This window comes from Kribbella sp. NPDC051586 (assembly GCF_044453965.1).
Taxonomy (GTDB): domain Bacteria; phylum Actinomycetota; class Actinomycetes; order Propionibacteriales; family Kribbellaceae; genus Kribbella.
This window is the reverse complement of sequence record NZ_JBITDF010000003.1, coordinates 1624509-1675807: the sequence shown is the minus strand read 5'-3', so window position 1 is coordinate 1675807 and position 51299 is coordinate 1624509. Positions and strand designations below refer to the sequence as shown.

Genomic DNA, 51299 nt, shown 5'->3' with positions numbered 1-51299 from the left:
CTCAGTGGTGGAGTGGCCGAGAGGCGAGGCAACGGCCTGCAAAGCCGTGTACACGGGTTCGAATCCCGTCTCCACCTCGAGAACCTCAGGTCAAACTGAGTGTTACTTGGACGATTGGCGCAGCGGTAGCGCGCTTCCCTGACACGGAAGAGGTCACTGGTTCGATCCCAGTATCGTCCACGAAGCCGATAGGCGAGCTGTGCCGACGGAAAGCGTCGGCCGGCTCGCCTTCGTCATTTGTGCGGCTGCGCTTCGCTTGCCGCGAGCGGGGGCTCCGCCACCCGCACCCCCTTGCGCCTTCGCTTCGCTCGGCTTCTTGGGTTGGGTTGCGCGATCGGGTGACCGGCTTGGGTTGGGGTGGGCGGTTGGCTCACCGGCTTGGGTTGGGGTGGGCGGTTGGCTCACCGGCTGGGCTGGGTTCTGCGGTTGGCTCGGCGGCTTGGGCTGGGGTGAGCGGTTGGTTTTACCGCGCTGGGGCGAGTTTGAGGGTTGGCTCGGCTCCTGGGGTTGGTTGAGCGGTGGGCTCACAGGCTTGGGTTGAGGTGCTGCCGGTGGATCAAGTTGTACGATCAGCGTCAAACATGTGTACGGTGTTGGTCTAACAGTTGAGGTGGTGGTGGGTTGTGCGGGCTTTGGAGCAGGTCTCGTGGGGTGGGCCGGGGGGTCTGCGGGTGGTTGAGGTTGAGGTGCCTTCCGTTGGGGTCGGGGAGGTGTTGGTGCGGGTGGGGGCCGCGGGGGTGAACTTTGCGGATGTGATGCAGGCGCGAGGGACGTATGACGGTGGGCCGCGGGCGCCGTACCTGGCTGGGTTTGAGGCGGCGGGTGAGGTGGTGGCCGTGGGGAGTGGGGTGACCGGTGTGGTGGTGGGGGAGCACGTGGTGGGGACGGGGTACGGCGCGTTCGCGGAGTACATGGTGATGGCGGATGTGGTGCCGGTGCCGGATGGGTGGACGGACGAGGAGGCGCTCGGCCTGGTGTTGAACTGGGCAACGGCCTTGGCCGCGCTCCGTCACCTGGGGCAACTAACTGCGGGCGACACAGTCCTGATCCAGGCGGCTGCGGGTGGCGTTGGGCAGGCGGCGGTGCGGATCGCCAAGTACTACGGGGCAACGGTCATCGCGACTGTCTCCGCTCCCAAGCATGAGGTTGTACGGCGGCTTGGTGCGGATCACGTGATCGACTACCGGACTGCCGATCTGAAGGCCGAGGTACTGCGCTTGGCCGGTGGAGGCGTTGATGTCGTACTGGAGTCCGTGGGCGGTGAGACGTTCCGGAGGAGCATCGAGGTTGCGCGCCGGGTGACGGGGAAGGTGATCGTGATCGGCGCCGCGGGTGGCGAGTCGTCGATCAGCAACTGGGAGTTGAACTTCAAGCACCCGGTGCACGTGATCGGCCACCACCTGACGACCTTCATCAAGCACGCCCCGGACCTGTTCGCCGATGTGATGACCGAGCTCGGCAAACTCATCGACGCCGGCGTGTACCCGCCCGGCAGTCCGACCGTCTACGACCTGGCAGATGGCCCGAAGGTGCTCGCCGAACTCGAAGCCGGCGTCACGATCGGCAAGCTCGCGCTCAAGCCATAACAGCGTTCAAGCCATAACAGCGTTCAAGCCGTAACCGACTGCGCGACGCGAAACCCGAGATCCTCGATCGCGAACGTGGGATGGGACCGCCGGCGGACCGTCGACCCGATAGATCGCTCCGGGTCGGCGAATCCGCCGCCGCGGAAGATCCGGTACGACCCGTACGTCGCGGGATCGTAGAGATCCCAGCACCACTCCCACACGTTCCCGAGCATGTCGTGCAACCCCCACGTGTTGCAGGCCTTCCCGCCCACGGCATGCGCCCGCCCGTCGGAGTTCTCCGAATACCAGGCGATGTCGTCCAGCTCCCCGTAGCGGTACGCCGAGGCTCCCGCCGTACACGCCCACTGCCACTCCGCCTCGGACGGCAACCGGTACCCCGGAGAAGCCCAGTCACAACTGACCGACAAGCCCGAGATCTCATAAGCGACAGGCAACCCCGCGTCCACGGACATCTGGTTGCACAGGGCAACAGCGTCGTACCAGCTGACCCCCGTGAGCGGTACGTCGTCCACCGTCATCGGATAGCGCCCCAGCCGGAAGGCAGGCAGGTCGACGTGCCACCGTCGGTCGACACGATCATCACGAAGGAAGATCAGCCCGGCCGGAATTTCCACCAGATCCATCAGTAGAACTGCCTGAGCTTCGGCCACAGCGTGGACCACGGCTCGGCCGGCCGCTCGCACAGGACCAACGCGGTCCCGTCCTCGTCGTTCGAGACGATCGCGTCCACAGTGCCGACCTGCTTGCAGTTCTGGAAATGCGCCTCGAAGGCGGGTGTCCGTTGGAGCTCGACGAGCAGCACCGGCCCGGTGTTGGTGTCCGGCGGACGCTCCCAGTCGGCGAAGCTCATGTGGCCGGAGTACGCCGTTGGCAGGCCGTGCGAAGGTCCGTACCGCCGAAGGGCGCCGGCCTCACCGTAGTTGCCGGTGAAGATCGTCGACGTCGGCCGCTCCGCCGGCGGGATCTGCCCCCACGCGCTGGCGACCGAAGCGACGAAGGCCGGCCAGCCGATCTGTTCGCCTTGCTCCTTGTTGACCGGGATGACGAAGTCGACCGCCGACGCGGGCAGCACCGGCAGGGTGAAGACGGCCGAGGTCAATGCCGTCAGCACCAATCCGATGACGGCCAGCACGCGATGACGGTCGATCCATCGCAGCGTCGGCTCGCAACCGGCCGCGACGAGGACGAGCAGCAGCGGCAGCGCGTAGTACGACTTCCCGCCGACGGCCAGAACTGCCACGCACAACACGGGATAGGCGAGCGCGACCGATCGGGCCCACTGGAGCTGCCGCCACAACCGGAGGAACCCGGCCACCCAGATCGGCGCCAGGAACGGAGACAGCTGCAGGATCTGCAACGGGATGAACATGATGCGGTTCTCGGTGCCGTCGTCCTCGCTGATCCCGCCGGCGACCGTGAGCTGCGGCCAGTCGTGCTGGAACTGCCACAGCACGTTCGGCAGCGCGATCACGCCGGCCACGGCGACGCCCGCGAGCAGCCACCACGAGCGCAGCACGCTGCGCGGTCCGACGATCAGGAGCGAGACGAGCAGCGCACCGACCGGCAGCACGACGAGGTACTTGTTCTCCAAGGCGATCCCGGCCGTCAGCCCGAGCGCGAGCCACCAGCGTCCGTCACCGGTGCGAAGGAGCTTCACCGCGAACAGCCCGATCAGCATCCAGGCCAGCAGGTCGTACGTCGCCGTGGACACCATGTGCCCGACCCCGAGCACGAAGCCGGACACGGCGGCGCAGATCGCGGCGAGCATCTGTCCGCGCCGGGCGCTGCCGAACTCGCGGGCGAGGAGAGCGATGACGATGACCGTCGCGACGCTGCTCAGCGTCGACAGCACCCTGAGGCCCATGACGGTGTCGCCGAAGATCGTGGTGGAGATGCGGGCGATCAGCGGAGTCAGCGGCGGCTGGTCGATGTACCCCCAGCTCAGGTGCCGGCCGGCGACCATGAAGTAGAGCTCGTCGCGGTGGTAGCCGTAACGCCCGGACAGGGCGGTCAGCACGACGCCAACGATCAACGCGACGCCTACGACGGGCCGCGCAGCGAAGGGGTGCACCGGAGGGCGGGTCATGGCCGAATGTTGTCAGTCCGAGGGGGTCCCCGCCAGCAATTGGGGAGCCTCTCCGCGGTTCAGTAGGAGGACCCGGCCGGCGAGCGTCTCGTCCTCCACGAAACGCACCACGCCGTCGGTCAGGGCATCGAGGGGAACAAGGTCGGCCCCGTGCTCCTCCACCGGTAGCGCTTCGCGCTCACGCACGCCACGCTCGGTCGCCACCCAGTCCGGCACGACGCAGTTCACCCGCACGCCGTCCAGTGGCGCCAGCGTCGTGGTGAACCGGATGAGCGCTGCCTTGGCCGCGCTGTACTCCGGCGAGACGTGCGGCCCGAAGCCCAACCCAGCAGTGGATCCCACGTTGACCACTGCGCCGCCACCGGCAGCCCGCATGCCAGGCAGGGCGAGCTGAGTGGCCAGCATCGGTGCCCGCAGATTCACAGCGAGCGAGTCGGACCACCGCTGCACGGACGCCTCCGGGAAGCACGGTCTCAGGACAGCTCCACCGCCGGCATTGTTCACCAGGATCTGCGGCCGGCATGCGATCAGCTCGGCGACCGCGTCGTCGTCGCGCATGTCGACGCGGACGAACCGCGCCGACGCTCCGATCAGCTCCGCCGTCCGCTCACCGCCCTCGGCGTCGATGTCCGCGACCACCACGGACGCGCCCGCCGCGGCGAGGCGTCGGGCGATCGCGCGGCCGATGCCGACCGCGGCTCCGGTAACTATTGCGACCTTCCCGGTGATGTCCATGCCCGAAGGCTGCCACGGCCCACCGACAGTCCGGGATGATTGGATATGTCAACCAGACAACGGGCGAGGGGACACGCAGGTGGCACTGCTGTACGAGCGGATCTGCGCTCACGTCCTGGAGCAGCTCCGGCGCGGCGCCCTCCGGCCGGGGGACCGGGTGCCGTCGGAGATGGAGCTGGCCGCCCAGTTCGCGGTCAGCCGGATCACCTCCAAGCGCGCCCTGGAGGTACTGCGTGAGGCAGGCCTGGTGGAGCGCATCCGCGGCAAGGGCACCTTCGTCGTACGGCGACTGCCTGACCTCACCGACCTGACCATCCCGCTCCGCGCGACCCCGCGACGGGAGGCCCGCTCGATCGCACTGATCGTCCCGGACATGTCCGAGGCGTACGGGCTCGACCTGCTCAACGCCATCGAGGAGCGCTGCGCGGAGTACGGCGCCCACCTGGTCGTACGGCGAACCCATGGGCGCCAGACCGACGAGGAGAAGGCAGTCGACTCGCTGGTGGCGACTGTGGACGGCCTGATCGTCTTCCCGGTGCACGGTGACTTCTACAACGCCAGCCTGCTCCGGCAGGTCCTCGACGGGTTTCCAGTGGTCCTCGTCGACCGCCACCTGTCCGGCATCCCGGTAGCCGCCGTACACACCGACAACGTGGCTGCTGCGCGCGCGCTGACCACCCGCCTGCTGGACCAGGGCCACGAACACATCGCCTTCGTGTCGCCACCGCCAGTGAACACATCGTCCATCGAGGACCGCCTGGATGGCTTTCGCGCAGCGTTCACCGGCCGCGGACGCCCGTACGAGCTGACCGACCTCCGCAGCACGCTGCCCGGCTCGACGACCACCGAGAGCGTGCGAGGCGATCTGGACGTCATTCGCGCGTTCCGCGACCGCATGCCGGAAGTGACGGCGTACGTCGCCTGTGAGTACAACCTGGCCCGGATGGTCGACCGGGTGCTGGGCGACCGGGTCATCGCGTGTTTCGACTCACCGGGGGACTCCATCGGCGGACCGCCGTACCTGCATGTGCGGCAGAACCAGGCCGAGATGGGGCGTCGTGCCGTCGACCTGCTGCTCGCGCAGCTCCGTGGCGAAGCGGTGCCGAACCTTTCGCTGGTCCCGTTCGAGATCGTCGAGGCAGCACCTGACTTTCGGCAGTAGGGCGAGCCTCGTGCGACTGTGTAGCGTCAACGGCATGAACTGGCGCCGCCTGTGGGACGTGGGTCTGTGGGCCGCGCTCAGCTTCCTGGTGCTCGGTGAGAGCGGCGCACGGCACGATCCGTACTGGTTCCGCGCGGCATGCATCGCCGTACTGGCGTTCGCCGTCTTCGGTCGACGCAGGTGGCCGTTGCCGGCCTTGGCCGCGGTCGCCTGGGCCGAGATCGTCATCCTGGCCTTCGCCCTCGGTACGACGAACGGCGTGCAGATCGCACTCGTACCGGCGATCAGTCTGCTGAGCTATCTGGCCGGTCGGCGCGAGACACAGCTGAAGCACTTCGTCATGCTGTGCAGCTGGTCGCTGCTCGGAATGCTCATCCTCGCTCTGACCGTACGCCGGGGCGCGCAGGCCAACGAGGCGGTTCTGACCTGGCTCCTGATGCTCCTACTCGCCCTCCTGCTGGTCGTGCTGCCCTGGTTGATAGGGCGGTACCGCGCGCAGCAGGCGTTGCTGGCGACGGCCGGCTGGGAGCGGGCCGAGCGGATCGAACGCGAACAGCAGATGGAGATCGACCAGGAGCGGCTGCGCGAGCGGTCGCGGATCGCCGAGGACATGCACGATTCGGTCGGTCACGAGCTCAGCCTGATCGCATTGCGCGCCGCAGCGCTCGAGCTCGACCCGTCACTGCCCGAGGCCCATCGGCAGGCCGCGGGGGAGTTGCGTGAGTCCGCAGCCACTGCGACGGAGCGGCTCGGCGAGATCGTCGGCGTACTCCGTGAGCAGGACGCCCCGACGATGCCGCACGACGAAACAGTGCATGCGCTGGTTGAGCGCGCTGCCGCGTCCGGACTGTCCGTACGGCTCACCGAAGAGGTCGACGGCGAGCTGGTGCCGATGGTGGACCGCGCAGTGCACCGTGTGGTCCAGGAGTCGTTGACCAACGCGAGCAAGCACGCGCCCGGCGCGTCCGTGACAGTCACAGTGATCTCGCAGGACGACGACGTACGCGTGGTGGTCACGGACACCGGAGCCAGTCGGGCAGTGGCCGCACCGTCCGGTGGGCGAGGTCTGGACGGTCTGCGGGAGCGAGTCCGCCTGGCTGGCGGCTCACTGACAGCCGGCCCGCGACCTGGCGGCGGATTCGAGGTAGCAGCCGCCATGCCCCGCGCCGGCGGTCGACCGGAGCCGCAGACGGCCGCAGTCGAGCGAGCCACGGTACGTCGCAGCGCCCAGCGCGGACTGATCACCGCGATCGCCGCACCGCTGCTGCTCGGCGTAGTAGTAGGTGCGGTTGCCCTCGGCTACTACCTCGTCGCAGGCTATAGCGCGATCCTGCGACCCGCGCAGTACAACGGACTGACCATCGGCCAGTCCGAGGCGGACGTGGCGAAGGTCCTGCCGCGGATGCAGATGATCGACGCGCCGGCCGAGGGCTACGACCCTCCCGCCGGTTGGAGTTGCAGGTACTACCGTCCGGCCGCTCCGTTCACCAGCAACTACGTGTACCGCCTGTGCTTCGCCGACGGTGCACTGGTCGCCAAAGCGGTCGTGGCGAGCGGGTCGGTCGCACCAACTCCGGAGGGGAACGGATGATCAGGGTGATGCTCGCCGACGACGAGGCGATGGTGCGGGCCGGTGTCCGCGCGATCCTCGGCACCGACGACGAGATCGACGTCGTCGCCGAGGCAGCCGACGGCGTCGAGGCGGTCGAAGCGGTACGCCGGCATCGGCCGGACGTCGCCGTACTGGACATCCGGATGCCGCGGATGGACGGACTCGCCGCGGGTGCGGAGATCCGGCGGACCGTGCCGGAGACCGCCGTCGTGATCCTCACCACCTTCTCGGAGGACGCCTACATCGCCCGTGCGCTCGGCGACGGCGCCAGTGGCTTCCTGCTGAAGTCGGGCGACCCCCGCGAGCTCATCGCGGGCCTGAAGGCCGTGGCCGATGGCGCCGCGTACCTGTCACCCCGGGTGGCGCAGCGGGTGATCGCCGAGCTGAGCGCCGGATCGGGCGGCGGTGCGATGGCACGGGCAGCGGCTGCGAAGGAGCAGGTCGCCGTACTGAGCCCACGCGAGCTGGACGTGCTCGGACTGGTCGGTGCGGGGCTGTCGAACGCCGAGATCGCCGCCCGGCTGTACCTCGTCGAGGGGACCGTGAAGGCCTACGTCAGCGCCGTTCTGCTGCGCCTGGGCGTGAAGAACCGGGTCCAGGCCGCGATCGTCGCCCACGAGGCCGGACTGGTCGCCTCCTGACCTGCTCGGCTCAGCGGCGCGCATGGCCCTGGCCGCCCGGGATACTGGTGACGCAAACCGCCACCGGACGCTCCGGGTGGTGACGTGGTGAGGACACCGGGTCATGGGATAGTGGTGCCTCCCGGGGCCCTCACCTCCGGACAACCCAGCAGCCTCCAGGGGCCACCCGCCCCCTCACAGAATCGGGGATCCAGGTCGTGACCGACTCGCACAACTCCGGACAGCACAAGGACCGGGAAGCGGCGGCGGCCGAGGTCCGGAGAATGTGGCAGCCGACCCCCTCCTGGACCCAGCCGGACCCTAACGACGCCGAGCCTGCCGACGACACCACCGACGAGCAGAAGCCCGACGCGCTGTCGCAGGAGTACCCCGGCGACTCGTGGTCCACGCCGGACACCCCTTCCGCCGACAAGCCGGTCGACCAGCCCGCGCCGTGGACCCAGCCACAGGCGGCGCCGCCGGCACCCTCCTGGACGCAGCCCGTCGCCGACTCTGCCGCAGCGTCGTGGACGCAGCCGGAGGAGTACGACGAGGAGCCCGACGTCGAGTCCCAGGGAACCGACGAGACCGACCCGGCAGCGGCCGAGGGCGGCACGCCCGACCAGACCCAGGGCGCCGCGCCGAACCCCCCGGTCTTCGGCGGATCCTCCTTCCACGGCTCGGGATCCGGCTTCGGGCAGGACCAGGGCAGCACTCCGCAGCCGCAGCCAGGTCAGGCTCCCCAGAGCACGCACGGCGGCCAGCCGCTGTCCCCGGCGGCGCAGCACTTCTTCCCGCAGGGCATCCCGGGCCAGCAGACCCCTCAGCCCCCGCAGAACCTGTCCTTCCGCACGGACGACCTGATCCAGGCTCTGCCGTTGCCGCGGGAGGCTCCGGCCGAGCGCGGCGTCCGCAGCATGCTGAAGCTGCGTCCCGGCAGCTCCGAGCGGTCCGAGCGGATCGCCCGGGCGACCGCCGCGACGGCGTTCCGGCGTCCGGTGACGATCGTCGTGGCCAACCCGAAGGGCGGCTCCGGCAAGACGCCGACCACGCTGCTGCTGTCCGGTGCGCTCGGCCAGGCCCGTGGCGGCGGCGTCGTGGCGTGGGACAACAACGAACTGCGCGGCAACATGCACCTCCGCACCCACGACACGAACTCCCGGTCGACCGTGACGGACATGCTGCAGGCGATGCCGATGCTGACCCAGCCGGACGCCCGCCTCGGCGACGTCGCGGCGTACCTGCGCCATCAGGTGTCCGGTCAGTACGACGTACTCACGTCGGCGACTACGACGTACGCGCAGATCGAGGCGAAGGACTTCGACCTGATCCACCGCTTGCTGAGCCGGTTCTACAAGGTGCTCGTGATCGACACCGGGAACAACGAGGGCTCCAGCAACTGGCGCGAGGCGATGAAGGCGGCCGACGCCCTCGTCATCCCGATCAAGTGGAAGAGCCTGTCCTGCGCCGCCGCCGTGCAGATGCTCGAGGAGCTGGACAACCAGGGCCCCGAGGCGCAGCGGCTCATCCGCCGCGCGGTGATCGCAGTGTCGAACGGCCCCGGCGACGTCAACAAGGAGGTCGAGAAGCAGCTCCGGCCGTACTTCGAGTCCCGCGCCGCCGCCGTCGTCGACATCCCGACCGACATGCACATCGCAGCCGAGGGCCCGCTCGACCACTCCGCGCTGCAGCCCGCCACCCGGCGCGCCGCGCTGGACCTGGCGGCCCGGGTGTCGGAGCAGGTGACGATCGCCCTCAACGCTCCGCGCTGAGGACAGCAAGACTCAACCGGCTGAGGCGGTCCGGATCGGCAACCACGTCGTACGACATGATCCGGTCCGCCTCGCCGGTAAAGGTGAAGGTGAGGGCGAGCAGCAGCTTGCCTTGAGGGGCGAGCACCACCCCGACCTCGCCGTTCACCAGCGCGAGCTCGGCCAGCTGGGAACGGGCAGCCAGCGCGGCTGTGCCCTCGGCGACTGCCCGCGCGCCACGTAGCTCGGCGGACATGCCGGGCGACAGCACCGCGGCGTCGACGCGGCGAACGACGTCCGGGTCCAGCACCGCGAGGATCGCCTGGAGATCACCTGCCCGAGCTGCGTCGAGGAACGCGGACACCACCCGACGCTGCCGGCTCAACTCGCCGTTGGGCACCGATGGCGTGCCCTGGACCTTCTGCCGCGCCCGGCTGGCCAGCTTCTTCGTCGTGACCGGGTTCCGCTCGACGATCGGCGCGATCTGCGCGAACGGTACGGCGAACATGTCGTGCAGCACGAACGCGATCCGCTCCGCCGGCTCCAGCGTGTCCAGTACGACGAGCAGCGCCCGGCTCACCGAGTCCGCGACGAGTGCCTCCTCTTCCGGGGTACGCCGTACCGTCGGGGTCTGATCGAGGTCGTCGGGATCCGCGACCGGCCGGATCTTGCGGCCGCGGAGCATGTCCAGGCAGATCCGCGTCACCACCGTGCGCAGCCAGCCGCCCAGATTGTCGATGTGGTCGGCCCGGCCGAGCCTGATCCAAGCCTCCTGCACCGCGTCCTCGGCCTCGGTGTGCGAGCCCAGCAGGCGGTACGCGACCGCCTCCAGCTTGGTCCGCTCCGCTTCGAATGCCTCGGTCAGCTCCACTGGTCACCTTTCTGCGCCACTCGCCGTCACCCAGTCTGACGACCACGAGATGACGAAGGTGACCACAGTGCTTCATCTGGATTGCAGTGCGAACCGCTCCGCCGAATCGGTGACGCGGCAGCTGTCCCGCCAGTTCGCAGACCGCTGGCGGACCGGTGACTACCGCTACCGGGACCTGGCAGCCGATCCGGTGCCTCCGATCGACACGGCGTACTGCCAGCTGGGCCGGCGGTCCGAGCAGCTGGGCACGGTCCCGATCGCGGACGTCGATCAACTGGTGCAGACCCGAGCCGAGGCCGAGGCCTGGGCGCTGACGAAGCCGCTGATCGACGAGATCAGAGCCGCGTCGGTGCTGCTGATCGGCACGCCCCTGTACAACTACTCGCTCCCGGCGTCCCTCAAGGCGTGGATCGACCGGATCACCTTCCCCGGCGCCTTCGCCGACGACGTACTGCGGGACACGCAGGTGGTCGTGATCGCCGCTACCGGGGGAGCGTATGGCCCGGGGGCGCCGCGGGACGGGTGGGACCACCAGGAGCCGTACCTGCACGCGTACTTCACCAACTTCGGCGTGCGACCGGAGAACCTCACCTACATCCGGGCCGAGCTCACGCTGACCGGACTGGTCGACCGGCTCGCACATCTGAAGCCGCTGGCGGAACATTCCCTGGCCAAGGCCCGGGCCCAGGTGCTCTCAGGCGTCGCGCTGCGTCAGAACGCGGCTGCCGAGCGCTAGACCGCCCGCGGCCCACAGGATCAGGACACCCGCGCTGAGGGTGGGCGAGAGCGGGTCGGTGGTACCGGTCAGGTAGTTCTGACCGGCACCACCCGGCAGTAGTGCCGCGATCCAGACCAACGGACGCAATGAGCTCTGGCTGAGCATCAAGGGCACGACCAGGAGCAGGAGGAAGGCGACCGTGAGGGTGCCGGCCGTACTACGGACCACCCAGGCAATGCCCGCGGCGAACAGACCGGCGACTGTCGCGTAGAAGCCGACCGAGAGCAGGTCGACTGCGAGTCCGCGCGCGTTCCACTCGGCCCACGAGCCTGCAGCCAGGCCGCCCGTCACGGAGGCGATGGCGGCCAGCAGTAGTCCGTAGCCGAACAGGACCGGTGCCAGCACCACCGCCTTCGCCAGGACGACGTTCCGCCGCACCGGAGTCCATTGCAGGGTCGAGCGGATGCTGCCGGTCGCGTACTCGGACGTCACGGTCAGCAGCGCGAAGGCAGCAACGACGACTTGCACGATCAGGATCGCTGAGCTGCCGAACTCGCCCACCGGCTGTGCCTGAGCATGTGCGCGGTGCAGGTTGTCGTAGGCGAGGCTGAAGCCGTACTGCACCCCTAGCAGCGCCGTCAGCAGGACGGCCGCGACGATGTTCAGCCAGCTGGACCGGACAGTCCACAGCTTCGTCCACTCCGACCGCACCGCGTTCATCGTTCTCCTGCTTCCATGAGTTGAGGCTCTACTTGAGCTTGAGGCTTGCGTCTGCGGAGTCGGTGGCGGACGAGTTCGACGACGAGGGTCACGGCGAGCGCGAGGCCGATGCCGAGGACGACGCCCTTGAGGGGGTTGTCCTCGAAGGCCTTGCCGCCGATGAAGCCCACCAATGTGCAGTACGCGCCCCAGCTGGCCGCGGCGAGCGCGGCGAACGGTGTGAAGCTCCGGAGTGGGTAGCGGACGGAGCCCATCGTCAACGTGACCACGGTCCGGCCTCCGGGCACGTAGCGAGCGACGACGAGGACCAGACCGCCGCGCTCCTCCAGCGAGCGCCGGGCCCATTGAACGGCCGCGTGCCGCTTGGTCCCGGGCTTGACCCGGTCGAGCAGCCGCCCGCCGGCGCCGCGGCCGAGGGCGTACGAGACGTGGTCGCCGATGAACGCGCCGATCGACGCGACCACGATCACGGCGTACAGGTTGGGCTCGCCGGTGGATGCCGCGAACACGCCTGCGGTGACAACCAGCGTCTCGCTCGGAATCGCCGGGAAGAACCCGTCCAACGCGGCGAAGCCCCACAGCGCCAGATAGATCCACCACGACGACATCAGCTCGTCGGCGAAGTGCAGGATCGAGTCACTCACGAAGCCACCCCGTACTCCAGGCTGTCGGCGGTGAGCTCCATGTAGGCCTCCTCGAGTGACGCCCGCTCGGTGTGCAGCTCATGCAGACGTACGCCGAGCTCGTGCGCGAGATCGCCGATCCGCTCTGCCGATACACCGGTCACGATCAGCCGGTTGTCATCGGTGTCCATCCGCTCCGCCTCACCGGCCAGCCGGTCCCGCAGTACGGCGAGGTCCTGCCGATCGGGGACACGGACGGCGACCGTGCTGCGGGACGACCCGGCGATCACCTCGGCCACCGGTGCGTCGGCGATGAGCCGGCCGCGCCCGATGACGACGAGCTGGTCGGCGGTCAGCTGCATCTCGCTCATCAGGTGGCTGGAGACGAACACCGTCCGGCCCTCGGCCGCGAGCGAACGCATCAGCTCGCGGACCCAGCGGACGCCGTCCGGGTCGAGACCGTTCACCGGCTCGTCGAACATCAGCACCTCGGGATCCCCGAGCAGCGCGCCGGCGATCCCGAGGCGCTGGCCCATGCCGAGCGAGAACTGCCCGGCCCGCTTCCGGGTGACCGGGTCCAGGCCGACGATCGACAGCACGGCATCGACCCGGCTGACGGGGATGCCGTTGCTGCGTGCCATCGCGATCAGGTGGTTCCGCGCGGTCCGCCGGGGGTGCAGCGCCTTGGCGTCGAGCAAGGCGCCGACCTTGGTCAGCGGCGCCGGCCAATCGGCGTACGGGCGGCCGTCGACGAGCGCGACGCCTTCGGTCGGGGCGTCGAGGCCGAGGATCATCCGCATCGTGGTCGACTTGCCGGCGCCGTTCGGGCCCAGGAAGCCGGTCACCCGGCCGGGCGCGACGGTGAGGTCGAGCGAGTCCACGGCGCGGGTGCCGCCGTAGGTCTTGGTGAGTCCTTCAAGGGTGATCACGCTGTCGAAACTACGAATCCGGGCACCCCTGGCACATCGGACCAACGGCTGGCCCGACCCCCGACTTTCGTCAGGTACGGCGGGCCTGTGGATACGCCGTCGGGTCGGCGTCGCGATGTCGATACCATCTGTGGCGTGACCGGCAATCGGCCGGTGACGCGCAACCGAGGAGTGCACTGTGTCGGAAGTCAAGGTCCATCTGGTCGGCGTCGAGGGCGAGGCTGAGCGGAGTGTGACCGAGACGACGACGATCGGGGAGCTGTTCGCCGGGATCTTCGGCCAGGACCGCTCCGCCATCGCCGCCCGGGTCAACGGTGAGCCGCGGGACCTGTCCAGGGTGGTCCAGGACGGCGACGAGATCGAGCCGGTCAAGGCGGCGTCCGAGGACGGCCGCGCGATCATCCGGCACTCGACCGCGCATGTGCTCGCGCAGGCGGTGCAGGACCTGTTCCCGGACGCCAAGCTCGGCATCGGCCCGCCGGTGGAGAACGGGTTCTACTACGACTTCGACGTCGAGACGCCGTTCACCCCGGAGGACCTGACCAAGCTCGAGAAGAAGATGCAGCAGATCATCAAGGAGCGGCAGCGGTTCAGCCGCCGGGTGGTCAGCGACGACGACGCGCGTTCCGAGCTGGCCGGCGAGCCGTACAAGCTCGAGCTGATCGGCATCAAGGGCTCCGCGGCGGACGCGGCCGAGGGTGCGAGCGTCGAGGTCGGCGGCGGCGAGCTGACGATCTACGACAACGTCCGGCGGGACGACAGCGTCGCGTGGAAGGACCTGTGCCGCGGCCCGCACGTCCCGGCCACCGGATACCTCGGCAACTTCAAGCTGATGCGCACGGCGGCGGCGTACTGGCGGGGGAGCGAGAAGAACCCGCAGCTCCAGCGCATCTACGGCACGGCGTGGGAGTCCCGCGACGAGCTGAAGGCGTACCTGACGAGGCTGGAGGAGGCCGCCAAGCGCGACCACCGCAAGCTCGGCACCGAGCTCGACCTCTTCAGCTTCCCCGACGAGATCGGCTCGGGGCTCGCGGTGTTCCACCCGAAGGGCGGCGTACTGCGGAAGGTGATGGAGGACTACTCCCGCCAGCGCCACGTCGAGGACGACTACGAGTTCGTCTACTCGCCGCACATCACCAAGGGCCAGCTGTTCGAGACCTCCGGCCACCTGGACTGGTACGCCGACGGCATGTACCCGCCCATGCACCTGGACGAGGAGCGCGGTGCGGACGGGCAGATCCGCAAGCAGGGCCAGGACTACTACCTGAAGCCGATGAACTGCCCGATGCACAACCTGATCTTCGGCGCCCGCGGCCGGTCGTACCGGGAGCTGCCGCTGCGGCTGTTCGAGTTCGGCACGGTCTACCGGCTGGAGAAGTCCGGCGTCGTGCACGGCATGACCCGGGCCCGCGGCTTCACCCAGGACGACGCGCACATCTACTGCACCCGCGAGCAGATGCGCGACGAGCTGCGCAACCTGCTGACGTTCGTGCTCGGGCTGCTCGCCGACTACGGCCTGGACGACTTCTACCTCGAGCTCTCCACCAAGAACCCGGACAAGTTCGTCGGCTCGGACGAGGTCTGGGAGGAGGCCACCGAGACGCTGCGGGAGGTTGCCGAGGGCTCCGGTCTCGAGCTGGTCCCGGACCCGGGCGGCGCGGCGTTCTACGGCCCGAAGATCTCCGTCCAGGCCAAGGACGCGATCGGCCGGACCTGGCAGATGTCGACGATCCAGCTGGACTTCAACCTGCCCGAGCGGTTCGAGCTGGAGTACACCGCGCCGGACGGCTCCCGGCAGCGGCCGGTGATGATCCACCGGGCGCTGTTCGGCTCGATCGAGCGGTTCGTCGCCGTGCTGACCGAGCACTACGCGGGCGCCTTCCCGCCCTGGCTGGCTCCGGTCCAGGTCATCGGCATCCCGATCACCGACGGGCATGTCGACTACCTGTTCGAGGTCGCCAAGCAGCTGAAGGCACAGGGCATCCGGGTCGAGATCGACGCGTCGGACGACCGGATGCAGAAGAAGATCCGCAACGCGCAGAAGTCCAAGGTGCCGTACATGCTGATCGCCGGCGACGACGACATGGCGGCCGGCTCGGTGTCCTTCCGGTACCGCGACGGCGAGCAGAAGAACGGCGTGCCGATCGCCGACGCGGTGACCGAGATCGTCGAGGCCGTCAAGAAGCGCGCGCAGGTATGACGCCGGACGACCCGACCTCGCCGTACCAGCCCGACGAGCTGGTGCGGCAGGACGGGGTCGGGGAGCCGGACGAGTTCATGCGGTTGTGGACGCCGCACCGGATGGCCTACATCGAGGGTGAGAACAAGCCGACCAGCTCAGAGGCGGGCTCGGGCTGCCCGTTCTGCCGATTGCCTGGTCTGCCGGACGCCGACGCGCTGATCGTGCATCGCGGCGACGCGGCGTACGCCGTCCTGAACCTGTACCCGTACAACCCCGGTCACCTGATGGTCGTGCCGTACCGGCATGTTGCCGACTACGCCGAGCTGAGCGACGCCGAGGTCACCGACGTGGCCGAGCTGACCCGGCAGGCGATGCAGGCCGTCCGCACGGTGTCGGGGGCGCAGGGCTTCAACATCGGCATGAACCAGGGCGACATCGCTGGTGCAGGCATCGCCGCGCACCTGCACCAGCATGTGGTCCCGAGATGGGCCGGCGACATGAACTTCATGCCCGTGATCGCCGGCACCAAGGTCCTCCCGCAACTCCTGGCCGACACGAGGGCCCTACTTGCTAAATCCTGGTCCTAGTCGCCGGCCAGGCGCTCGCCGCTGAAGAGCTGCCAGTGGAAGTAGATCGGGTCGCCGAAGGTGCCCGGCACCTTGCGGATCATCTGGATCGAGGTGGCGGCGCCGTTGGCGTGCCCCACCAAATACAGGTACGCGGACTTGGTGTCCTTGTCGATGCCGAGCAGCATCACCCCGTCCCAGCACGCCGCCGCCACCAGCGATTCGAACCCTTGCCAGGTCGAGCCCCGCACCTGCTTCACGACGCCCGGGATGATCTGCCCGCCGGCCAGCGGCAGGCGCGCGGTGTAGAGCTTGCCCGACGTCAGCGTCATCAGGAACGTGTCGTACGTCGCCGTCTGGCTGATCAGCGTCATCGCCTTCACACCTCTGTACCCGGACTGCCAGCCAGTGATCCGCCGGCTCGGCACACCGTCCTTGTACGTCACGTCGCGGCGATACAGCGTGCCGTCCGTGCGCAGCGAGTACTCGGTCTCACGCTGCTTCGTGGCGGTGACGTACGTCGACCGATCGAGACTGCGATACACCTGCCAGCCTGGACCGACCCGGGTGACTTGCTTCTGCGTCACCGGTCCCCGGCCGTTCTCGGTGATGTAGCTGGTGTCGTACATCGTCGAGCCCATGATGACCGGGCCCTGGTGAGCCATCCCGCCGACCTCGGCAGGGCCGTACCGAACCGTCGCGCTCAGCCTGACCTGTCCGTCCGGATAGAGGTCCTTGGCGACGATCCAGTTGTCGACCACCTTGCCTTCGGCTTGGATGGTCTGCATCCGGTGGTCCCCGCCGGCAGTCACCGAACCGAGGTTCACCACGCACTCACTCTGCGTGCTCCTCGTCTGCACTGCCGTTGTCCCGAACGCGGCCGTCCCGCTCCCCAGCGTCGCGGCGACCAGAGCTCCGGCGGAGAGAAGGCCCCCGTACTTACCCCATCTGTTCATGTCATCCCCCAGTTCATTCGCCGGCCAGCGCCGGATCGGTGTACTTGGTCCAGCTGAAGTAGACCGGGTCGGTGAAGCTGCCCGGTGCCTTGCCGAGTCCCTTGATGACGGTGGCCAGACCGTTGGCGTGCCCAACGGAGTACAGGTAGCCGGCGCCGGTGTCCTTGTCGATCGCGAGGACGGTCGTGCCCTGGCCGCAAGGCGCCGCGACCAAGGTCTCGAACACCCTCTGCGACACGGTCCCGCCGCCGACCGGTGTGCGTACGAGAAGTCGAGGAGCACCGGTCCGACCACCGTCTGACCGGTGTGCACCTCCGACCCATCGCCTGGCCCGTACCGGACTGCTGCGCTGAGTGTTGTCTGACCGTCGGCGAAGATGTCCTTCCCGACGATCTTGTCGGACACCTTCGTCACCGGCGCCGTCGCCGCGAAGGTCTGCATCCGGTGATCCCCACCGGCCGTGACCGAGCCGACCGAGATCGTGCACGGCGCCGTGATCGTGTTCTGCCCCGCCGTCGCCGTGCCGGTCGTGAGCAGTCCTGTGGTGAGCAAGCACTCCGGCGGCCACGAGTCCGCCGTACCTGGCAAACGTGCGCATTACCACCATCCCCAACGATGATTGATGATGGTGGGACGCTGGACTGGACCAGAAAGTTCTCAGCTGGTCCTCAGCGGAGGAAGAGCGGCAGCATCGGGTCGACGATGGTCGTGAGGGCGTCCAGCGAGACCTCGCGGGGTGGATTGGTCAGGGCGGACACGCGGACCACCCGGCGGCCCTGCCGGAACACGAGCTCGCCTGCTTCGGGGAGGTAGTAGCCGGGCTGGCCGAGCGGGGCGAACCGGGGCGGCGGCACCCGCTGGGACTCCGGGATGGTCGCCTGGTCGAACGCCTCGACGATCGACACCGTTGCGTCGAACGTTCCCCAGATGCACGTCAGCGCACCCTTCACCCGGTAATCGCGCCGCAGCTGGACCTGCAGCTGGACGAACCGCTCCGCCGCCGAGTTGGACAGTTGGCACGTCTCGTCCGCCTGGCGGGCCGGCCGGAGGTTCTTCGGTACGGCGTCGCGCGCGGCAAGCGCGATCGCGACGGATTTCGTCCGGTCGATGCCGGCCGCGGTGGTGCGCTCGATCCCGCCGGCCGGTGCGACCCGGACCGCCCGGTCGCCGGCCTCGAAGACAAGCCGCGACTCGCTGATCAGTGCGTCCGGCCCCAGCTCGGGCAGCTTCTCGACGGTCCCGGCGCCGTCCATCAACCGGTTGAGCGAGTCGGGCTGGCTCGGCAGCGCGCTGACGCCGATGGTGACGGCCCGGCCCTCGAGCATCAGGGTGCACAGGTCCATGGCCGGCAGGCCGCCGTCGTTCCAGGCGTTCGGTTTCGCGGTGACCGTGATGCGGAGCTTGGCGGTCAGCGTGCGGGTGATCGCCGTACACACCTGCGGTCCGGGCGCACCCGCAGTACCGTCCAGGCCCTCGGCCTGCGGGGGAGCGATCACGCTGGGGATCACCGCGGTCGGAGGCATCGTGGGCGGCGGCGCATCGTTCGCGCGCCGGGCAACCGTGCAGCCACTGGCCGCCAGCAGCACTGCCAGCGTGCCCACGAGCAGACGCATGCCGACCTCCTCACCTGCCACCAGCATGGCGCGGATCAGGCTCCTTCGCAGGTGAAATGGGGTGGCATGTCATCAGACGGTGATCCGGCTGGACTACGATCGCGTCGCCATGCTTAACAGATTCCGGCAGTTCTGGACCAAGGTGATCACGCCGATCGCCACCCTCCTGCTCAAGCTCGGCGTGAGCGCCGACATGGTCACGCTGGTGGGCACCATCGGTGTGTCCGCCGGGGCGCTGATCTTCTTCCCCCGCGGTCAGCTGTGGCTGGGCGTGGTGGTCATCACCTGTTTCGTGTTCTCGGACCTGATCGACGGCCACATGGCCCGCACCTCGGGTACGTCGTCGAAGTGGGGCTCGTTCCTCGACTCGACACTGGACCGGATCGCCGACGGCGCGATCTACGGCGGCCTGGTGATGTTCTACGCCAACTCGCGCGAGGGCAACTCGACGCTGATGGCCGCGGTGACGCTGTGGGCGCTCGTGATGGGCGCGGTCACCTCGTACGCCCGGGCGAAGGCGGAGAGCCTCGGCCTGAAGGCGAGCGGCGGCCTGGCCGAGCGCGCCGACCGGCTGGTGTTCACGCTGGTCCTGGCGTTCTTCTCCGACGTGTTCAACCTCCCGATCCTGCTGGAGATCGTGATCTGGTACGTCGCCGCCGCGAGCACGATCACCGTCGTACAGCGCTCGCTCTCGGTCCGTAAGCAGGTCCTGGCCGACCCGGCGAACGCGGGCCTGGACACCCCGCCGGCGGAGCCGAAGACCGACTGACGATGGAGGGTCTCCGGCAACGCGCGGTCGACGCGGCCTTCGCGCTCGCCTGGACCCTGGTACGACGCCTGCCCGAGCGGACCGTGACGTGGCTGTTCAGGCGGATCGCCGACCGCACCGTCCGCCGCAACGGCCGAGGCGTACGGCGCTTGCGTGGCAACCTGGCCGTCGTACGCCCGGAGGCGACCCAGACCGAGCTCGACGCGCTGGTACAAGCCGGAATGCGCTCGTACCTGCGCTACTGGCAGGAGACGTTCCGGCTGCCGGAGTGGTCGGACGACGAGATCGTCAGCAGCGTCCGCACGGTCAACGAGAAGCTGCTCCGGGACGCGCACGCCGCCGGCCGCGGGGTGATCTGCGCGCTCCCGCACCTCGCGAACTACGACCATGCCGGCGCCTGGGCCGGCCTGACCGGGATGCCGGTCTCGACCGTCGCGGAACGCCTGAAGCCGGAGTCGCTCTTCGACCGCTTCATCGCGTACCGCAAGCGGCTCGGCATGGACGTTCTCCCGCTGACCGGTGGTGACGACGACGTGACCGCCGTACTCGCGGACCGGCTCCGGGCCGGTGGCTTCGTCTGCCTCGTCGCCGACCGCGACCTGTCCGAACGCGGCATCCCGGTCACGTTCTTCGGCCGCCCGTCGCGGATGCCCGTCGGCCCGGCCGCGCTCAGTCTGAAGACAGGCGCGCCGTTGATCCCGGCCACCCTCCACTACGACGGACCCGACCTGGTCATCACCTTCCACGACGCGATCGAGCCCGACGGCGGCGCGGCCGCGATGACTCAGCGCTGCGCGGACGCGTTCGCGATCGGGATCGCGGCCCACCCCCAGGACTGGCACATGCTGCAGAGGATCTTCCTCGAGGGGTGAGAATCGTCCTGTGAGGATCGGTGTGGTGTGCCCGTACTCGCTGGGCACGCCCGGTGGGGTGCAGAACCATGTCCGCGATCTGGCCGAGGCGCTTTTGTCGCTCGGGCACGAGATCTCGGTCCTGGCCCCGGTGGACGACTTCGACGCGATCCCGCCGTACGTCGTGTCGTCGGGTCGCGCGGTCGGGGTGCCGTACAACGGGTCCGTCGCGCGGGTGACCTTCGGGCCACGGACGGCGGCCCGGGTGAAGGGCTGGCTCGCGGACGGGGACTTCGACGTGGTCCACGTGCACGAGCCGACCACGCCGAGCGCGTCGATCATCGCGCTCTGGTCGGCCAAGGGACCGTTCGTCGCGACCTTCCACACCTGGCAGGTGCGGTCCCGGGCGATGAGCGTGGCGGCCAGTCTGCTCCGGCCGGCATTGGAGAAGATCGATGCGCGCATCGCGGTGTCCGAGAACGCCCGCTCGATGATGGTCCAGCACGTCGGTGGCGAGGCGGTCGTGATCCCGAACGGCCTGTACACCACCCGGTTCAAGGGCAGCCCGCGTCCGGAGTGGATGGGCCTGGACGGCACGATCAGCTTCCTCGGCCGGTTGGACGAGCCGCGCAAGGGCCTCGCCGTACTGCTGGACGCCCTACCGCTGCTGCTTGCCGAGCGCCCGCACCTGAAGGTGCTCGTCGCGGGGTCGGGGCAGGCGGACGACGCACGCCGGTCGCTACCACCGCGGTACCGGGAGAACGTTCTGTTTCTCGGTGCGATCGACGACGAGGCCCGCGCCGACATGCTGGCCGGATCGGACCTGTACGTCGCGCCGCACCTCGGCGGCGAGTCCTTCGGCATCGTCCTGCTCGAGGCGATGGCAGCCGGTACGCCCGTGCTCGCGAGCGATCTGCCCGCGTTCCATCAGGTCCTGGACGGCGGGCGGCTGGGGGAATTGTTCGAGCCCGGCAACGCCGCCGAGCTGGCGGGCCGCGCGCTGCGCCTGCTCCGCCGCCCCGACGAGCGCGACCACCTCCGCGCGGCAGGCCTCAGCGCCGTACCGCGCTACGACTGGTCGGCGCTGCTGCCGGAACTGCTGTCGGTGTACGAACTGGTGGCTAGGTGAGCTTCGCCGCGGTGGCGTTGATCTCCTCGAGGTCTCCCGGCGTCGGGTGCCAGGGGAGCTGTAGCGGGTCGTCCTTGTAGCGGGGGATGACGTGCAGGTGAGTGTGGAACACCGACTGCCAGGCGTCGGCGCCGATGCAGCTGAGCAGGTTGGCGCCGTCGGCGTCGAGACGCTCGATCACGCGGCCGACCAGCGACTGGGCGAGCAGCGTCGCGGCCGTGAGGTCCTCGGCGGACGCCTCGCGCAGGTCGGTGGAGTGGGTCCGGGGAATCACCAGCAGATGGCCGCGCGTGCCCGGGTTGATGTCCATGAACGCGATCGCGCGGTCGTCGGACGCCACCTGGGTCGACGGGATGGTTCCGGCCACGATCCCGCAGAAGATGCAGTTCTCGCTCATCGGCACAGGCTATACACTGCGCGAGCCCAGTGAATTGAGCCCAGTAGATGGCGGAGCCTGTCCACCCGAGGAGTCCGATGCCGGACGAACTTCTGCGCCCGACGATCGGCGCGGGTGTGGACATGTCCGTGCGCCCGTGGCGGCTGATGTCGCAGGCGTACGTGGCCTTCTTCGGCGGGGTGATCGCGTCCACGGTCATTGCCTTCCTCAACTCGGGCCGGCTCGGCGTCGACGCGGGCAAGCGCCGGCTCATCCTGCTGACCGGACTCGTCGGCCTGGTCGCGGTCGTCGTGCTGTTCGCCGTGCTCGGCGGGGACGCCCTGCAGGTGAGCTCGCGGGTGGTTGCCGTGCTCTGCTTCATGGTCCAGCTCCGGCTGCAGCAGCCGATGGACCGCGCGTTCCAGCTCCGTGGCTCGGACTACGGCCGGTTGTGGCGCATGGGGATCCCTGTGACGATCGGTGGCGCTGTCGTCGAGTTCCTGATCCTGCTGCTGGTGACGGTGATCAAGTGAACGACCCGACGGAATCGCGCCTGCGGATGGCAGCTCATTGGCTGCGGATCGGCCACCCCGACCGCACCCTCGACGAGCTCCAGGGGCTCAGTGGCGACGCCGCGGTCACCTACCGCACGTACCTTCTGCGCGGTGCCGCCCTGCACGCCCTCGACCGGAACGCCGAGGCAGTCGACGTACTGCGTGACGGCCTCGCGCAGCACGGCCCGATGCCGGCGATGCTCCACGTGCTCGGGTCGGCTCTGCGTTCCGAGGGCCGCCTGCCCGAGGCCGAGGCCACATTCCTCCAAGGTCTGAGTGTCGACCCGAACGAACCCGACCTGCTGCTCGGCTACGCGCGCGTCTGTCTGGCGGCCGGACAGGCCCAGAAGGCCGGCGCCCTGGTCGAGCGTGCGGCGTCGCACGCGCCGGAGAGCGTTGCTGTCTCGGCTGCTCGTGCGCAGGTGGCGTTTGCGCTCGGCAAGGACCGCGACATGCACCGCCACAGCACGGAAGCCTTGGCGCACGACCCCGAGGACCCGAACGCGCGGGCCCTGCACGGTACGGCGTCGATGCTGACCGGCGACTCGCGCTCCGGTTACACGTCCCTCGCTTCGGCAGCGGCGGCCCAGCCCGGTGACGCGGACCTGCGGGACGCGGCCCGCCAGGCGAAGCTGTTCAACCATCCGCTGATGCTTCCGCTGCGCCCGTTCGCCCGGGTCAATCCGCTGGTCGTCTGGATCTGCGTGGTCGCGGTCATCTACGGCCTCCGAGCCGTCGGTCTCGCGCCGTTGTCGTTCGTGTTCGCCATGGTCTGGCTGGCGTTCTGCGTGTATTCGTGGGTGGTCCCCCCGCTGGTCCGCCGCTGGATCAACAGGAGATGGGGCTGATGAGCAACAACGACCGGATCGGCGCGCTGCGCAAGGCTGTCGAGGCCAGCCCGGACGACGTCATGCTTCGGCTGCTGCTCGCCGAGTCGCTGGCGACAGCCGGTGAGAGCGAGGAGGCGCTCGACCAGTACGTCGTGCTGCTCGACCATCAAGGGCTGCCGGACGACCAGTTCGTGCCGGTCGGCGAGCTGGCCGCGGCGAACGGGCGGCTCGCCCTCCTGCGGAACCTGCTCGAAGCAGCCCGCCAGCAAGGTGTCGTCGAGGGGACGGGACGCCTGCAGCAGCTCGTCGACGGCATGATCGCCGAGCGCAGCGGCGTACGGATCAAGGTCGGTCCCGAGGCGGAGGCGGACCCGCTGAGCACCGAAGCGATGAAGGAGACGACCACCTTCGACCAGGTGGGCGGGATGGAAGAGATCAAGCGGGTGATCCACCGGATGGTGATCCTCCCGCTGAGCCGGCCGGAGTTGTACGAGAAGTACGGACGCAAGTCCGGTGGCGGCGTGATGCTCTATGGTCCGCCCGGCTGCGGCAAGACGCTGCTGGCGAGGGCGACCGCGGGGGAGTGCGGTCTGCCGTTCGTCAACGTTCGGATCGAGGACGTGATGGATCCGTACCTCGGGGTGTCGGAGCGCAATCTGCACGCTGCCTTCGAGCGTGCTCGCGCCAACGGGCCGTGCGTGCTGTTCCTCGACGAGCTGGACGCGCTGGCGTTCGCCCGGCACAAGCACGGCGGGTCCGAGGCGCGACGGCTGGTCGACGTACTGCTGCAGGAGCTCGACGCGATCGGCTCCGAGAACGACGGCCTCCTGGTGCTGGCGGCGACGAACGCGCCGTGGGACGTGGATGAGGCGATGCTCCGCCCGGGCCGCTTCGACCGGGTGATCTTCGTGCCGCCGCCGGACGAGCCGGCCCGCGCGGACATCCTGGCCGTGCTGACCAAGGACGTCCCGGCCGACGGGCTCGATCTCAAGGCGCTCGCCGGGCAGACGCCGATGTTCAGCGGCGCGGACCTGCGTGCGCTGATCGAGCGCGGCGTGGACAAGGTCATCGACGAGGCGCTGTCCAGCGGTGGCGAGCCGCCGCTCGACATGCGGCACCTGACCGAGGCGCTCACCGCGGTGAAGCCGTCGACGCTCGACTGGCTGCACCGCGTCCGCTCGTACATCGAGTTCGCCAACCAGAGCGAGCGCTACGACGATGTGGCGGCGTACCTCAAGTCCCGCGACGTACGCCGCCGCCTCAAGCCCTAAAGCCCTAGCTCACTTCAGTTTGGACGCGGCCGACTCCGGCATCGCCTCGTACCGGGAGAACTGACGGCTGAAGGTGGCCGCGCCGTGGGACAGCGAGCGGAGATCGATGGTGTAGCGGGTGATCTCCACCTGCGGTACTTCGGCCTTCACCAGCGTCCTGTCGTCGCCGACCTTGTCCGTGCCGAGCAGCCGCCCGCGCCGCCCGGACAGGTCGCTCATCACCGCGCCGACCAGATCGTCCGGCACGAGCACCGACACCAGGTCCACCGGCTCGAGCAGGTTCACCTTCGTCGCCGCGGCGGCCTCGCGAAGTGCCAGCCCGCCGGCCATCTGGAACGCCATGTCCGACGAGTCGACGCTGTGAGACTTCCCGTCGAGCAACGTGACGCGGATGTTCACCATCGGATACCCGGCGGAGACACCCTTCTCCATCTGCGCCCGCACGCCCTTCTCGACGCTGGGGATGAACTGCCGCGGCACCGCCCCGCCGACCACCTTGTCGACGAACTCGAAGTCTGCGCCCTGCGGCAGCGGCTCCACCTCGATGTCGCAGACGGCGTACTGACCGTGGCCGCCGGACTGCTTCACATGCCGTCCGTGGCCCTTCGCCTTCCCGCCGAAGGTCTCCCGCAGCGGCACCCGCAACTCCACGGTGTCGACGGTCACGCCGTACCGGCTGGACAGAGCGTCCAGTACGACGTCGGAGTGCGCCTCGCCCATGCACCACAGGACGATCTGGTGGGTCTCCGGGTTCTGCTCGATCCGCAGCGTCGGATCCTCTGCCGCGAGGCGCTGCAACCCGACACCGAGCTTGTCCTCGTCGGTCTTCGCGTGCGCCTGGACGGCGATCGGCAGCAACGGCTCGGGCATGTTCCACGGCTTCAGCAGCAGCGGCTCCGCCTTGTCGGACAGCGTGTCACCGGTCTCCGCCCGGGTCAGCCGGCCGATCGCGCACATGTCGCCGGCGACCACCGTCCCGGCCGGGCGCTGGGTCTTGCCGAGCGGGAACGACAGCGCGCCGATCCGCTCGTCCTCGTCGTGGTCCTCATGAGAATTGTGTTCACCGAAGAAAGACGTGAAATGGCCCGACACGTGAACCGTCGCGTCGGGCCTGATGGTGCCGGAGAACACCCGCACCAGGCTGACCCTGCCGACGTAGGGGTCCGACGTCGTCTTCACCACCTCGGCGAGCAGCGGCCCGTCGGGGTCGCAGGCCAGTCCCTTGCGGGCGACACCGTGCGGGTTGAACACGTCGGGGATGGTGTGCTCGGGTGGCGACGGGAAGCCGCTGGTGATCACCTCGAGCAGCTCGAACGTGCCGATCCCGGAGGCGCTGCAGACCGGAACGACCGGGAAGAACGAGCCGCGGGCGACGGCGCGCTCGAGGTCCTCGATCAGCACCTTCTGGTCGATCTCCTCGCCGCCGAGGTAGCGGTCCATCAGCGATTCGTCCTCGGACTCCTCGATGATCCCCTCGATCAGCGTGCCGCGCAGTTCCTCGATCTCGTCGGCGTACGCCGCGTCCGGCGCCGAGGTCGAGCGTTTGCCCCCGGCGTACCCGAAGTACGACTGGGAGAGCAGCCCGATCAGCCCGTCGCCGGCGGGCAGGTAGAGCGGGAGGACCTTGTCGCCGAACGCGGCCTGCGCGGTGGCGAGCGCGTTCTGGTAGTTGGCCCGGGCGTGGTCGAGCTTGGTGATCACGACGGCCCGCGGCATCCCGACCTCGGCGCATTCCTGCCAGGCGGCCTTGGTCGGCTCGTCGACGCCCTCACTGGCGGAGATGACGAACAGCGCGCAGTCGGCCGCACGCAGTCCGGCCCGCAGCTCACCGACGAAATCGGCGTACCCCGGGGTGTCGATCAGGTTGACCTTCACGCCGTCGTGCGGCAGCGAGGCGAGCGACAGGCCAACCGAGCGCTGCTGCCGGACCTCGGCGTCGTCGTAGTCGCACACCGTGGTTCCGTCCAGGACGGTGCCGGGTCTGTTCAGGACTCCGGAGGCCACCAGCAGGGCCTCGACGAGGGTGGTCTTGCCGGAGCCCGACGGGCCGACCAGGACCACGTTGCGGATGGCGGCCGGGCTGTCCACAGCGGGCGCGGCTCCGGTGCCTTGGGAAGCATTCGTCTTGTCTGCCATGACGTTCCTCCTGGTCCACCCACGATTCCCCTAACCGACACTTCGCACAAGAGTCTTCAGGTCGCGGATTCGTGTCCGCCTCCCACCGCCGGACCCTTGCGCTCTGTAGTGTCGCCGCCATGTTTAGAGCGCGTCTCCCGATTCCATGCCGTAGCGAGCAGGTGCTCGGGGTCGTCATCACCATGCTGGTCGCCGTTCTGGCACTGGCCGGATTCGCCGTTCCGGCCAATGCCGGGATGGCCGACGCGGGTGACGAGATCAGGAACTTCAAGATCGACTACACCGTCACGGCTGACGGCGTTCTGCAGGTGAAGGAGACGATCGACTACGTCTTCGGGAGCACCGGCCGGCACGGCATCTACCGGGATCTGGTCACCCGCGAGCCGTACAAGGACGACGACTCCAAGGACCAGGAGTATCAGGTCTCGAACATCAAGGTCGACTCGCCGACGCCCGGGGTCAGTTCCGAGTTCTCCGTGGACACGTTCACGGAGAACAAGGAGCGCAACGAGAACACCCAGATCAAGATCGGCTCGGCGAGCAGCACGGTCCCCGGCGACGAGGCGACGTACGTGATCTCGTACGACGTCCGCGGCGCGCTGCGGCACTTCGCCGACCACAGCGAGCTGTACTGGGACGCCACCGGCAGCGCCTGGTCGGCCGTGATCGACCAGGTCACGGTCAATGTCACCGTCCCGCAGGGCGTGACCCAGGTCGACTGCTTCGCCGGCGAGGCCGGCTCGACGCAGACCTGTCCGCAGAAGTCGCTCGTCGGTCAGCAGGGCGTGTTCGGCGCGTCCCAGCTCGACCGGGGACAGCAGCTCACGATCGTCGCCGGCATCACCGCGGGCGCCGTCCAGAACGACACACCGATCCTGGTCGACCCGCCGAACTGGCTGGAGCGCAACGGCCTGTCATGGCTCTCGCTCATCGGCGCCGGCCTGGTCACCGCGATCGCGATCGTCCTCGCCGCCAGCTACGCGAAGTTCGGCAACAAGGACCAGCGGTACGCCGGGATGCCGCCGGGGACGTTCCCGCCGGACGGGGTCGCGGCCGAGCCGGTGAAGGACGACCTCAGCAAGGACCAGTTGCCGGTCGCGTTCTCGCCGCCGAGGATCCCGGTCGCCGAGGGCGGTCTGCTGATCGACGCGAAGGCCACGACGGTGGAGACGGCCGCGACGCTGATCGACATGGCGGTGCGCGGCGGCGTACGGATCGACAACACCGGTGACTCGCAGAAGGCCGTCCTGCTCAACCCCGCCGTCGCGACCGCCCCGCACGAGCAGGCACTGATGTCCGGCCTGTTCCCGACGCTGCAGCCGGGGTCGGAGGTGCTGCTCCGCCGCGGCGCGGTCGGGGACAACACCATGCGGCACGCGCACAACGAGATGATCAGGGCGCTGCGCGAGCAGGTGAAGCAGCGCGGGTGGTACCTGCGGATGCCGCGTGCCGGCGGCGGATCGCCGTTCCGGAGCGGCTTCGGTTGCGCCTGCATGGCGATGATCGGGATCTGGGTGGTCGGCGCGGGCTTCGCCGGGACGATCACCGCCGCGGCGACCGGCGGCGCGGGCCGGGCGGTGGTGATCGCGATCCCGGTGATCGCGGTGATCGTTGCCATCGGCATCTGGATCGGGATCCGCGGCCGCGGCCAGCGGAACCCGGCCGGCCGGGCGGTGACCGACCAGCTGGCCGGCTTCGAGAAGTACCTGGCGACGGCCGAGGCGGACCAGCTGCGGTTCGAGGAGGGCGAGGACATCTTCTCGAAGTACTTGCCCTGGGCCATCGCCTTCGGGATCGCGGATCGCTGGCAGCGGGTGTGCGAGCAACTGGTCGCCGCGGGGCGCATCACCCCTGACCCGGTCTGGTACTACGGCCCGTCCTACTACACCTCCGGCTGGACCGCGGGCGCGGTCAGCTCGACCGTCGCCAGCACCTTCGACCCGCCGCCCACCCCGTCCAGCTCGGGCGGGGGAGGCGGCAGCTCGTCAGGCTTCAGTGGCGGGTCCTCCGGCGGTGGAGGCGGCGGCGGGGGCGGCGGCAGCTGGTAGCGCGCCCTGGCCCCCCGGGTCTGACGGTGCCGGCTGCCGGCCGGTCAGACCTTTCCGCCGGCGGCCAGGGGAGCCGTGGGGTCGCTGTCGGTGACGCCGACAACCTCGCGGGCCAGGAAGTCCTCGAGGTGGAAGAGGTTGTCGCCGGCGCGGTTGGCCACGTTGACGAGGGTCTTCATCGCGGCGACCTCCTCGACCTGCTCCTTGAGGAACCACTGCATGAACTGCTCGCCGATGTAGTCGCTCTCGTCGCGCGCGGTCCGGGCCAGCGTCTCGATCTGCTTGGTGACGGTGATCTCCTGCGCCAGCGCGAGCTCGAGCGGCTCGAGCGCGGTCGTGAAGTCGGACTCGACCTCGCCCACCGACGGGATCTGCGGCCGGATGTCCTTGTCCAGCAGGTACTGGACCATCATCATCGCGTGATTGCGCTCTTCCAGTGACTGCTTGTAGAAGTGCCCGGCCAGCTGGGGCAGATCCTGGTCGTCGTACCAGACAGCCACTGCCACATACTGCTGTGACGCCGTGAATTCGTTCCGGATCTGCTCCTGCAGGAGTTTTTCGTACGTGCTCATGGCGTCAATGTAGTGGCCACCGACCGATTACACACGCTTGGTGAGCCTGACCTGAGCGATTGGACGTCGTCCCAGTTCGACCACCTCGACGCCACCGCCGGGCAGGCCGACCCGCACCGTTGTCCCGTCCACGGTCACATCGATGCCCTCGGCAAGTGCTCCCGGCCGCAACGCGTCCCGCGTCAGCAGTACGGCGTTCACCAGCACCAACGGCTCGCCGCGATGCGGTGCGGTCAGGTACGGCGTGGCCGAGTGCGCGCCGAACGGATTCACGCCCAGCCCGCGATGTACGCCCGCCCCGTCGTACCCGTGCAGGCCGACCACCGCCGACACCAACCCGTCGTCGTTCCGCGCCGACGCCGCCCGGTCCCTGACGGTTGCCGACGGCAATGACTCGCCGGCGACCGCGAACCCGCCGCTGCGCACGGATGCCCCGGCCGGTCCCTCGACCAGCGCACACCGGATCTCCCATCCGCTGTGCACCACGGAGGTGACCTCGATCGCCCACGGACCCTCGGATCCGAGCCACGCCTTGTGCCACGAGGATGCCGTGTGTTCGTCCACCCCGAGCCGCCGGATCCGCCCGCGCCCGCTGGCGACACCGTCAGGGGAGACGAGCGAGATCAGGTTGTCGACGTGCGGCTCGTGGTCGGACAGGTCGGGGCCCGCGTGGTTCGCGTACGCCAGCCGGTTGTAGTGCGGATCGCCCGCCGGCTCCGCACCCTCGGGCTCAGCCACCGGCGCGTGGTCGGCGCCGTGGTTCACCAATTGCACGACCTGGTCGTGCCGGCTCGCGTGCAGGATCCACCCCGGCTTCGGCATCGCCCGCAGTTGATCGGCGTCGTCGAGCGGGATCGAGTCCTCCGGCTCCGCCCACACCGGGTGCTCCGGCGGCAGGATCAGCCCGACGAACCCCTTCGAGGCCCAGTACGGCGATCCAGGTCCGGAGTACTGCTGCGTCGTCGGGAGGAACGTGTCGTACCAGCCGAGCGTCAGCACGCCACGCTCGTCCGGCACGCCGTGCTGGACGAAGTGCCGAGCGATGCCCGAGCACAGCCGCCGCGTCTGCCCGGGCGTCAACGGAGTCGAGTCCAACAGTGCGCCCATCCAGTACGGCGCTGCCGCGGCCATGCGGTAGGTCAGCGACCGCCCCTGGTAGACCGGCGCACCGCCGTTCCCGACGAGGTACACCGCGTCCTCCAGGAACAGCTTGATCCGCTCGCGGTACAGCTTCAGCCGGTCCTCGTACTGCGCACCCGGCGTCGCCGCGGCCATCCGCGCCCACAGCCCCGGGTAGAGGTGCATCGCCCAGCCGATGTAGTTGTCGAAGTTCTGCCCGTCGCCGTCGGAGTACCACCCGTCGCCGACGTACCAGTCCTCGATCCGGTCGAGCCCGCCGTCGATGTCGTCCTGCGAGTACGGCGCTCCGACCGACGCCAGGAACTGCTCGCTCACGACCTGGAACAGCCGCCAGTTGTTGTCGTGCGTCGTGGACCCGTTGAACCCGCCGAGCCACTCCGCCACGTGCTCCTGCGCACGCGCGTCGAGCCGGTCCCAGATCCATTCGCGGGTCTCGTGCAGCGACACCGCGATCGCCGCGGCCTCGACCATCTGCTGCGACCTCGGCGTGAGCCGCAGCCACGCCTCAGGGTGGTCCGGGTTCGCCCCGTTCGCGACGCCCCGCGCGTACCGCTCGATCAGGTCCTCGCAGCCCTTGCCCTGGACGCCGGCGATCCGGAACGCGGCCAGCATGAACGATCGGGCGAAGCCTTCCAACGCGTCCGACGCCGTACCCGATCGGCTCGGCCGCCCGGGCAGCTCGACCAGGGACGCACCGGGGGAGAAGTACGGCACGAGCGAGTCGAGCAGGTGATCCGCCAGCGCCTCCCAGTGCGCCCGGCTCCACCCGGTCTGGCGGGACAGGACGCGGTCGGTGTCGGGCAGTACGAGGCGACTCATGCGAGCCTTCCGAGTTCGGTGGCGGTGACGGCGTGTTGGAGGAGCTGACCGGTTGCGAGACGTTCGAGCTCGCTGACGGCCAGTTCGCCGAGGCGGGCGATCTCGTTGCCGACGGCACCGGCTACGTGCGGGGTGACGAAGACGTTGGGCAGGTCGAGCAACGGCGAGTCCGGCGGCAGCGGCTCGGGATCGGTGACGTCGAGGACGGCGTCGATCCGGCCGGACACGCACTCGTTCAGCAGCGCGTCGGCGTCGATGATCTGGCCGCGGGCGGTGTTGATCAGCACCGCGCCGTCCTTCAGCAGCCCGAGCAGCCGTCCGTCCACCAGCCCGACCGTCTCGGGGATCAGCGGCGCGTGCACGCTGAGGATGTCGCTGCGCTCGAACAGCGCGTCGTTGCCGACCAGTTCGGCGCCGAGCGCCGCCGCCTCGTCCGCGGTCAGGTACGGGTCGCTGATCAGGACCTCCAGATCGAACCCGCGCAGCCGCTCCGCGACCATCTTCGCGATCCGTGACGCGCCGAGCAGGCCGACCGTCGTACCGTAACTGCCCGGCATCCCGTGCGGGTCCGCCTTGCGCCGTTCGGTCCGGTACTGCGCCGCGAGCCGGAACGCGCGCTTGCCGCCGAGCACGATCGCGGCGACCGTGAACTCGGCGACCGGCTGCGCGTTCGCGGTGGCCGCCGACGACACCTGGATGCCGCGGTCGAACGCGACCGGGTCGACGATCGCCTTCACCGAGCCGGCCGCGTGCAGGATCGCCTGCAGCTTCGGCGCCTCGTCCAGCACCTCCGGCCCGATCCGCGGGCAGCCCCAGCCGGTGAGCAGTACGTCGACGTCCGGGAGGGCAGCCCGCACGGCGGGGTCGGCGAGGAAGCTCGTCCCGGGGCCGACCGGGAGCACGGTGGCGATCGCCTCGAGCCGCTGCCGGACCCGCGGCACGAGGACGCGGGCCATGGCGTCGTCGTGCATCGCCAGCATGACGGTCAGGGCGGAATCTGGTTCGCTCACGACGACCAACCTAGCAAGCGCTTTCCCAACTGTCTCGCCGACCGCCGGGTCGTGGAACATCCTGAATCTTCGCCGCAGCCGGAATTTGTGCCCCGAGTGACGGCGTTGGACTCGGTGAACGGCAGGATAGAGGGGCTCAACCCGCCCTGTTGACGACCGCGTGAAGGAGAACGACGATGCTGCGACCGGACGACCTCTACGAGATCGTCGACGAGTCGGTGGCTACCGGCCCGGCGGCGACGCCGAAGGTCATGGTGCACTCGCTGGACGGGTTCATGGACGCGGGCCAGGCCGGGCGGGTCACCGCCGACCACCTGCTCGAGGTGCTCGACCACCGGCTGCTGGCGCGGTTCGACGTCGATCTGCTGCACGACTACCGGGCCCGGCGGCCTGAGGTGACGTTCGCCGAGGACCGGTTCACCGACTACACCCCGCCGCACCTGAGCCTGCACGTGGTGACCGACGACGCGGGTGTCGAGTTCCTGCTGCTCGAGGGCGTCGAGCCGGACAACCACTGGGACCGGTTCGCCGGGGCAATCCGCCAGTTGATCGAGCGGTACAACGTGACGCTCACGATCGGCGTACACGGCATCCCGATGGGCGTGCCGCACACCCGGCCGCTCGGCCTGACCGCGCACGCGACCCGGCCCGAGCTCGTCACCCGGTCGAACATCTGGGACGGCGAGATGGTGCTGCCCGCGAGCGCCGGCACGATGTTGCAGGTGCGGCTCGGTGAAGCAGGCAAGGACGCGATGGGCTTCGCCGTACACGTCCCGCACTACCTGGCCGAGAATCGCTTCCCCGGCGCCGCGCTGGCCCTGGTGCACGCGATCTCCGCTGCGACGGGCCTGCTCCTCCCTAGCAAGGCCCTGCTCGACGAGGCCGCCGTCACCGGTCGGCTGGTCGACGAGCAGGTAGAGGCCTCCGACGACGCGAGCGCGGTGGTCAAGGCGCTCGAAACGCAGTACGACGCCGCCGAGGGCTCGCTCAGCCGCAAGAGCCTGCTGGCCGACTCCACGCCGTCCGCCGACGAGCTGGGCGCCGAGGTGGAGCAGTTCCTCGCCGAGCTGAACCGCGAGGACAACGACTAGGTTGTGACGGCCGCGGGCACGCCTGTCAGGATGAGGCATGCCTGAGTCGCTGGAGGATCTGGTCGAGCTGCTCGACCTGGAGATGATCGACGTCGACCTGTTCCGGGGCCGTCAGCCCCAGACCTCGATGCAACGGGTGTTCGGCGGCCAGGTGCTGGGGCAGGCGCTGGCCGCTGCGAGCCGGACGGTCGACCCCGAGCGTGTCGTGCATTCGCTGCACGGGTACTTCCTGCGCGCCGGCGACACGTCCGTACCGATCGTGTACCGCCCGGAACCGACCCGCGACGGCGGCTCGTTCAGCAGCCGGCGGGTGGTGGCGTCGCAGAACGGCAAGCCGATCTTCTACATGTCCGCGTCGTTCCAGCGCCCGGAGCCCGGCCTCGATCACCAGGACCCGATGCCGGACGACGTCGTACCGCCGGAGGAGGCGCCGCGTCTCGCGACCGTCCTCGAGGCGCGCTCGGGCCGGCCCGCCGCGGACTGGGATCGCGAGTGGGCGGCGCTCGACGTACGCCTTGCCGGGCTGACCGGTCGCCAGTTCTGGATCCGTGCCGCCGGCAAGCTTCCCGACGATCCCGCGCTGCACGCGTGCGTGCTCGCCTATGCCAGCGACCTCACCCTGCTCGGCGCCAGTCTCCTCCCGCACGGCATCGTCATCGGCGACCGCCGCATCCAGCCGGCATCGCTCGACCACGCGCTCTGGTTCCACCGCCCGTTCCGCGCCGACGAATGGCTCCTCTACGACCAGTCGTCCCCGTCAGCCTCCGGTGCCCGCGGCTTCGCCACCGGCCGCCTCTACACCCAGACCGGCAACCTGATCGCATCGGTTGCCCAAGAAGGTCTGATCCGCCCGGTCGGCCTGGACCTCTGAGCTACCTGGCCTGTACGGCGAGGGCGATGGCGTCGGCGACCTGGGTCGGGTGGGGGATCGGAAGGCCAGTGGCGACACGGATGGCTGGTGGGCCGGGGCGGGTCCAGCTCGCGCTGGAGCCGGCGACGGCGATTCCGTGGGAGGCGAGGACGAGTAGTGCCTCGTGCTCGCTCCGGACCGGCACCCAGACCGCCATTCCATCGACGCCGTGCGCCTCGACGCCGCGGTCGGCCAGGAGCTTGATCAGGTGCTCTCGCCGTTCTCGGTACGTCGTGCGTGCAGCGGCGACCGTGCTCATCGAGGCCTCGTCCTCCAGGAGCCAGGCGAGCGCGTTCTGCAGCACGCGACTGGTCCAGCCTGAGCCGAACTGACGGTAGACGCGCACGCGCTCGATCGGCTCCGCGGCGCCGGCCATCACGCCGAGCCGTAGATCGGGGGAGTGTGACTTGGAATAGCTGCGGACCAGCACGCTCTGCTCGAGCAGCACCTCGGCGACGCCGTGGTACTCGAAGGCGCTCAGGTCGCCGAGTCCGTCGTCCTCGATGACGAGCGTGTCCGTCCCGGCCAGCAAGGCCGCCAGCTCGTCGCGCCGTGACGGCGTCACCGAGGCGCCGAGACGTGAGCTGCTCCGCGGCTCGTACACGAACGCGACCGGGTCGTGCCCGAGCGCGTCGCGCAAGGACGCCGGGATCGGGCCTTCGGAGTCGGTCGCGACCGGGACGGCCCGCGCGCCGACGTTGTCGAGGATGTCCAGCAGCCGTGGAGTCGCGGGATCCTCGATGGCCACGTGCTCGCCGGGCACGACGGTCGTACGCATCAGCAGAAGCAAGCCCTCGTAGCCGCCGTTCGCGCACATCCAGTGGTCGGTCTTGAAGGGCCAGGTGCGTTCGACGGCGGCGCGGAGCGGGCCGCTGATCGAGACGACCTCGTACGAGTGGACGTCGGGGTCACTCAACGCCTGGACGAACGCACGCTCCAGCTTCGGCAACAGGGCAGGATCCGGGACTGCACGGGTGAGGTTGAGAGTCTGATCCGGCCAGAGGCGGGAGATGTTCTCGTAGCGGGCCGGGCGGGGGACTGCGAGCCCGCCGAGCACCCATGTGCCCTGCCGTCCGCCGCCGGCCACCACACGTTGCTTACGCAGCGTCGCCCAGGCCGCGGACACGGTCGCCGGGCTGACGTCGAGCCGGGGCGCCAGCGCGCGGACGGTCGGCAGCCTGGTCTGTGGGGCGAGGTCACCGTGCCGGACCAGCCGGGAGATCGCCGCCGCGATCCCGGCCGCGCTCGCCTCGGTGATCTGCTCGGCCAGCCAGGCGGAGGAGACCGTCGGCCCGTCCTGCGGTGGTACGTCGTCTGCCATCGCGAGCCTCTCGGTTTTTGATCAGTAACATTCTGAATCTATGTTCAACACGTTGGGCTGAACATAGGCTACCGGCCAATCCACCCCGGCAGCGAAGGACTGACAGCGCGTGAAGCTTCATCTCGGCGTCCGCCACTGGGACCACGTGATCCCGCTGGCCCTCGGCGATGTCCCCGGACCGACCGTCAGCCGGTTGGAGGCGACGCCGGACCTGTGGGGATCACCCGAGTACGACGGCGGCGAGACCTCGTTCAGCCGCTACGTCCGGGCCCGCGCCGCCGGCGACGACCGGGTGGTCGCGCTGCCGATCTTCCTGATGCGGGGCTTCCGGCACCGCTGCATCATCGTCCGGCGGGATGCGGCCGCAGAGACCGCGGCGGACCTGAAGGGCGCCCGGATCGGCCTGACCGGCTGGCCGGACAGCGGCAACACCTGGACCCGGGCGGTGCTGGCCGAGGCCGGCGTCGGCATCGACGACGCCGACTGGCAGGTCGGGCCGCTCACCGCGGCGCACCCGGTCGTCGACCGCCTCGGCGGTGTTGCTGTCGGCAACAACATCCGGCACACCACCGACGGTGCGCGACTCGTGGATCTCCTGCTGGCAAAGGAACTGGACGCGGTGATGACCCCGTTCATGCCGCCCGGGTTCCATGCGGCGGATTCGCCGTACCGGACGCTCTTCCGGGACGCGCGGGCCGAGGAGCGTGCGTACTACGGCCGGCACGGCTTCGTGCCGGGGATCCATCTGCTCGCCCTGCGCAAGGAAGCGCTCCGGCCCGAGACCGCGCAGCAGCTGATGGACCTGTTCGAGCAGGCCAAGCAGCTCAGCTTCCAGCGGCGGAACAAGCTGCTGGACATCACCCCGTGGCACAACGAGGAAGTCGGCATCACCACAAAGGTCTTCGGCCCCGACTGGATGCCGTACGGCGTCTCGGCCGATCGGCGGATGGTCGCCGCGTTCCAGGACCAGCTCGTCGCCCAGGAGCTGCTGGACCGCCCTGTCCCGGCCGAGGACCTCTTTCCCTACCAGATCGACCCGTTGGAGAAGATCGCATGAGTACGCTGAGAGTCGCGGCCGCGCAGTTCGTCGCGAGTATCGACTGGCAGGAGAACCTCGACACGGCGACTCAGCTGATCAAGCAGGCCGATGCCGACGGCGTCGACCTCCTGGTGCTCCCCGAAGGTGTGCTCGCACGCTTCATCGAGGAGCGCGAGCGCATCCGCGAGCACGCCCAGCCGCTCGACGGGCCGTTCGTCTCGGGATTGCGGCAAGCCACCGCCGGCCTTGACGTCACCGTTGTCGTCGGCATCCACGAGAAGTCGGACAACGACAAGCCCTACAACACCCTTGTCGTGCTGAAGAACGGCGACATCACCGGCCTGTACCGCAAACTCCACCTGTACGACGCGTTCAACCAGTTGGAGTCCGACAACGTGACCCCGGCCGACGTCGTACCCGAGCTGATCGACGTCAACGGTTTCAAGGTCGGACTGATGACGTGTTACGACGTGCGGTTCCCGGAGCTGTCCCGCCTCCTCACCCTCGAGGGCGCGGACGTACTCGTCCTGCCGGCCGCGTGGGTCAAGGGACCGCTCAAGGAACACCACTGGCAGACTCTGGTCACCGCCCGCGCGCTGGAGAACACGGTGTACGTCGTGGCGAGTGGCGAATGCGGTCAACGCAACATCGGCCAGAGCCTCGTCGTCGATCCCCTCGGCGTCCCCCTGGCCCAGGCAGGAGAGGAACCGGCCACCATCACGGCCGTCGTCTCCCAGCAGCGTCTGATCGACGCCCGGCGCCGCCTCCCGGTTCTGATCAACCGGCGCTTCTCGGTCAGTTCCACCCCTCGACCGGTCGAAGCCGTCCCCACCAGCTGAAGCCGTAGGAGTAGTCGTGTCCATCCCCCTGTTCAATGCCCGGAGCACCACCCTCGCCGTTCTGGCCGCAACCCTGCTCGGCCTGACCGGCTGCACCGCGGACCCGGTCGACACCAGTACCGGTGGCGGCGCGAAGGCCGCAGCCGCCGCGATCCCGCGGCAGCAGGTCGACAAGACCTTGCAGGCCAAGCTGCCGGCGAACATCCGCGCGGCCGGCAAGATCGTTGCCGTCAACAACGGGTCGTTCCCGCCGTACGTGATCGTCGGCGCCGACAAGGGCGCGGGGATCCAGGGTGCGACCGCCGACCTGTCGCAGGCGATCAGCCAATTGCTCGGTGTCCGGATCGAGCATGCCACCGTCGACGGGCTGGCCAGCGTGCTGTCCGGGATGCAGGCCAAACGCTACGACCTCGATCTCGGGCCGACCGGTGACTTCGTCGAGCGGCAGAAGCAGGCGACCTTCATCGACTACGTCCAGGAGTACGTCGTCTTCGCTGTCCGCAAAGGGAATCCGCAGGGGATCGACGGCCTGGACACCGCCTGCGGCAAGCGCGTCGGTGTGATGGCGGCCGGGTCCGCCGAGAAGGTGATCAAGGCGCAGTCGGCGAAATGCGTGGCCGCCGGGAAGCCGGCGGTGGCGGTCCAGTCCTACAAGGACCAGCCGTCGTCGATCCTTGCGGTCCAGTCCGACCGCGCGGATGCCTTCTTCTCCTCACAGGCTCCGCTGACGTACTTCGTCGCGCAGTCGGGTGGCAAGCTGGAACTGGCGGGCGTTGGCAAGGGCAACGGTTTCCAGGACCTGTTCCAGGGCGCGCTGGTCCCGATCGGCTCACCGCTGGCCGGCGTACTGCTTGCCGCCGTGCAGAAACTGCATGCCAACGGCGCCTATGACGCGATCATGGCGAAGTGGGGGCTGGAGCAGAACAAGCTGTCCACCCCCGGCCTCAACCTCGGGAAGAGCTGACATGGCAACAACGGTGCAAGACGCTCCGGCCGCCGGGCTGGACCTCGACGTCCGCAACGCGGCGCATCGCAAGCACCCGTGGCGCTGGCTGGCGGCGTTCGTCATCCTGGTGTTCGCCGCGCAACTGGTGAAGATGCTGGTCACGAACGAGAACTTCGGCTGGGACGTGGTCTGGGCCTGGTTGCGCGCCGAGTCGATCGTGCGTGGCCTCGGCATCACGCTGATGCTGACTGTGGTCGCGATGGTGATCGGCGTCGTCCTCGGCGTGCTGCTCGCCGTCTGCCGGATCTCGGCCAATCCGCTGCTGCGTGGGGCAGCCGGGCTGTACATCTGGTTCTTCCGCGGTACGCCGACGTTGGTGCAGCTGATCTTCTTCTACAACCTGTCCGCGTTGCTGCCGAAGCTGAACCTCGGCATCCCGTTCGGCCCGGTCTTCGCCAGCGTCGACACGAACACGCTGATCACGCCGCTGCTGGCCGCGATCCTCGGCCTCGGGCTGAACGAGGGCGCCTACATGGCCGAGATCGTCCGCGGCGGTCTGCTGTCGGTCGATCCGGGCCAGCGCGAGGCCGGGCAGGCGCTCGGCCTGACGAACGCGCGGATCATGAAGCGGGTCATCCTGCCGCAGGCGATGCGGTTCATCGTGCCGCCGACCGGCAACCAGGTGATCAGCATGGTGAAGGCGACAGCGCTGGTCAGCGTGATCGCATTGTCGGACCTGCTCTACACGGCGCAGTCGATCTACAACCGGACCTTCGAGACGATCCCGATGCTGATCGTGGTCTGCCTGTGGTACCTGGCGGTCACCTCGGTCCTGTACGTCGTCCAGTCGTTCATCGAACGGCACTACAGCCGGGGCGCGCGGCACCAGACGCCGAGCTTCTGGGACTTCCTCCGGATCCGGCCTCGGCAAGGGAGTGCTGCATGAGTACGGCGGTTCTGCAGGCGCGCGGTGTTTGCAAGAGCTTCGGGCACACCGAAGTACTGTCCGGGATCGACCTCGACGTCACCTCGGGCGAGACGGTCGTCGTCCTCGGCCCGTCCGGATCCGGCAAGTCCACCTTCCTGCGATGCATCAATCTGCTGGAGTCACTGGACGCCGGCCGGATCACCGTCGACGGCCGCGACGTCGGGTACGACGTACGCAACGGAAGGCTGCACGAGTTGCCGCCGAACGAGATCGCGCGGCGGCGCCGGGACATCGGAATGGTGTTCCAGCAGTTCAATCTGTTCCCGCACATGACCGCGCTGGAGAACATCATCGAGGCGCCGATCGCCGCCCTCGGCGAGAGCCGCAAGGAGGCCACCGCGCGAGCCGTCGAGCTGCTCGCCGAAGTGGGGCTGGCCGGCCGGGAGAAGGCGTACCCGCGGCAGCTGTCCGGAGGCCAGCAGCAACGGGTGGCGATCGCCCGGGCCTTGGCGATGCGCCCGAAGCTGATGCTCTTCGACGAGCCGACGTCGGCCCTCGACCCCGAGCTCGTCGGTGAGGTGCTGGCGACCATGAAGCGTCTCGCCAGCGCCGGACTGACCATGGTGGTCGTCACCCACGAGATCACGTTCGCCCGCGAGGCGGCCGACCGGGTCGTGTTCATGGACGCCGGACAGGTGGTCGAGCAGGGCACGCCGGAGCAGGTGATCGACAATCCACAGCACGAGCGAACTCGGGCTTTCCTGTCCCGATTTCTCTGATACCGTGGAGGCATGATGCAGCGCGCAGTAGTCACGACGACGCCGGACTTCGTCTCGGCGCGCTGACACTTTCTGTCTACCGAAGCCCCGGGGCGAGTGCCCCGGGGCTTTGTTGTGCTCGGTGGTTGCTCGCTCCAACTCTCTTGGAGGAAATCATGTACGACCACCGCAAGATCGGTCGCGAGCTCGGCCTGTTCGACTCAGACCCGTTGATCGGCGCCGGTCTGCCGTACTGGCTGCCCGCGGGCGCCGCGGTACGCCGGGCCTTGGAGAGCTACATCTCCGAGGTCGAACGAAGAGCCGGCTACCAGCAGGTGTATTCGCCAGTGCTCGCCAAGCGCGAGCTGTACGAGATCTCGGGCCACTGGGCGAAGTACCACGAGGACATGTACCCGCCGATGGACATGGGCGCGGAGCAGCTGATCCTCCGGCCGAGCATCTGCCCGCACCACGCGCTCATGTACCGCTCGCGCTCGCACAGCTATCGAGAGCTCCCACTCCGGTACTCCGAGCTCGGCGGCCAGTACCGCGCCGAACTGTCCGGCGCGATCGGCGGACTCAGCCGCGTCCGGGCCATGCAACTCAACGATGCGCACATCTTCTGCCGCCTCGACCAAGTCGCCTCGGAGGCCGCGTCGGCGCTTGCCCTGATCAACCAGGCGTACGCCGACATGGGCATCAGCGCGTCGCGCTACGTCCTCGCTCTCCCCGCGGAGGACGCGCGGCTCGGTGATCCGTCCAGCAAGTACGTCGGCGACGCCGACAGCTGGGCCCAAGCCGCTTCGTTGCTCCGGGACGTGTTGAAGGCGGCCGGCATCGACTACGAGGAGGCGCCCGGCGACGCGGCGTTCTACGGGCCGAAGATCGACATCCAGATGGAGGATTCGGCCGGCCGCGAGTTCAGCTTGTCGACCGTCCAGATCGACTTCCACCAGCCGGCCGCGTTCGGGCTCGAGTACGTCGGTGCCGATGGCAACAAACACCGCCCGGTGATGGTGCATCGCGCGATCGTCGGCAGCATCGAGCGGGCGATGGCGCAGCTGATCGAGGTGCACGGCGGGGCGTTCCCGGCGTGGCTCGCCCCGGTGCAGCTCGTCGTCCTCCCGATCTCGGACGACGAGGAGAAGCGTGCCGTCGAGGTGGCTCGCCGGGCGGTGGATCGCGGTCTGCGGGTCGAGATCGCGCACGCGGACGAGGGCAGCCTCGGCGCGCGGATCCGTGAGAACCGGTTGGCGCCGTATCAGGCTGTGATCGGTGCGCGCGAGGATGCGGCCGGTCTGCTCGCGATCCGGGAACGCGACGGCCATCGGTGGGACCCGGAGGCGATCGGCGACGTGCTCGATCGGATCGCGAAGGTCAGTTCTCCTGCAGCTGTCCGATCAGGTGAGTGACCTCATGGGACTCGTCGTACAGCGCGAAGTCGACCGTTTTGCCGGTCTGCTGGTGGCCGAACTGGACGCGGGAGGGCAGTAGCAATGGCTTGCGGAAATCGACGCGGACCGTGAAGGCATCGGGTAGGTGCCCGGCGCGCTGGATCGACGCGAGCGCGGCAGCCTTGGCCCACATCCCGTGCGCGATCTGGCGCGGGAACCCGAACGCCTGCGCGGTCAGCTTGAACAGGTGGATCGGGTTCCGGTCGCCGGACGCGGCGGCGTACCGGCGGCCGAGGTTGCCCCGCAGGTCCCACCACGCGTCCGCCGGGAGGACGGGGTCGGTGAGCAGGTCCGCGTGTGCGTTGGGCGTCCCGGCCGTGCGGCTGAGCAGCGTCGTGAGATCGCTCCACACCAGCTCGTGGTCGACGAAGACCTCGCTGATGATATCGAAGACGGTGCCCTTCGGGTGCGGGCGTTCCGGCGTACTGTGCACGCGGATCGCCGGCTCGGCGTGGATCGGGATCGGCTGCTTCTGCGTGATCGTGTTGGACAGATGCACGATCCCCATCGGCTTGTACGGGAACGAGGGGTCCGACATCAGGTCCAGATGCAGCGGGAACGCGAGCACATGCGGGTACGTCGGCGGCACCGCCGGCCCGGCCTGGAACCCGGTGACATCGCGGTAGGCCGTGAGGTGGTTCTGGTCGATCGCCGACCGCGGTAGCTCGAGCGTCAGCCCGTCCTCGTCGGGCTCGTAGTCGGCCCTGCGCAACGTGGCCCGCACGGTGCGGGCGTAGAGCGCGCCGAACTTGGGGGAGTCGTCGTACCGACGGGTCGGCATGTCAGGCGCCCAGCATGCTCTGGCCGCAGACCCGGACCACGTTGCCGGTGACGCCGGCCGACGCCGGATCCGCGAACCACGCGATCGTCTCGGCCACGTCGATCGGTAGCCCGCCCTGTTGCAGCGAGTTGATCCGGCGGCCGACCTCGCGGATCGTGAACGGGATCTTCGCGGTCATCTCGGTCTCGATGAACCCGGGCGCGACCGCGTTGATCCGGATGTTCCGCTCGGCCAGCTTCGGCGCGAGGGCCTGGACCAGACCGATCACGCCGGCCTTCGAGGTCGCGTAGTTCGTCTGGCCGTTGTTGCCCGCGATCCCAGCCATCGACGAGACCCCGATGATCGAGCCGCCGTCCTTCAGCGCGCCCGACTCGATCAGGTGCTCCGTGATGCGCTCCGGGGCACGGAGGTTGACGTCGAGGACGGCGTCCCAGGCGTCGGTCCGCATGTTCGCCAGCCGCTTGTCCCGGGTGATGCCGGCGTTGTGGACGACGATGTCGAGCCCGCCGTGCTGCTCCTGCGCGTGCGCCGCGATCCGCTGCGGCGCGTCGACCGCGGTGACGTCGAGCAGGAGCTCGGAGCCTCCGAGCCGGGTCATGACCTTGCGCAGCGAGTCGGCGTTCTGCGGTACGTCGACGCCGATGATGGTCGCGCCGTCGCGGGCGAGCGTGTCCGCGATCGACGCGCCGATACCGCGAGCCGCGCCGGTCACCAGCGCCGTACGGCCGGCCAGTGGCCTCGCGGGGTCGTTGCTGACGAGCGGGCCCGTCCCGATGCGGGCGACCTGGCCGTCGACGTACGCGGACTTGGGGGAGAGGAAGAAGCGGAGCGTGGAGTCGAGTTGCTCGTGGGCGTCCGGGGCGACGTACACGAGGTTGACCGTGGCGCCGCGCTTCACCTCCTTGCCGAGGGAGCGGGTGAAGCCCTCGAGCGCGCGCTGGGCGACATGCTGCTCGGTGGACGTCGCGAGCTCCGGCGTACGGCCGACGACGATCACGCGGCCGGCCGCGGCGAGCTGGCGGATGACGGGGGAGAAGAAGCGCTGCAGGCTGGTCAGCTCCGCGGTCGTGGCGGCGCCGGTCGCGTCGAAGACGAGCGCCTTCGGGCGGATGCCGATCGACGCGACGCCTTCGGTCGCAGTACTGAAGGAGGCGCCGATGTCGCGCAGCAGGGCCTGGATCGCCTTGCCGGTGTCGGTCTCCCCGATCGAGCCGAACACGACCGCCCCATCGATCACGGGGGAGCCCTCCACCCAGCGGGGCAGGGGCGTCGGGTCGGGCAGGCCCAGGTTCTTCACCAGGGTCTGGCCGAGCGGCGTCCGGGTGAAGGTCTGGTAGCGGTCCGTCATCTCAGCTCCTACTTCTCGAGGATGGCGACGACACCCTGGCCGCCCGCGGCGCAGATCGAGATCAGGCCCCGGCCGCCGCCGTTCTCGTCCAGTTGCTTGGCCAGCGCGGCGACGATCCGCCCGCCGGTCGCCGCGAACGGGTGACCCGCGGCCAGCGAGCTTCCGTTCACATTCAGCTTGTCCCGGTCGATCTCGCCGAGCGGCGCGTCCAGGCCGAGCCGCTCCTTGCAGAAGATCGGATCCTCCCACGCCTTCAACGTGGACAGCACCTGGGAGGCGAAGGCCTCGTGGATCTCGTAGTAGTCGAAGTCCTGCAGCGTCAGCCCAGCTCTGGCCAGCATGCGGGGCACGGCGTACGCGGGGGCCATCAGCAGGCCCTCGGCGCCCTTCACGTAGTCGACCGCGGCGGTCTGCGAGTGGGTCAGGTACGCCAGGGGCCGCAGCCCGTGCTCCCGGGCCCATTCGTCTGTGCTCAGCAGAACGGTCGACGCGCCGTCGGTGAGCGGGGTCGAGTTGCCGGCGGTCATCGTCGCGGTCTCGCCCTTGCCGTACACGGTCCGCAGCTTGGCCAGCTTCTCCAGGCTCGTGTCGGGGCGGAGGTTCTGATCCTTCTCGAGGCCGAGGTACGGCGTGATCAGGTCGTTCTGGAAGCCGCGGTCGTAGGAGGCGGCGAGGTTGAGGTGGGATTTCAGAGCGAGCTCGTCCTGCGCCTCGCGGGTGATGCCCCACTCGAGCGCGGTCAGCGCGGCGTGGTCGCCCATCGACTTGCCGGTCCGCGGCTCGGCGTTGCGCGGGATCTCCGGTACGACGTCCTTCGGGCGGACGCGGGCGAGGACCTTCAGGCGGTCCGGGTACGTCCTCGCGCGGTTGAGGTCGAGGAGCACGTTGCGCAGGTGGTCGTTGACCGCGACCGGTGCGTCACTCGCCGTGTCGACACCACCCGCGATGCCGGCGTCGATCTGACCGAGGGCGATCTTGTTGCCGACCAGGATCGCCGCCTCGAGCCCGGTGCCGCAGGCCTGCTGGATGTCGTACGCCGGGGTGGTGGCCGCGAGCTTGGAACCGAGGACCACCTCGCGGACCATGTTCCAGTCGCGGGCGTGCTTGAGGACCGCGCCGGCGACCACCTCGCCCACCTCCTGACCGCCCAGGCCGGCCCGGTCGACCAGACCGTTCAGCGCGGCGGTGAGCATGTCGGAGTTGGAGGAGTGCCGGTACGTCTTGTCCTGCCGGGCGAACGGAATCCGGTTTCCGGCGACGACGGCCACCTTGCGGGTCTCGGTCACGATGTCTCTCCTTTGGACTTTCGTGTGGTGGCGGAAGTTCGCTGGATCTTGAGTGCTTTGCGTCCGACAGCTGTTGCGAGGGTTGCCGTGATGGCAGTCTCTCGCACGGTACCGACATCCGCGTGATGCACCACCGGGTGTCCGGGCTGTCCGCTCGACACGATCAGTCCGACCCTTGCCATATGCAACGATCCGAGGGTCTGTGTGTACAGGTGATTCGCCAGGTAGGCGGTGTCGACCTCGTCGAACACGCCAGTACGCTGACCGGCCTCGAGGACGGCCGCGATACGGTCCAGCGGCGCGGCCATCGCCGTACCGAGCTTCAGCATCACCGGCTCGGTGATCTCGCCGAACAGCTCCTCGCCCGTGCGTCGGAGCAGGCTCATCGCGCAGTCGGTGAACGCGGGGTAGCCGAGGCAGAAGTCGACGAACGCCTCGCTGAGCGCTTTGAGCCGATTGAGCGGTGCTCTGCGCGGGTTGTCGGTGCTCGTCAGCTGGTCATTGAGTTCGCCCAGGTAGTCGACCAGGGTGAGCGCGAACAGCTCCTCCTTGCCGGCGAAGTGCCGGTAGATCAGCGCCTTGTTGATCCCGACCCGCTTGGCGATATCGTCGATCTGGGCGTCGATCGAGCCGCGCTCGTCGAACAGCTCGCGGGTGGCCCGGATGATGTCGCGCTCCCGGTCGCGACGGCGCTCCGCCGTGGTCCGGCGGCGTCCGATCGCGAGCAGCGCGGAGCTCATGGGATCGATCTTAGCCACAGTGGTACCCCTTGGTGCAAACGACGGTTACACTCGTCGGTAACATCGTACTGCCGCCTGTTGGAGGATGTTGATGACCATGACCGATCCGAAGCCCGCGGTCTCCGCCGACGTGATGGCGTTGGCCGGCGAACTCGGCGCCGAGCGGTCCCGGCCGGGCTGGAGCTCGTTCTCGCTCGGGCTGAACGACGAGCAGCTCGAGATCCGCGACTGGGCCCACACGTTCGCCGCGGACGTGATCCGCCCGGCCGCCGCCGAGTGGGACGAGCGCGAGGAAACCCCCTGGCCGGTCATCCAGGAGGCCGCCAAGATCGGTCTGTACGGCCTGGACGCCAACATCAACCTCTTCATCGACCCGTCCGGCCTGCTGATGCCGCTCGTGCACGAAGAGCTCTTCTGGGGCGACGCCGGCATCGGCATGTCCCTGAAGGGCACCGGCCTCGCGTCGTCCGCCATCTTCTCCAACGGCACCCCGGAGCAGTGGAGCCAGTGGATGCCCCGCTGCTACGGCACGCCTGACGACGTACGCGTGGCTGCCTTCTGCTCTTCCGAGCCTGGCGCGGGATCGGACGTGTCGGCGATCCGCACGCGGGCTGTCTACGACGCCGTCAGCAACGAGTGGGTCATCAACGGGCAGAAGGCCTGGGCCACGAACGGCGGTATCGCCGACGTCCACGTGGTCGTCGCGACCGTCGACCCGTCCCTCGGCACCAAGGGCCAAGCGGCCTTCGTCGTCCCCAAGTCCGAGGTTCGTGGCCTCGAACAAGGCACCAAACTCCGCAAGCACGGTCTCCGCGCCTCCCACACCGCCGACGTTTTCTTCGACAACGTCCGCATCCCCGCCGCGAATGTCCTAGGCGGCAAGGAAAAGCTCGACGAACGGTTGGCGCGGGCGCACGAGGCCCTTGAAGCCACCGCCCGGGGTGAGACCCCTACCTCCACCGGCCGCAACGCCTCGATGGCAACCTTCGAAATGACCCGCCACATCGTCGGCGCCCAAGCCATCGGTATCGCCCGAGCGGCTTATGAGGTCGCGTTGGACTACGCCAAAACCCGAGAACAATTCGGCCGCCCCATCATCGACAACCAAGGCATCGCCTTCAAACTCGCCGACATGGCCCTCGAGATCGACGCCGCCCGCCTGCTGGTCTGGCGAGCCGCCAACATGTCCGCGGCCCTCATGCGAGGCCAAACCCCCGACTACCGCCACGGCGAAGGCTCCATGGCAAAGTTGAAAGCCGGCGAGGTCGCGGTCAAGGTCACCGAAGAAGCCATCCAAATCCTAGGCGGCAACGGCTACACCCGCGAATACCCAGTAGAACGCATGCACCGAGACGCCAAGATCTACACCATCTTCGAAGGCACCAGCGAAATCCAGCGCCTGGTCATCGCCCGGGCGATCTCAGGCATGCGCATCCGCTAGGTGGTTCCGCAGGTCAGAGGCCGATTCCTGGGTCGTCGAGTGACTGGCCGCCGTCTGGTTCCCAAGGAGCTGTGGAGGACCGATCGGCGGCCAGCTCCGTCACAGCTCCGTGAGCCTCCATCGCAAACAGCCGAGCCAGCCGCGAGTCGACAGCCCTCCGTGCCCGCTCATGCGATGAAGGCAGCATGTGGGTGTACAGCCGAAGGGTGAACCCTGGATCGCCGTGCCCCAGGTACTGCGCCAACTCCTTGATGTTCACGCCGTCAGCCAGGGTGATACTCGCGTAGTAATGCCGCAGCGCATGCATCCCGTTCTCGCGACTGGAGAAGTACTGCCGCCTGCCCCGCCCGTCCTTCGTCGGCTCAGGTACGACGCCCGCATGGAAGAGCGCCGGCTTCCACACCAGCTCGTCATACGTCCGCGCCCGGATGTGCAGGTCGTCAGTCCAGCGGAACAAGAGGCGGACTGTGTGCGGCTTCCCGTCGACCTTCTCCCACGGCAGCGTGTACGGTCGCGGCTTCGAGCTCTCGATGTACTCCGTCAGCATCAGGGCCACGCCCTCTGACATCGGCACGGTCCGCTCGGTGTCGTTCTTGGGCAGGGCGAATACGAACTCCCTGCCCAGCTTCTTCACTTGCCGACGGACACGGATCACCATCTCGTCGAAGTCGATGTCTTCCTCAGCGAGCCCGAACAGCTCGCCTTGCCGCAGCCCACATGCGGCACCGATCGAGGCAATCGGTCGGTACTGCGGCGGGTGCCCCTCCACGATCCGCAGCACAACCTCGTCACTCCAGGCGGTCGTCTTCCCGCCCTTCTCCGCCGGCACCTTGACCACTCGCGCCTTCGCCGGATTCCGCTTGATCGCCTCATCGTCAACGGCGACCTCCAACGTCCCGTGCAACACGAGGTACGCCGTACGCGCCGTCGACGACCCGAACCGCGCATCCAGCCCAGCCACCCAAGCAGCAATCTCCGAAGGCTTGATCGTCCGCAACTGCCGCCGCCCAAACACCGGTACGACGTGCAACCGCAAAGACGACTCGTACTTCATAGCTGTCGCCGGATCCACCACCCGAGAAGCCAGCCACCTCCCGGCAACCTCCTCAAACCGAACCTTCCCAGCCTCGGGATCGATGTACTCCCCACGCTCCCGATCCGTCTCCATCGCCGCCCCATGCCGCTCCGCCGCAGTCTTCGTCCCAAACGCCTTAGACCGCTCCCGCCCCTCCGGATCCACCCACCCCGCCAACCACCGCTTCCCCCGCCCCCACTTAGCAGTCCGAACACGCTCACTCGTCCCATCCGTCTGCTTCACAGCCCGCATCCACTGATCCTTCACATAAGCCATGGCGCCGCACCTCCATCGTGTCGATGTGCGGCAGCTCAACGTTTGGAGTGTGGAGGAATCGACCGTCGTCCGGGCGTACGACGATGGTTCGCCGAAGCCGCAGTCGCGCACTGGGGTGTTACACCTTGAGCACTAGCGCCCAAGGGGTAACACACCAGTGCGCGATCGTGGGTGCGCGGCGGATGCGGGCCGAACTCACCCGGCCGGAACAGAACCCGAACACCTGCCTCACGTAGCCGGCCTCAGTGCTCCGGCCAAGGGGGAGTTGCTCGCCGAAGCCTGGGTCACGAGCGGCAGTACGACGATCCGCACACCCAGTCGCATGAGTCCGGCAAGTTGCGACAGCACGTAGTTGTCCGTCTAACGGTGTTTCCGGTCCGACGCGCCGACTGTGGTGGTTGGCGAGGAAGTGGTCGCGATGACCACGAGACGGCCGGATGTGGCAGGCAAGAAGAAGCAAGGGAAGGAGTCGGCCGAACTACTGGCCGCGGCTGGCCTGGTGCGGCTGGCGAGGGTGCAGGAGATGATCGAGCACCTGGGCCACGAGAAGCGCGATGCGAGGTTGTCGGACACCTCGAGTTTGCAACGGGTTTCTTCGACAGATCGAGCACTGGCCGTCGTCGACACCTGCCGCTATTCATCCCGAGTCAGCAGACAGTACCGAGAGCCGGACTCGCAGTAGGTGATGATCCGAGAATGTTGAGAATACCTCCAGGCGGTCGGCAGCGAACTGGTCTGCACACAGGATGTCGTCGAAACTGCGACCAGTCCCCGGCCTCGTATTGACTCCGCTCGCCGCAGACGTCCATGAGTCAGTTGGCAGGCGCTCGAGTAGCAAGCCTCGATCCCCTGTATTGAAATCGCCTCCCACGATGGACAGAGGCGCGTGCGGGTCTGTCATTGTCGCAGCCAGTTCGGACCAGATCTCGTTGTAGACCGGATCTGATGCCTCTCGGTCGAACATATGAAAAGGAATCAAATGAACGCTGCCCAGGACTATCAATGTCGGCGAATGAATCTTTGCGACCAAGATTCCCTTATCATGCGAACGAAGTAGCCCATCTGGACGCTCGGCGAACAGGTCGGGATTCGGCAGTTGGACGTTTTCAACATCGAATAGGGGGAATCGCGACGCAATGCCAACTCCGAATCTCCGACTTGACAGAAACTGAGATGGGGAAGTCGGATAGCCAACGAAATATTCGAGGCCCAAGGCGTTGACAATCTCCTGGCTCTCTCCGCACAACATCTCGGACTCTTGCTCGAATTCGAGTTCCTGCAGAAGGACGACGTCGAATAGGACGTCTCCTAGGAGATTGAGTGTTTCCGACAGCGTCCGCGGGCCGTCGACAGCTGGTTGTGCGCCATGGAGATTCCAGGTTCCGACGATCAATGACCGAGTATCGGTCTCGGCGACCGTCTGTTCTTCAGACATATTCATATGTCACGCAACCCAATTCTTCAAGGGTCTTCGGAAGGTCTTCATACCCTCGTCGAAGGTGTGTATCATCGGAGATGACAATCGCACTCGTCGTAATGAGGCTTGCCAATACGAGACAAGCAGCTCCGCGGAGATCCGTCGGAGTGCCTATCGTGCCTCCGTTCAACACCGGCGGATCGGATCCATGAACCTCGGCAAGAGCCGCTTTACGGCCATGATGGATGACTTGCTTTGAGGACACTGATTTCAGACCGAGCCGACGAAGGGGCTCAAGGAAACGCAGTCTGTCTGGAAAAAGGGTATCGATCACGCGGCTGTGACCGATTGGCTTTGCAGCGAGAGCCAGGACCACTGGCGGAATCCAATCCGAGGCAAACATTGGATTAGGGCCTGCCACAATTTCGACCGCATGTAGTGGCTCAGCGACGTCGGCAACCGCCGTCACCGTGCAATCCTCTTCGGTCAGCCGAAGACCGATCTGGTGTGCGACTGGGCGAAACCGTTCAAGCTCGAATGGGCGACGGCCGATCAGTCGAACGTTACCCCCAGCAATTGCTACTGCTGACAGCAGAGTGACGGCGACTTCCTGATCTGGCCGTAGCACCGTGCTTAGAGTCTCTGGCGGCCCGGATGAATGAATAACCACGCTTCGATTATGCAACTCCAGGTTAGTTCCCATTTGGCTGAGCAGCGCAAATGCATCCCTCACTGAAGGTTCTAATGCAACACCGGAGAGAGTCGTGGATCCGTAGCATCCCAGCGCTGCGGCCAGTCCAATGATAGAGGTCGTCACAGATGGAAAGGGAAGGGCGACATTCCCCGGCCGTCTTCGAGGCCAACTTAAGCGGACGCCGCCAATGGCATCGTGTTCAACTGAAGCGCCGAAGGATGTAAGGGCCTGAAAGTACCACTCATCTGGACGCGCTTCGAAATCGCAACCCTTGGGGCGTCCAGATAGCCTCACCACGCGAGACCTGTTCAACAGCGCGGGTAGCAGGCAATACAGGTTTCGCGATCGATTTAGTAGTTCAGCACTTAGGTCGAGAGTGCCATGTCTCTTCGGCGACGCAAGTGTAAGTGTGCCAGATCCCGAGAGCTCCACGATCTCGAAAATCAGCCGTACGCAGTCAAGCAGTGCGTCAGCGTCTCTATTCCGTGGGACGCCCTCTATCTCGGCGCCTTCGCACATCGCTGCAACGGCGAGTGTGTGTGCAAAAGCATGCTTACTGCCCGAAACATGGACGGGACCTTTGAGGGATCGGCCCGTCCGAGCGACGACGAGACCACGTCGATGATCGGCTGCCATCAATAGGCTTCGCTCAGGTCGAGGTACGCGAGGGAAAGGTCGTCGCAAAGTGAGATGCGCGGATATTCCACCCATTCAGGA

At 68.3% G+C, this 51299-nt stretch carries 49 protein-coding genes and 2 tRNA genes (1 of these 51 only partly in view); 27 read left to right on the top strand and 24 right to left on the bottom strand.

The genetic code is table 11. From position 1 onward, the window contains the following. The first annotated feature begins 6 nt into the window (after positions 1-6). The 3 genes from ACIA58_RS26665 to ACIA58_RS26655 all read left to right on the top strand — a co-directional run bounded on the left by ACIA58_RS26665 (position 7) and on the right by ACIA58_RS26655 (position 1586). A tRNA-Cys gene (locus ACIA58_RS26665) sits at positions 7-77 on the top strand. Between the two features lie 31 nt (positions 78-108). Beyond that, positions 109-180: transfer RNA gene (locus ACIA58_RS26660), tRNA-Val, on the top strand. Positions 181-623: 443 nt separating this feature from the next. Next, entirely contained in the window at positions 624-1586 is a 963-nt protein-coding gene (locus tag ACIA58_RS26655; RefSeq protein ID WP_396406486.1) for a zinc-binding dehydrogenase, read from the top strand. Between the two features lie 23 nt (positions 1587-1609). Here the strand turns inward: ACIA58_RS26655 and ACIA58_RS26650 are convergent, their stop codons facing one another. Genes ACIA58_RS26650 through ACIA58_RS26640 form a run of 3 tightly spaced genes read right to left on the bottom strand, consistent with a single transcriptional unit; the run spans position 1610 to position 4410 of the window. Beyond that, entirely contained in the window at positions 1610-2212 is a 603-nt protein-coding gene (locus ACIA58_RS26650; RefSeq protein ID WP_396406485.1) for a formylglycine-generating enzyme family protein, read from the bottom strand. Then, a complete protein-coding gene (locus tag ACIA58_RS26645; protein WP_396406484.1) occupies positions 2212-3675 on the bottom strand; it encodes an ArnT family glycosyltransferase in 1464 nt (487 codons plus the stop codon). Before ACIA58_RS26645 ends, ACIA58_RS26650 begins: the two co-directional genes overlap by 1 nt. 12 nt (positions 3676-3687) lie before the next feature. Beyond that, positions 3688-4410 (bottom strand): SDR family NAD(P)-dependent oxidoreductase, encoded by a 723-nt coding sequence (locus ACIA58_RS26640; protein WP_396406483.1) that lies wholly within the window; start codon positions 4408-4410, stop codon positions 3688-3690. A 79-nt stretch (positions 4411-4489) separates the two neighbouring features. Here ACIA58_RS26640 and ACIA58_RS26635 point away from each other — a divergent pair, with 79 nt between their 5' ends. From ACIA58_RS26635 to ACIA58_RS26620, 4 genes are all read left to right on the top strand, one after another. Beyond that, a complete protein-coding gene (locus tag ACIA58_RS26635) occupies positions 4490-5572 on the top strand; it encodes a GntR family transcriptional regulator (protein WP_396406482.1) in 1083 nt (360 codons plus the stop codon). A gap of 34 nt (positions 5573-5606) precedes the next feature. Next, positions 5607-7163, top strand: a complete 1557-nt coding sequence (locus ACIA58_RS26630) for a sensor histidine kinase (RefSeq protein ID WP_396406481.1) — start codon at positions 5607-5609, stop codon at positions 7161-7163. After that, entirely contained in the window at positions 7160-7825 is a 666-nt protein-coding gene (locus ACIA58_RS26625) for a response regulator (RefSeq protein WP_396406480.1), read from the top strand. The genes ACIA58_RS26630 and ACIA58_RS26625 overlap by 4 nt, the downstream gene beginning before the upstream one ends. A gap of 197 nt (positions 7826-8022) precedes the next feature. Continuing rightward, on the top strand, positions 8023-9576 hold the full coding sequence (locus tag ACIA58_RS26620; protein WP_396406479.1) for an AAA family ATPase: 1554 nt from the start codon (positions 8023-8025) through the stop codon (positions 9574-9576). Here the strand turns inward: ACIA58_RS26620 and ACIA58_RS26615 are convergent. Further along, the gene (locus tag ACIA58_RS26615; RefSeq protein WP_396406478.1) at positions 9560-10426 is read right to left on the bottom strand and encodes a sigma-70 family RNA polymerase sigma factor; all 867 of its coding nucleotides are present in this window, start codon (positions 10424-10426) and stop codon (positions 9560-9562) included. The genes ACIA58_RS26620 and ACIA58_RS26615 overlap by 17 nt on opposite strands. Positions 10427-10484: 58 nt before the next feature. On the opposite strand from ACIA58_RS26615, the gene ACIA58_RS26610 reads away from it, so the two are divergent. Then, complete coding sequence (locus ACIA58_RS26610; protein WP_396406477.1) at positions 10485-11162, top strand: FMN-dependent NADH-azoreductase; 678 nt, start codon at positions 10485-10487, stop codon at positions 11160-11162. On the opposite strand, the gene ACIA58_RS26605 is transcribed toward ACIA58_RS26610, so the two are convergent. From ACIA58_RS26605 to ACIA58_RS26595, 3 genes are read right to left on the bottom strand one after another with little or no spacing between them, the layout of a single operon-like run. Next, positions 11121-11864 carry an ABC transporter permease gene (locus ACIA58_RS26605; RefSeq protein WP_396406476.1) on the bottom strand — a complete coding sequence of 248 codons (744 nt, stop codon included), beginning with the start codon at positions 11862-11864 and terminating at the stop codon, positions 11121-11123. The two genes, ACIA58_RS26610 and ACIA58_RS26605, sit on opposite strands and share 42 nt — an antisense overlap. Beyond that, the gene (locus ACIA58_RS26600; protein ID WP_396406475.1) at positions 11861-12508 is read right to left on the bottom strand and encodes a DedA family protein; all 648 of its coding nucleotides are present in this window, start codon (positions 12506-12508) and stop codon (positions 11861-11863) included. Before ACIA58_RS26600 ends, ACIA58_RS26605 begins: the two co-directional genes overlap by 4 nt. After that, complete coding sequence (locus tag ACIA58_RS26595) at positions 12505-13416, bottom strand: ATP-binding cassette domain-containing protein (RefSeq protein ID WP_396406474.1); 912 nt, start codon at positions 13414-13416, stop codon at positions 12505-12507. The genes ACIA58_RS26600 and ACIA58_RS26595 overlap by 4 nt, the downstream gene beginning before the upstream one ends. A gap of 178 nt (positions 13417-13594) precedes the next feature. On the opposite strand from ACIA58_RS26595, the gene thrS (ACIA58_RS26590) reads away from it, so the two are divergent. Both thrS (ACIA58_RS26590) and ACIA58_RS26585 read left to right on the top strand, forming a co-directional pair. Continuing rightward, entirely contained in the window at positions 13595-15616 is a 2022-nt protein-coding gene (gene thrS / locus ACIA58_RS26590; RefSeq protein WP_396406473.1) for a threonine--tRNA ligase, read from the top strand. After that, positions 15613-16185: an HIT family protein gene (locus tag ACIA58_RS26585; RefSeq protein ID WP_396406472.1), complete on the top strand. Its 573-nt coding sequence runs from the start codon at positions 15613-15615 to the stop codon at positions 16183-16185. The genes thrS (ACIA58_RS26590) and ACIA58_RS26585 overlap by 4 nt, the downstream gene beginning before the upstream one ends. Here the strand turns inward: ACIA58_RS26585 and ACIA58_RS26580 are convergent. After that, positions 16182-17120: a hypothetical protein gene (locus ACIA58_RS26580; protein ID WP_396406471.1), complete on the bottom strand. Its 939-nt coding sequence runs from the start codon at positions 17118-17120 to the stop codon at positions 16182-16184. The two genes, ACIA58_RS26585 and ACIA58_RS26580, sit on opposite strands and share 4 nt — an antisense overlap. Before the next feature lie 13 nt (positions 17121-17133). After that, entirely contained in the window at positions 17134-17358 is a 225-nt protein-coding gene (locus ACIA58_RS26575) for a hypothetical protein (RefSeq protein ID WP_396406470.1), read from the bottom strand. A gap of 222 nt (positions 17359-17580) precedes the next feature. Between ACIA58_RS26575 and ACIA58_RS26570 the strand changes: the two genes are divergently transcribed. Then, the gene (locus tag ACIA58_RS26570; protein ID WP_396406469.1) at positions 17581-17739 is read left to right on the top strand and encodes a hypothetical protein; all 159 of its coding nucleotides are present in this window, start codon (positions 17581-17583) and stop codon (positions 17737-17739) included. A 49-nt stretch (positions 17740-17788) separates the two neighbouring features. On the opposite strand, the gene ACIA58_RS26565 is transcribed toward ACIA58_RS26570, so the two are convergent. Further along, the gene (locus tag ACIA58_RS26565; RefSeq protein ID WP_396406468.1) at positions 17789-18733 is read right to left on the bottom strand and encodes a hypothetical protein; all 945 of its coding nucleotides are present in this window, start codon (positions 18731-18733) and stop codon (positions 17789-17791) included. Positions 18734-18842: 109 nt separating this feature from the next. Between ACIA58_RS26565 and pgsA the strand changes: the two genes are divergently transcribed. Genes pgsA through ACIA58_RS26550 form a run of 3 tightly spaced genes read left to right on the top strand, consistent with a single transcriptional unit; the run spans position 18843 to position 21482 of the window. Beyond that, on the top strand, positions 18843-19502 hold the full coding sequence (pgsA, locus tag ACIA58_RS26560; protein ID WP_396406467.1) for a phosphatidylinositol phosphate synthase: 660 nt from the start codon (positions 18843-18845) through the stop codon (positions 19500-19502). 2 nt (positions 19503-19504) lie between these two features. Next, positions 19505-20374: a phosphatidylinositol mannoside acyltransferase gene (locus tag ACIA58_RS26555; protein ID WP_396406466.1), complete on the top strand. Its 870-nt coding sequence runs from the start codon at positions 19505-19507 to the stop codon at positions 20372-20374. 10 nt (positions 20375-20384) lie between these two features. Further along, complete coding sequence (locus ACIA58_RS26550) at positions 20385-21482, top strand: glycosyltransferase family 4 protein (RefSeq protein WP_396406465.1); 1098 nt, start codon at positions 20385-20387, stop codon at positions 21480-21482. Here the strand turns inward: ACIA58_RS26550 and ACIA58_RS26545 are convergent. After that, a complete protein-coding gene (locus tag ACIA58_RS26545) occupies positions 21475-21879 on the bottom strand; it encodes an HIT family protein (protein ID WP_396406464.1) in 405 nt (134 codons plus the stop codon). The two genes, ACIA58_RS26550 and ACIA58_RS26545, sit on opposite strands and share 8 nt — an antisense overlap. 77 nt (positions 21880-21956) lie before the next feature. Here ACIA58_RS26545 and ACIA58_RS26540 point away from each other — a divergent pair, with 77 nt between their 5' ends. The 3 genes from ACIA58_RS26540 to ACIA58_RS26530 are packed head-to-tail and all read left to right on the top strand — an operon-like array spanning position 21957 to position 24513. Beyond that, on the top strand, positions 21957-22391 hold the full coding sequence (locus tag ACIA58_RS26540; protein WP_396406463.1) for a hypothetical protein: 435 nt from the start codon (positions 21957-21959) through the stop codon (positions 22389-22391). Continuing rightward, entirely contained in the window at positions 22388-23260 is an 873-nt protein-coding gene (locus ACIA58_RS26535; RefSeq protein WP_396406462.1) for a tetratricopeptide repeat protein, read from the top strand. Before ACIA58_RS26540 ends, ACIA58_RS26535 begins: the two co-directional genes overlap by 4 nt. Next, entirely contained in the window at positions 23260-24513 is a 1254-nt protein-coding gene (locus ACIA58_RS26530) for a tetratricopeptide repeat protein (RefSeq protein ID WP_396406461.1), read from the top strand. The genes ACIA58_RS26535 and ACIA58_RS26530 overlap by 1 nt, the downstream gene beginning before the upstream one ends. 9 nt (positions 24514-24522) lie before the next feature. On the opposite strand, the gene ACIA58_RS26525 is transcribed toward ACIA58_RS26530, so the two are convergent. After that, positions 24523-26649, bottom strand: coding sequence for an elongation factor G-like protein EF-G2 (locus ACIA58_RS26525; protein ID WP_396406460.1), 2127 nt, complete (start codon positions 26647-26649; stop codon positions 24523-24525). 119 nt (positions 26650-26768) lie between these two features. Between ACIA58_RS26525 and ACIA58_RS26520 the strand changes: the two genes are divergently transcribed. After that, positions 26769-28697: a DUF2207 domain-containing protein gene (locus ACIA58_RS26520; RefSeq protein WP_396406459.1), complete on the top strand. Its 1929-nt coding sequence runs from the start codon at positions 26769-26771 to the stop codon at positions 28695-28697. A 44-nt stretch (positions 28698-28741) separates the two neighbouring features. On the opposite strand, the gene ACIA58_RS26515 is transcribed toward ACIA58_RS26520, so the two are convergent. From ACIA58_RS26515 to ACIA58_RS26505, 3 genes are read right to left on the bottom strand one after another with little or no spacing between them, the layout of a single operon-like run. Then, complete coding sequence (locus ACIA58_RS26515) at positions 28742-29269, bottom strand: ferritin (RefSeq protein ID WP_396406458.1); 528 nt, start codon at positions 29267-29269, stop codon at positions 28742-28744. A gap of 27 nt (positions 29270-29296) precedes the next feature. Next, a complete protein-coding gene (locus ACIA58_RS26510) occupies positions 29297-31228 on the bottom strand; it encodes a DUF2264 domain-containing protein (RefSeq protein ID WP_396406457.1) in 1932 nt (643 codons plus the stop codon). After that, positions 31225-32238, bottom strand: a complete 1014-nt coding sequence (locus ACIA58_RS26505) for a hydroxyacid dehydrogenase (protein WP_396406456.1) — start codon at positions 32236-32238, stop codon at positions 31225-31227. The genes ACIA58_RS26510 and ACIA58_RS26505 overlap by 4 nt, the downstream gene beginning before the upstream one ends. Before the next feature lie 176 nt (positions 32239-32414). On the opposite strand from ACIA58_RS26505, the gene ACIA58_RS26500 reads away from it, so the two are divergent. Together ACIA58_RS26500 and ACIA58_RS26495 are read left to right on the top strand one after the other, a co-directional pair. Next, a complete protein-coding gene (locus ACIA58_RS26500; protein WP_396406455.1) occupies positions 32415-33329 on the top strand; it encodes a proteasome assembly chaperone family protein in 915 nt (304 codons plus the stop codon). A 37-nt stretch (positions 33330-33366) separates the two neighbouring features. Then, positions 33367-34200: an acyl-CoA thioesterase gene (locus ACIA58_RS26495; RefSeq protein ID WP_396406454.1), complete on the top strand. Its 834-nt coding sequence runs from the start codon at positions 33367-33369 to the stop codon at positions 34198-34200. A gap of 1 nt (position 34201) precedes the next feature. On the opposite strand, the gene ACIA58_RS26490 is transcribed toward ACIA58_RS26495, so the two are convergent. Then, a complete protein-coding gene (locus ACIA58_RS26490; RefSeq protein WP_396406453.1) occupies positions 34202-35560 on the bottom strand; it encodes an aminotransferase class I/II-fold pyridoxal phosphate-dependent enzyme in 1359 nt (452 codons plus the stop codon). 109 nt (positions 35561-35669) lie between these two features. Between ACIA58_RS26490 and ACIA58_RS26485 the strand changes: the two genes are divergently transcribed. From ACIA58_RS26485 to thrS (ACIA58_RS26460), 6 genes are all read left to right on the top strand, one after another. Continuing rightward, positions 35670-36617 (top strand): hypothetical protein, encoded by a 948-nt coding sequence (locus ACIA58_RS26485; protein WP_396406452.1) that lies wholly within the window; start codon positions 35670-35672, stop codon positions 36615-36617. Further along, positions 36614-37438, top strand: a complete 825-nt coding sequence (locus ACIA58_RS26480) for a deaminated glutathione amidase (protein ID WP_396406451.1) — start codon at positions 36614-36616, stop codon at positions 37436-37438. Before ACIA58_RS26485 ends, ACIA58_RS26480 begins: the two co-directional genes overlap by 4 nt. A gap of 16 nt (positions 37439-37454) precedes the next feature. Continuing rightward, positions 37455-38402 carry an ABC transporter substrate-binding protein gene (locus ACIA58_RS26475; protein ID WP_396406450.1) on the top strand — a complete coding sequence of 316 codons (948 nt, stop codon included), beginning with the start codon at positions 37455-37457 and terminating at the stop codon, positions 38400-38402. Position 38403: 1 nt separating this feature from the next. After that, positions 38404-39330 carry an amino acid ABC transporter permease gene (locus ACIA58_RS26470; protein ID WP_396406449.1) on the top strand — a complete coding sequence of 309 codons (927 nt, stop codon included), beginning with the start codon at positions 38404-38406 and terminating at the stop codon, positions 39328-39330. Beyond that, positions 39327-40091, top strand: a complete 765-nt coding sequence (locus tag ACIA58_RS26465; RefSeq protein ID WP_396406448.1) for an amino acid ABC transporter ATP-binding protein — start codon at positions 39327-39329, stop codon at positions 40089-40091. The genes ACIA58_RS26470 and ACIA58_RS26465 overlap by 4 nt, the downstream gene beginning before the upstream one ends. Before the next feature lie 155 nt (positions 40092-40246). Continuing rightward, a complete protein-coding gene (thrS, locus tag ACIA58_RS26460; RefSeq protein ID WP_396406447.1) occupies positions 40247-41482 on the top strand; it encodes a threonine--tRNA ligase in 1236 nt (411 codons plus the stop codon). Here the strand turns inward: thrS (ACIA58_RS26460) and ACIA58_RS26455 are convergent. From ACIA58_RS26455 to ACIA58_RS26440, 4 genes are read right to left on the bottom strand one after another with little or no spacing between them, the layout of a single operon-like run. Next, the gene (locus tag ACIA58_RS26455; RefSeq protein WP_396406446.1) at positions 41448-42305 is read right to left on the bottom strand and encodes a MaoC/PaaZ C-terminal domain-containing protein; all 858 of its coding nucleotides are present in this window, start codon (positions 42303-42305) and stop codon (positions 41448-41450) included. The genes thrS (ACIA58_RS26460) and ACIA58_RS26455 overlap by 35 nt on opposite strands. A 1-nt stretch (position 42306) precedes the next feature. Continuing rightward, positions 42307-43653 carry a 3-oxoacyl-ACP reductase gene (locus ACIA58_RS26450; protein WP_396406445.1) on the bottom strand — a complete coding sequence of 449 codons (1347 nt, stop codon included), beginning with the start codon at positions 43651-43653 and terminating at the stop codon, positions 42307-42309. 8 nt (positions 43654-43661) lie between these two features. Next, entirely contained in the window at positions 43662-44939 is a 1278-nt protein-coding gene (locus ACIA58_RS26445; RefSeq protein ID WP_396406444.1) for an acetyl-CoA C-acetyltransferase, read from the bottom strand. Then, positions 44936-45679: a TetR/AcrR family transcriptional regulator gene (locus tag ACIA58_RS26440; protein WP_396406443.1), complete on the bottom strand. Its 744-nt coding sequence runs from the start codon at positions 45677-45679 to the stop codon at positions 44936-44938. Before ACIA58_RS26440 ends, ACIA58_RS26445 begins: the two co-directional genes overlap by 4 nt. 91 nt (positions 45680-45770) lie before the next feature. On the opposite strand from ACIA58_RS26440, the gene ACIA58_RS26435 reads away from it, so the two are divergent. Further along, on the top strand, positions 45771-47120 hold the full coding sequence (locus tag ACIA58_RS26435; RefSeq protein ID WP_396406442.1) for an acyl-CoA dehydrogenase family protein: 1350 nt from the start codon (positions 45771-45773) through the stop codon (positions 47118-47120). Between the two features lie 13 nt (positions 47121-47133). Here the strand turns inward: ACIA58_RS26435 and ACIA58_RS26430 are convergent, their stop codons facing one another. The 4 genes from ACIA58_RS26430 to ACIA58_RS26415 all read right to left on the bottom strand — a co-directional run. Continuing rightward, entirely contained in the window at positions 47134-48288 is a 1155-nt protein-coding gene (locus tag ACIA58_RS26430) for a tyrosine-type recombinase/integrase (protein ID WP_396406441.1), read from the bottom strand. Positions 48289-49108: 820 nt separating this feature from the next. Further along, positions 49109-49906, bottom strand: coding sequence for an endonuclease/exonuclease/phosphatase family protein (locus ACIA58_RS26425; protein ID WP_396406440.1), 798 nt, complete (start codon positions 49904-49906; stop codon positions 49109-49111). Further along, complete coding sequence (locus tag ACIA58_RS26420) at positions 49899-51218, bottom strand: hypothetical protein (protein ID WP_396406439.1); 1320 nt, start codon at positions 51216-51218, stop codon at positions 49899-49901. Before ACIA58_RS26420 ends, ACIA58_RS26425 begins: the two co-directional genes overlap by 8 nt. Further along, a protein-coding gene (locus tag ACIA58_RS26415) for a PP2C family serine/threonine-protein phosphatase (RefSeq protein ID WP_396406438.1) crosses the window boundary here: on the bottom strand, positions 51218-51299 show its final stretch. The gene runs 797 nt beyond the window's last position; only the last 82 of its 879 coding nucleotides appear in the window; its start codon lies off the right edge, out of view; its stop codon occupies positions 51218-51220. Before ACIA58_RS26415 ends, ACIA58_RS26420 begins: the two co-directional genes overlap by 1 nt.

Bases quoted from the DNA above. Each gene is read 5' to 3' on its own strand.
- ACIA58_RS26650 (WP_396406485.1), bottom strand. From the start codon at position 2,212: ATGGATCTGGTGGAAATTCCGGCCGGGCTGATCTTCCTTCGTGATGAT.
- ACIA58_RS26645 (WP_396406484.1), bottom strand. From the start codon at position 3,675: ATGACCCGCCCTCCGGTGCACCCCTTCGCTGCGCGGCCCGTCGTAGGC.
- ACIA58_RS26640 (WP_396406483.1), bottom strand. From the start codon at position 4,410: ATGGACATCACCGGGAAGGTCGCAATAGTTACCGGAGCCGCGGTCGGC.
- ACIA58_RS26630 (WP_396406481.1), top strand. From the start codon at position 5,607: ATGAACTGGCGCCGCCTGTGGGACGTGGGTCTGTGGGCCGCGCTCAGC.
- ACIA58_RS26625 (WP_396406480.1), top strand. From the start codon at position 7,160: ATGATCAGGGTGATGCTCGCCGACGACGAGGCGATGGTGCGGGCCGGT.
- ACIA58_RS26605 (WP_396406476.1), bottom strand. From the start codon at position 11,864: ATGAACGCGGTGCGGTCGGAGTGGACGAAGCTGTGGACTGTCCGGTCC.
- ACIA58_RS26585 (WP_396406472.1), top strand. From the start codon at position 15,613: ATGACGCCGGACGACCCGACCTCGCCGTACCAGCCCGACGAGCTGGTG.
- ACIA58_RS26580 (WP_396406471.1), bottom strand. From the start codon at position 17,120: ATGAACAGATGGGGTAAGTACGGGGGCCTTCTCTCCGCCGGAGCTCTG.
- ACIA58_RS26565 (WP_396406468.1), bottom strand. From the start codon at position 18,733: ATGCGTCTGCTCGTGGGCACGCTGGCAGTGCTGCTGGCGGCCAGTGGC.
- pgsA (WP_396406467.1), top strand. From the start codon at position 18,843: ATGCTTAACAGATTCCGGCAGTTCTGGACCAAGGTGATCACGCCGATC.
- ACIA58_RS26555 (WP_396406466.1), top strand. From the start codon at position 19,505: ATGGAGGGTCTCCGGCAACGCGCGGTCGACGCGGCCTTCGCGCTCGCC.
- ACIA58_RS26545 (WP_396406464.1), bottom strand. From the start codon at position 21,879: ATGAGCGAGAACTGCATCTTCTGCGGGATCGTGGCCGGAACCATCCCG.
- ACIA58_RS26540 (WP_396406463.1), top strand. From the start codon at position 21,957: ATGCCGGACGAACTTCTGCGCCCGACGATCGGCGCGGGTGTGGACATG.
- ACIA58_RS26530 (WP_396406461.1), top strand. From the start codon at position 23,260: ATGAGCAACAACGACCGGATCGGCGCGCTGCGCAAGGCTGTCGAGGCC.
- ACIA58_RS26525 (WP_396406460.1), bottom strand. From the start codon at position 26,649: ATGGCAGACAAGACGAATGCTTCCCAAGGCACCGGAGCCGCGCCCGCT.
- ACIA58_RS26520 (WP_396406459.1), top strand. From the start codon at position 26,769: ATGTTTAGAGCGCGTCTCCCGATTCCATGCCGTAGCGAGCAGGTGCTC.
- ACIA58_RS26515 (WP_396406458.1), bottom strand. From the start codon at position 29,269: ATGAGCACGTACGAAAAACTCCTGCAGGAGCAGATCCGGAACGAATTC.
- ACIA58_RS26510 (WP_396406457.1), bottom strand. From the start codon at position 31,228: ATGAGTCGCCTCGTACTGCCCGACACCGACCGCGTCCTGTCCCGCCAG.
- ACIA58_RS26500 (WP_396406455.1), top strand. From the start codon at position 32,415: ATGCTGCGACCGGACGACCTCTACGAGATCGTCGACGAGTCGGTGGCT.
- ACIA58_RS26495 (WP_396406454.1), top strand. From the start codon at position 33,367: ATGCCTGAGTCGCTGGAGGATCTGGTCGAGCTGCTCGACCTGGAGATG.
- ACIA58_RS26490 (WP_396406453.1), bottom strand. From the start codon at position 35,560: ATGGCAGACGACGTACCACCGCAGGACGGGCCGACGGTCTCCTCCGCC.
- ACIA58_RS26480 (WP_396406451.1), top strand. From the start codon at position 36,614: ATGAGTACGCTGAGAGTCGCGGCCGCGCAGTTCGTCGCGAGTATCGAC.
- ACIA58_RS26470 (WP_396406449.1), top strand. From the start codon at position 38,404: ATGGCAACAACGGTGCAAGACGCTCCGGCCGCCGGGCTGGACCTCGAC.
- ACIA58_RS26465 (WP_396406448.1), top strand. From the start codon at position 39,327: ATGAGTACGGCGGTTCTGCAGGCGCGCGGTGTTTGCAAGAGCTTCGGG.
- thrS (WP_396406447.1), top strand. From the start codon at position 40,247: ATGTACGACCACCGCAAGATCGGTCGCGAGCTCGGCCTGTTCGACTCA.
- ACIA58_RS26455 (WP_396406446.1), bottom strand. From the start codon at position 42,305: ATGCCGACCCGTCGGTACGACGACTCCCCCAAGTTCGGCGCGCTCTAC.
- ACIA58_RS26450 (WP_396406445.1), bottom strand. From the start codon at position 43,653: ATGACGGACCGCTACCAGACCTTCACCCGGACGCCGCTCGGCCAGACC.
- ACIA58_RS26440 (WP_396406443.1), bottom strand. From the start codon at position 45,679: ATGAGCTCCGCGCTGCTCGCGATCGGACGCCGCCGGACCACGGCGGAG.
- ACIA58_RS26435 (WP_396406442.1), top strand. From the start codon at position 45,771: ATGACCATGACCGATCCGAAGCCCGCGGTCTCCGCCGACGTGATGGCG.
- ACIA58_RS26430 (WP_396406441.1), bottom strand. From the start codon at position 48,288: ATGGAGACGGATCGGGAGCGTGGGGAGTACATCGATCCCGAGGCTGGG.
- ACIA58_RS26425 (WP_396406440.1), bottom strand. From the start codon at position 49,906: ATGTCTGAAGAACAGACGGTCGCCGAGACCGATACTCGGTCATTGATC.
- ACIA58_RS26420 (WP_396406439.1), bottom strand. From the start codon at position 51,218: ATGGCAGCCGATCATCGACGTGGTCTCGTCGTCGCTCGGACGGGCCGA.